Origin of the sequence: Agromyces sp. NPDC058110, assembly GCF_042884735.1 — a bacterium.
Taxonomy (GTDB): Bacteria; Actinomycetota; Actinomycetes; order Actinomycetales; family Microbacteriaceae; genus Agromyces.
Genome location: NZ_JBHVTI010000001.1, coordinates 726,040 through 783,710, shown reverse-complemented (window position 1 = coordinate 783,710; position 57,671 = coordinate 726,040). Strand labels below are relative to the sequence as shown.

47 protein-coding genes and 2 tRNA genes (2 of these 49 only partly in view) are annotated in these 57,671 nt (G+C 71.7%); 40 read left to right on the top strand and 9 right to left on the bottom strand.

The genetic code is table 11. The annotated features are described in order from the left end of the window. Window positions 1–61, bottom strand: the 5' portion of a protein-coding gene (locus ACFVS8_RS03745) for an MBL fold metallo-hydrolase (RefSeq protein WP_387057679.1). The gene continues 578 nt to the left of window position 1, outside the view; the window shows 61 of its 639 coding nt (coding positions 1–61); it begins with the start codon at window positions 59–61; its stop codon lies off the left edge, out of view. A gap of 61 nt (window positions 62–122) precedes the next feature. On the opposite strand from ACFVS8_RS03745, the gene ACFVS8_RS03740 reads away from it, so the two are divergent. From ACFVS8_RS03740 to ACFVS8_RS03730, 3 genes are all read left to right on the top strand, one after another. Continuing rightward, a complete protein-coding gene (locus ACFVS8_RS03740) occupies window positions 123–1,028 on the top strand; it encodes a diacylglycerol/lipid kinase family protein (protein ID WP_387057676.1) in 906 nt (301 codons plus the stop codon). 86 nt (window positions 1,029–1,114) lie between these two features. Next, a tRNA-Glu gene (locus tag ACFVS8_RS03735) sits at window positions 1,115–1,187 on the top strand. Between the two features lie 77 nt (window positions 1,188–1,264). Next, a tRNA-Glu gene (locus tag ACFVS8_RS03730) sits at window positions 1,265–1,337 on the top strand. 206 nt (window positions 1,338–1,543) lie between these two features. Here the strand turns inward: ACFVS8_RS03730 and ACFVS8_RS03725 are convergent. Together ACFVS8_RS03725 and ACFVS8_RS03720 are read right to left on the bottom strand one after the other, a co-directional pair. Then, a complete protein-coding gene (locus tag ACFVS8_RS03725) occupies window positions 1,544–3,610 on the bottom strand; it encodes a hypothetical protein (protein ID WP_387057673.1) in 2,067 nt (688 codons plus the stop codon). Window positions 3,611–3,999: 389 nt separating this feature from the next. Then, window positions 4,000–4,707: a TIGR00645 family protein gene (locus ACFVS8_RS03720; RefSeq protein ID WP_387057671.1), complete on the bottom strand. Its 708-nt coding sequence runs from the start codon at window positions 4,705–4,707 to the stop codon at window positions 4,000–4,002. Between the two features lie 221 nt (window positions 4,708–4,928). Here ACFVS8_RS03720 and ACFVS8_RS03715 point away from each other — a divergent pair, with 221 nt between their 5' ends. From ACFVS8_RS03715 to ACFVS8_RS03640, 16 genes are all read left to right on the top strand, one after another. Continuing rightward, window positions 4,929–5,951, top strand: coding sequence for a TerC/Alx family metal homeostasis membrane protein (locus ACFVS8_RS03715; RefSeq protein WP_387058182.1), 1,023 nt, complete (start codon window positions 4,929–4,931; stop codon window positions 5,949–5,951). A gap of 105 nt (window positions 5,952–6,056) precedes the next feature. After that, on the top strand, window positions 6,057–6,941 hold the full coding sequence (locus ACFVS8_RS03710; protein WP_387057669.1) for a PP2C family protein-serine/threonine phosphatase: 885 nt from the start codon (window positions 6,057–6,059) through the stop codon (window positions 6,939–6,941). Further along, the gene (locus ACFVS8_RS03705) at window positions 6,922–8,271 is read left to right on the top strand and encodes an FHA domain-containing protein (protein ID WP_387057667.1); all 1,350 of its coding nucleotides are present in this window, start codon (window positions 6,922–6,924) and stop codon (window positions 8,269–8,271) included. Before ACFVS8_RS03710 ends, ACFVS8_RS03705 begins: the two co-directional genes overlap by 20 nt. Beyond that, window positions 8,271–10,022, top strand: a complete 1,752-nt coding sequence (locus ACFVS8_RS03700; RefSeq protein ID WP_387057665.1) for a protein kinase — start codon at window positions 8,271–8,273, stop codon at window positions 10,020–10,022. The genes ACFVS8_RS03705 and ACFVS8_RS03700 overlap by 1 nt, the downstream gene beginning before the upstream one ends. Further along, entirely contained in the window at window positions 10,010–10,732 is a 723-nt protein-coding gene (locus ACFVS8_RS03695; RefSeq protein WP_387057663.1) for a hypothetical protein, read from the top strand. The genes ACFVS8_RS03700 and ACFVS8_RS03695 overlap by 13 nt, the downstream gene beginning before the upstream one ends. A gap of 179 nt (window positions 10,733–10,911) precedes the next feature. Further along, complete coding sequence (locus tag ACFVS8_RS03690) at window positions 10,912–16,275, top strand: Ig-like domain-containing protein (RefSeq protein WP_387057661.1); 5,364 nt, start codon at window positions 10,912–10,914, stop codon at window positions 16,273–16,275. A 38-nt stretch (window positions 16,276–16,313) separates the two neighbouring features. Then, entirely contained in the window at window positions 16,314–17,282 is a 969-nt protein-coding gene (locus ACFVS8_RS03685; RefSeq protein ID WP_387057659.1) for an AAA family ATPase, read from the top strand. Next, a complete protein-coding gene (locus tag ACFVS8_RS03680) occupies window positions 17,279–18,577 on the top strand; it encodes a DUF58 domain-containing protein (RefSeq protein ID WP_387057657.1) in 1,299 nt (432 codons plus the stop codon). Before ACFVS8_RS03685 ends, ACFVS8_RS03680 begins: the two co-directional genes overlap by 4 nt. Next, the gene (locus ACFVS8_RS03675) at window positions 18,574–20,865 is read left to right on the top strand and encodes a transglutaminaseTgpA domain-containing protein (protein WP_387057655.1); all 2,292 of its coding nucleotides are present in this window, start codon (window positions 18,574–18,576) and stop codon (window positions 20,863–20,865) included. Before ACFVS8_RS03680 ends, ACFVS8_RS03675 begins: the two co-directional genes overlap by 4 nt. Window positions 20,866–20,874: 9 nt before the next feature. Next, window positions 20,875–21,459: an FHA domain-containing protein gene (locus ACFVS8_RS03670; RefSeq protein WP_387057653.1), complete on the top strand. Its 585-nt coding sequence runs from the start codon at window positions 20,875–20,877 to the stop codon at window positions 21,457–21,459. A gap of 122 nt (window positions 21,460–21,581) precedes the next feature. Continuing rightward, the gene (gene leuC, locus ACFVS8_RS03665) at window positions 21,582–23,027 is read left to right on the top strand and encodes a 3-isopropylmalate dehydratase large subunit (protein WP_387057651.1); all 1,446 of its coding nucleotides are present in this window, start codon (window positions 21,582–21,584) and stop codon (window positions 23,025–23,027) included. After that, on the top strand, window positions 23,027–23,647 hold the full coding sequence (gene leuD / locus ACFVS8_RS03660; RefSeq protein ID WP_387057649.1) for a 3-isopropylmalate dehydratase small subunit: 621 nt from the start codon (window positions 23,027–23,029) through the stop codon (window positions 23,645–23,647). The genes leuC and leuD overlap by 1 nt, the downstream gene beginning before the upstream one ends. Beyond that, the gene (gene murA / locus ACFVS8_RS03655) at window positions 23,644–25,014 is read left to right on the top strand and encodes a UDP-N-acetylglucosamine 1-carboxyvinyltransferase (RefSeq protein WP_387057647.1); all 1,371 of its coding nucleotides are present in this window, start codon (window positions 23,644–23,646) and stop codon (window positions 25,012–25,014) included. The genes leuD and murA overlap by 4 nt, the downstream gene beginning before the upstream one ends. Window positions 25,015–25,054: 40 nt before the next feature. Further along, on the top strand, window positions 25,055–25,798 hold the full coding sequence (locus tag ACFVS8_RS03650; protein WP_387057645.1) for a lysophospholipid acyltransferase family protein: 744 nt from the start codon (window positions 25,055–25,057) through the stop codon (window positions 25,796–25,798). Then, on the top strand, window positions 25,791–26,927 hold the full coding sequence (locus ACFVS8_RS03645; RefSeq protein ID WP_387057643.1) for an NAD(P)H-dependent glycerol-3-phosphate dehydrogenase: 1,137 nt from the start codon (window positions 25,791–25,793) through the stop codon (window positions 26,925–26,927). Before ACFVS8_RS03650 ends, ACFVS8_RS03645 begins: the two co-directional genes overlap by 8 nt. Beyond that, window positions 26,827–27,912: a D-alanine--D-alanine ligase family protein gene (locus ACFVS8_RS03640; RefSeq protein ID WP_387057641.1), complete on the top strand. Its 1,086-nt coding sequence runs from the start codon at window positions 26,827–26,829 to the stop codon at window positions 27,910–27,912. Before ACFVS8_RS03645 ends, ACFVS8_RS03640 begins: the two co-directional genes overlap by 101 nt. A gap of 107 nt (window positions 27,913–28,019) precedes the next feature. On the opposite strand, the gene ACFVS8_RS03635 is transcribed toward ACFVS8_RS03640, so the two are convergent. Then, a complete protein-coding gene (locus tag ACFVS8_RS03635; RefSeq protein WP_387057639.1) occupies window positions 28,020–28,535 on the bottom strand; it encodes a DUF3515 domain-containing protein in 516 nt (171 codons plus the stop codon). Window positions 28,536–28,590: 55 nt separating this feature from the next. Next, window positions 28,591–30,252 (bottom strand): VWA domain-containing protein, encoded by a 1,662-nt coding sequence (locus ACFVS8_RS03630; RefSeq protein ID WP_387057637.1) that lies wholly within the window; start codon window positions 30,250–30,252, stop codon window positions 28,591–28,593. Window positions 30,253–30,553: 301 nt separating this feature from the next. Here ACFVS8_RS03630 and thiL point away from each other — a divergent pair, with 301 nt between their 5' ends. Beyond that, on the top strand, window positions 30,554–31,597 hold the full coding sequence (gene thiL, locus ACFVS8_RS03625; protein ID WP_387058179.1) for a thiamine-phosphate kinase: 1,044 nt from the start codon (window positions 30,554–30,556) through the stop codon (window positions 31,595–31,597). A gap of 15 nt (window positions 31,598–31,612) precedes the next feature. On the opposite strand, the gene rsmD is transcribed toward thiL, so the two are convergent. Next, window positions 31,613–32,206 carry a 16S rRNA (guanine(966)-N(2))-methyltransferase RsmD gene (gene rsmD, locus ACFVS8_RS03620; protein ID WP_387057635.1) on the bottom strand — a complete coding sequence of 198 codons (594 nt, stop codon included), beginning with the start codon at window positions 32,204–32,206 and terminating at the stop codon, window positions 31,613–31,615. Between the two features lie 77 nt (window positions 32,207–32,283). Here rsmD and ACFVS8_RS03615 point away from each other — a divergent pair, with 77 nt between their 5' ends. The 10 genes from ACFVS8_RS03615 to mutM all read left to right on the top strand — a co-directional run bounded on the left by ACFVS8_RS03615 (window position 32,284) and on the right by mutM (window position 43,176). After that, window positions 32,284–33,135 (top strand): hypothetical protein, encoded by an 852-nt coding sequence (locus ACFVS8_RS03615; RefSeq protein WP_387057633.1) that lies wholly within the window; start codon window positions 32,284–32,286, stop codon window positions 33,133–33,135. Next, on the top strand, window positions 33,132–35,360 hold the full coding sequence (locus ACFVS8_RS03610; RefSeq protein ID WP_387057631.1) for an ATP-dependent DNA helicase RecG: 2,229 nt from the start codon (window positions 33,132–33,134) through the stop codon (window positions 35,358–35,360). The genes ACFVS8_RS03615 and ACFVS8_RS03610 overlap by 4 nt, the downstream gene beginning before the upstream one ends. 51 nt (window positions 35,361–35,411) lie before the next feature. Further along, entirely contained in the window at window positions 35,412–35,903 is a 492-nt protein-coding gene (gene coaD, locus ACFVS8_RS03605; protein WP_387057629.1) for a pantetheine-phosphate adenylyltransferase, read from the top strand. Window positions 35,904–35,995: 92 nt separating this feature from the next. After that, on the top strand, window positions 35,996–36,970 hold the full coding sequence (locus tag ACFVS8_RS03600) for an AAA family ATPase (protein WP_387058176.1): 975 nt from the start codon (window positions 35,996–35,998) through the stop codon (window positions 36,968–36,970). A gap of 2 nt (window positions 36,971–36,972) precedes the next feature. Continuing rightward, window positions 36,973–38,373 carry a DUF58 domain-containing protein gene (locus ACFVS8_RS03595; protein ID WP_387057627.1) on the top strand — a complete coding sequence of 467 codons (1,401 nt, stop codon included), beginning with the start codon at window positions 36,973–36,975 and terminating at the stop codon, window positions 38,371–38,373. Then, window positions 38,363–40,708 (top strand): transglutaminaseTgpA domain-containing protein, encoded by a 2,346-nt coding sequence (locus ACFVS8_RS03590; RefSeq protein WP_387057625.1) that lies wholly within the window; start codon window positions 38,363–38,365, stop codon window positions 40,706–40,708. Before ACFVS8_RS03595 ends, ACFVS8_RS03590 begins: the two co-directional genes overlap by 11 nt. A gap of 74 nt (window positions 40,709–40,782) precedes the next feature. Beyond that, window positions 40,783–41,283, top strand: coding sequence for a YceD family protein (locus ACFVS8_RS03585; RefSeq protein ID WP_387058173.1), 501 nt, complete (start codon window positions 40,783–40,785; stop codon window positions 41,281–41,283). Between the two features lie 9 nt (window positions 41,284–41,292). After that, window positions 41,293–41,496 (top strand): 50S ribosomal protein L32, encoded by a 204-nt coding sequence (rpmF, locus tag ACFVS8_RS03580; RefSeq protein WP_055857210.1) that lies wholly within the window; start codon window positions 41,293–41,295, stop codon window positions 41,494–41,496. A gap of 31 nt (window positions 41,497–41,527) precedes the next feature. Next, window positions 41,528–42,238 carry a ribonuclease III gene (rnc, locus tag ACFVS8_RS03575; RefSeq protein ID WP_387057622.1) on the top strand — a complete coding sequence of 237 codons (711 nt, stop codon included), beginning with the start codon at window positions 41,528–41,530 and terminating at the stop codon, window positions 42,236–42,238. Between the two features lie 11 nt (window positions 42,239–42,249). Then, window positions 42,250–43,176 carry a bifunctional DNA-formamidopyrimidine glycosylase/DNA-(apurinic or apyrimidinic site) lyase gene (mutM, locus tag ACFVS8_RS03570; protein WP_387057620.1) on the top strand — a complete coding sequence of 309 codons (927 nt, stop codon included), beginning with the start codon at window positions 42,250–42,252 and terminating at the stop codon, window positions 43,174–43,176. Here mutM and ACFVS8_RS03565 read toward each other — a convergent pair. Then, window positions 43,109–44,239 (bottom strand): GNAT family N-acetyltransferase, encoded by a 1,131-nt coding sequence (locus ACFVS8_RS03565; RefSeq protein ID WP_387057618.1) that lies wholly within the window; start codon window positions 44,237–44,239, stop codon window positions 43,109–43,111. The genes mutM and ACFVS8_RS03565 overlap by 68 nt on opposite strands. 246 nt (window positions 44,240–44,485) lie before the next feature. On the opposite strand from ACFVS8_RS03565, the gene smc reads away from it, so the two are divergent. The 4 genes from smc to ffh are packed head-to-tail and all read left to right on the top strand — an operon-like array spanning window position 44,486 to window position 51,103. After that, on the top strand, window positions 44,486–48,019 hold the full coding sequence (gene smc / locus ACFVS8_RS03560; RefSeq protein ID WP_387057616.1) for a chromosome segregation protein SMC: 3,534 nt from the start codon (window positions 44,486–44,488) through the stop codon (window positions 48,017–48,019). Between the two features lie 44 nt (window positions 48,020–48,063). Further along, window positions 48,064–48,939: a signal recognition particle-docking protein FtsY gene (ftsY, locus tag ACFVS8_RS03555; protein WP_387057614.1), complete on the top strand. Its 876-nt coding sequence runs from the start codon at window positions 48,064–48,066 to the stop codon at window positions 48,937–48,939. A gap of 31 nt (window positions 48,940–48,970) precedes the next feature. Next, window positions 48,971–49,459, top strand: a complete 489-nt coding sequence (locus ACFVS8_RS03550) for a DUF2004 domain-containing protein (RefSeq protein ID WP_387057612.1) — start codon at window positions 48,971–48,973, stop codon at window positions 49,457–49,459. Between the two features lie 60 nt (window positions 49,460–49,519). After that, the gene (gene ffh / locus ACFVS8_RS03545) at window positions 49,520–51,103 is read left to right on the top strand and encodes a signal recognition particle protein (RefSeq protein ID WP_387057610.1); all 1,584 of its coding nucleotides are present in this window, start codon (window positions 49,520–49,522) and stop codon (window positions 51,101–51,103) included. Between the two features lie 10 nt (window positions 51,104–51,113). On the opposite strand, the gene ACFVS8_RS03540 is transcribed toward ffh, so the two are convergent. Continuing rightward, window positions 51,114–51,911 carry a spermidine synthase gene (locus ACFVS8_RS03540; protein WP_387057608.1) on the bottom strand — a complete coding sequence of 266 codons (798 nt, stop codon included), beginning with the start codon at window positions 51,909–51,911 and terminating at the stop codon, window positions 51,114–51,116. 119 nt (window positions 51,912–52,030) lie between these two features. On the opposite strand from ACFVS8_RS03540, the gene ACFVS8_RS03535 reads away from it, so the two are divergent. Beyond that, window positions 52,031–53,482 (top strand): GH1 family beta-glucosidase, encoded by a 1,452-nt coding sequence (locus tag ACFVS8_RS03535; protein ID WP_387057606.1) that lies wholly within the window; start codon window positions 52,031–52,033, stop codon window positions 53,480–53,482. A gap of 31 nt (window positions 53,483–53,513) precedes the next feature. On the opposite strand, the gene ACFVS8_RS03530 is transcribed toward ACFVS8_RS03535, so the two are convergent. Continuing rightward, the gene (locus ACFVS8_RS03530; RefSeq protein WP_387057604.1) at window positions 53,514–54,686 is read right to left on the bottom strand and encodes a glutamate--cysteine ligase; all 1,173 of its coding nucleotides are present in this window, start codon (window positions 54,684–54,686) and stop codon (window positions 53,514–53,516) included. A gap of 219 nt (window positions 54,687–54,905) precedes the next feature. On the opposite strand from ACFVS8_RS03530, the gene rpsP reads away from it, so the two are divergent. From rpsP to ACFVS8_RS03505, 5 genes are all read left to right on the top strand, one after another. Next, window positions 54,906–55,319: a 30S ribosomal protein S16 gene (gene rpsP, locus ACFVS8_RS03525; RefSeq protein ID WP_387057602.1), complete on the top strand. Its 414-nt coding sequence runs from the start codon at window positions 54,906–54,908 to the stop codon at window positions 55,317–55,319. A gap of 3 nt (window positions 55,320–55,322) precedes the next feature. Further along, a complete protein-coding gene (locus ACFVS8_RS03520) occupies window positions 55,323–55,559 on the top strand; it encodes an RNA-binding protein (protein WP_056651189.1) in 237 nt (78 codons plus the stop codon). Between the two features lies 1 nt (window position 55,560). Then, window positions 55,561–56,160: a ribosome maturation factor RimM gene (rimM, locus tag ACFVS8_RS03515; protein ID WP_387057600.1), complete on the top strand. Its 600-nt coding sequence runs from the start codon at window positions 55,561–55,563 to the stop codon at window positions 56,158–56,160. An 11-nt stretch (window positions 56,161–56,171) separates the two neighbouring features. Then, window positions 56,172–56,861, top strand: coding sequence for a tRNA (guanosine(37)-N1)-methyltransferase TrmD (gene trmD, locus ACFVS8_RS03510; protein ID WP_387057598.1), 690 nt, complete (start codon window positions 56,172–56,174; stop codon window positions 56,859–56,861). A gap of 161 nt (window positions 56,862–57,022) precedes the next feature. Next, on the top strand, window positions 57,023–57,671 hold the 5' portion of the coding sequence (locus tag ACFVS8_RS03505) for a sirohydrochlorin chelatase (protein WP_387057596.1). Its footprint extends 113 nt past the window's final position; the window shows 649 of its 762 coding nt (coding positions 1–649); its start codon is at window positions 57,023–57,025; its stop codon lies off the right edge, out of view.

Below are 57,671 nucleotides of genomic sequence, written 5' to 3'. Positions count from 1 at the left end.
AGAGCCGGTCGCCCGAGTCCTCGATCACGAGTGCGGCATGTTCGAGCTTCGTCAGGCGCATGCTCCGAGCAAACACTGACGGCGCGTGCGATGCAAGCCCGCGCTGCTGCCAGAATCTCTGCATGACCCGAAGCCCCAAACGCGTGATCGTCGCGGTGAATCCGTCGGCCTCGTTCGGCCGCCATCGCGAGGTCGGCCCTGCGACCGTCGCCGCGCTCACCGGGGCGGGCCACGAGGTGGTGCTGCTGCAGGAGGCGAACTTCGAGCTGCTGCGCCGCGAGACCGAGCACGCCGTGCAGCGCGGCACCGACGCGCTCGTGGTCGTGGGCGGCGACGGCATGGTGTCGCTCGCGGTCAACATCGTCGCGGGCACCGGGGTGCCGTTCGGCATCGTGGCCGCCGGCACGGGAAACGACCTGGCCAGGGGCCTCGGCCTTCCCGTCGAAGACCCCGGCGCGGCCGTCGACGCGATGCTCGAGGCGCTCGATCGGGAGCCGCGCACGATCGACGCGGGCCTCATCCGGCGGGGCGACTCTGCGGCGGTGTGGTTCGCGGGCGTGGTCTCGGCCGGATTCGACGCGCTGGTCAACGAGCGCGCGAACCGCATGACGCGTCCGCGCGGGCCGAGCCGCTACACGATCGCCCTCGTGCGCGAGCTCGCGACCTTCCGACCCCGCACGTACACGATGACGATCGACGGGGTGCGCCGCGAGCAGAAGGCGATGCTCGTCGCCGTGGCGAACGGCTCGTCGATCGGCGGCGGCATGCGGATCGTGCCGCACGCCGACCTCGCCGACGGGCGGCTCGACGTCTTCATCGTGCACCCGTTGTCGCGAGCGCGCCTCATCGCGGTGTTCCCGAAGGTGTTCCGCGGCGAGCACACCGAACATCCGGCGGTGGAGTTCGTCTCCGCGCAGCGGGTGACGCTCGAGGCCGACGACGTGCCGGCCTACGCCGACGGCGAGCGCGTGGGCGCCCTTCCGATCGAGATCGAGGTCGTCCCGGGCGCGTTGCGGGTGTTCGCCTGACGTCGCCTGCGTCGATCGGATGCGGCGGGCCCGCCCGATTTGGAGCGCGCCCCGAAGGTGTGTCATACTCTTCAAGTTGTCAGTTCGGCCCCATCGTTTAGCGGCCTAGGACACCGCCCTCTCACGGCGGCAGCGCGGGTTCAAATCCCGCTGGGGTCACGGTTACGTGAACTTGCTGGCAACACCGGAATGCCTCCGCTCCGGCGGGGGCATTCCGTTTGCACGTCGTCAGTCTCGGCCCCATCGTTTAGCGGCCTAGGACACCGCCCTCTCACGGCGGCAGCGCGGGTTCAAATCCCGCTGGGGTCACGCATCCGACATCCTGACGACAGGTAGCCAGAAGGCCCCCGCTCCGGCGGGGGCCTTCTGCGTCTGCGGCGATCCAGGGCATCGGCTTCCCGGCTGCGTCGACTGCTCGGCCCCACCACGCGGACGGCCCGGTTCACGCTGCCGGTGAACGCGAACGGCGACGGCCGGGGATCGCCCCGACCGCCGCCGTTCCTCCGAGAGTCCGATCAGGCGGGGACCACCTCGCGCCGCGCGTGGCGGACCCGGTGGGTGATCCAGAACGCGATGATCGCCGCGATGACGCCGAGCACCACGAGCAGCCACGGGAGGAGGGTCGCGGGGGAAACCCCCGCTGCGCCCTCTGCGAGCGTCTGCGTGCCCGTGGCGAGTTCACCGCTGCCGTCGGCCAGTGCGGCCGTGCCGTCGGCCAGGGTGGTCGCGCCGTCGGCGATCTTCGTCGTTCCGTCGGCCAGCTTCACCGAACCGTCGGCGAGCGTCGTCGCGCCGTTCGCGAGCGTCTGCGTGCCCGTCGCCAGGGTGGCTGCACCGGTCGACAGGGTCGAGGTGCCGGTCACGAGATCATCGGCGCCGGTCTTCAGCTCGATCGCTCCGCTGAGCGATCGCTCCAGACCGGCTGCGATCCTCTCGTTTCCGGCGACCAGTCCGTCGACCTTCTCGTCGAGCGTGGCGGTGCCGGCGGCAACCCGTGCGGCGCCATCGACGAGCGCGCCCGACTTGGTGTGCAGCGTCTTCACTCCGCCCGCGAATTCGATCGACTTGCTGAAGAGGGTTCCGGTGCCTGCGGTGAACTCCCCGAACTTGCCGAAGAGCGTGCCCGCGCCGACCGCCAGCTCACCCGATCGGCCGGCGAGGATGCCCGTACCGATGGCGAGTTCCCCTGACTTGCCGGCGAGGATGCCTGTGCCCGCGGCGAGTTCGCCGGTCTTGCCGGCGAGTGCGCTAGTGCCTGCGGCGAGAACGTCGGCGCCGCTCGCGACGGAGCTCGCTCCCGCGGCGACCGACCCGGCACCTGCGGCGAGGGGTTCGGTGCCTTCAGTCTCGAACCGTGCGAGATTGGACGAGAGGCTCGTCGCGCCCGCCGCGAGCGCATCCGCTCCGGACTGTGCATTCGAGATGCCGAGGTTCAGATTGCCGGCGCCGTCTGCGAGGCCCGCCGCCCCCGCACTGAGGCTCGCTGCGCCCGCCTTGGTAGCGTCCGCACCGGCGCGAAGCTGGGCGACCTGTGCGAGCAGCTCCGCGGGCACGCCGCTCGCCGCGAGCACCTGTTCGAGGTTCGCGAGCCCGGCTGCGACTCCGGCGGTTCCATCGGCGACGCTCGCGGCGCCCGACTTCGTCGCAGCGGCGCCCGCTGCAACGGCGTCGCCGCCGGCCTTGAGCTGGGCGAGTCCGGTCGCCAACGTGGTTGCACCGCCGGCGACGCTGGCGCCGCCCGCCGTGAGCAGCTTCGCATTCTCGTGCACGGCCGAGGCTCCGGCAGACACGCCCTGGGCGCCCCCGGCCAGCGCCGTCGCGCCCGCGGCGAGCGTGGCAGCCCCGTCGTTCAGGGTGCCTGCGCCCGCGGCGAGCCTGGTTGCTCCGTCGTTGAGGTTGCCAGCGCCTGCGGCGAGCAGTGTTGCGCCTTCGTTCAGCGTGCCCGCGCCCGCGGCGATCCCGGTGGCTCCATCGTTGATGGCACCCGCACCGGCCCCGAGCTTGGCGGCGGCGGCGTCGACCGCACCCGCGCCGGCGGCGATCCGGGTGGCGCCGTCATCGAGGCGCCCGGCACCCGCACCGAGCTCTGCAGCACCGTTCGAGACGCGCGCGGCGCCTGCAGCGGCGTCCGTGATCCCGTCGGAGAGCTTCACCGCGCCGTCGGCGGCGTTGTTCGCTCCGGAGGAGAGTTCAGTGGCGCCGTCGAGGTTGCGGCCGAGGCCATCGGCGAGCTTCACCGTCCCTGCTGCGGCCCGTTCGGCGCCGGACTTCAGACGCTCGGCCCCTCCAGCCGCCGTCGATGCGCCGTCCTCGAGCTTGACTGCGCCGGCAGACAGGTCGGCTGCCCCGTCCTCGGCCGATGCCGCTCCGTCGGCCAAGGTCGAAGCGCCTTCGGCGATCTGGGACGAGCCGTCACCCGCGCTGTCGGCGCCGTCGGCAACGAGCCCGGCTCCGCTCGCGAGCTTCGACGTCGTGAGGAGGAAGAACGTGAGCAGGGCGATGAGGGCGAGCGTCAGCGCGATCGCCGCGATCTTGAGGCCTGCTCCGTGGCGGTGCGCGGGTGGTGCTTCGATTCTCGTCATTGAGGCTCCATCGAGTGCGGGCGCGCCGAAGGCGCCCGGGAGGTGAATGCTGGTCGGCTCACCGACGCCGGTGCGGGGCGTCGGGCGCGGCGGGCTCGGAATAGGGTGCCCGCAGCGTCCTGGGCATCGTGCCGGCTCGACCACGTTGTCGGTTCCGGCGGCTCGACGCCCCTGAGAGTCGCTCGAAACTAGCAGCGGTGGAGGATTCCCCGACGAGTGCTCGACTTTTCCTGTGCGAACATCCAACGGTGCGCGGAGCCCGGCATCCGCTCGTTGTCGATGCCCCACAGCAGCAGAAGGCCCCCGCCGAAGCGGGGGCCTTCCTGTGAGTCGCAGCGCGCAGCGCGCGGCGCCGGAGCGAGGAGCGCGCAGCGCGGGCGCGCCGCACCTCAGCCGAGCCGCTGCGGCGCCGCTCCCACGAGTTCGGGCGCGGTCGCCGAGGCGGTCGGCGCGACATCCGGATAGGGCACTGCGACGCCGTCGTGCACCTCGTGCGGCGTGACCCGGTGGTACGACATGCGATCGATCAGCGCGAGGGCGAGCGCCGAGATGATGAATACGCAGTGGATGATCACCTGCCACATGACGCCGTCGGTCGTGAGCTTGCCGTTGTAGTCGTCGCCGCCGACGCCGCCGATCTCGATGAACGACTTCAGCAGGTGGATCGACGAGATGCCGACGATCGCCGTGGCCAGCTTGACCTTGAGCACGTTCGCATTGACGTGGCTCAGCCACTCGGGCTGGTCGGGGTGGCCGTTGAGGTTGATCTTGGACACGAACGTCTCGTAGCCGCCGATGATCACCATGATCAGCAGGTTCGCGATCATCACGACGTCGATGAGGCCCAGCACGATCAGCATGATCTCGGTCTCGCCGAGATGGCCGAAGTCGGTGATCAGGTGCCACAGCTCCTTCATGAAGAGCACGACGTACACGCCCTGCGCCACGATGAGGCCGAGGTAGAGCGGGGCCTGCAGCCATCGGCTCGTGAAGATGAGGCCGCCGACCGCGCGCGACCACGGCGCGGTGCGATGCGGGGAGATGGGTCCGGTCGGGTCGGGGTTCGCGGGGTGTGCGGGCGTCGTTCGGGCGCTCACTGATCTCCTTCTCGGGTTCGGGTGATCGAGTCTAGGGTTCCCAGCCGATAGACTCCCGGGAGCGAAGGGGAGTATCCCGCGGGGCGTTCACGCGTTCCGAGCCATGATCCGTCAGTACGAGCGCCGCAGATGCCGCTCCGGGCGTGGCAGCGCACCACGGTGCGAAGGGGAGAGACTTTCGGGATCATCCCTGCCCAGAAACCCCCGAAAGGCCGCGCGTGCTGCAGCTTCCCGCCTGGTTCGAAATCGGATCCCTCGTGGTCCTCACGCTCATCCTGGTCGCCGACCTGCTGCTGGTCGTCAAGCGGCCGCACGTGCCGTCGTTCAAGGAGTCGACCCTCTGGGTCGTGTTCTACGTGGTGCTCGCGCTCATCTTCGCGCTGCTCATGTTCCTGCTGGGCGACGCCGAGCACGCGGGGCAGTTCATCGCCGGATGGCTGACCGAGTACAGCCTGTCGATCGACAACCTCTTCGTGTTCGTCATCATCATGGCGCGGTTCGCGGTGCCGAAGAAGCTCCAGCAGGAGGTGCTCATGGTGGGCATCATCCTCGCGCTGATCTTCCGCGGCATCTTCATCCTGCTCGGTGCCCAGCTCATCGAGAACTTCAGCTGGATCTTCTACATCTTCGGCGCCTGGCTCGTCTACACCGCCTACCAGCAGGCCTTCGTCGAGCACGACGACGACAAGGACAACCTGCTCGTGCGGGTGCTCCGCCGTCGCGTGAAGATCTCCGACGACTACGACGGCATCAAGATCCGCACCACGATCGGCGGGCACCGCGTGTTCACGCCGATCCTCTTCGTCTTCATCGCGATCGGCACGACCGACCTGCTCTTCGCGCTCGACTCGATCCCCGCGATCTTCGGCATCACGCAGAGCCCGTTCATCGTGTTCACGGCGAACGTCTTCGCGCTCATGGGCCTGCGCCAGCTGTACTTCCTGCTCGGCGGCCTGCTCGAACGCCTCGAGTACCTCAAGTACGGCATCGCCTTCATCCTCGCGTTCATCGGCGTGAAGCTCGTGCTGCACGCGATGCACGTCAACGAGCTGCCCTTCATCAACGGCGGCGAGCACATCGAGTGGGCTCCCGAGATCTCGACCTGGATGTCGCTCGGCGTCATCGTCGCGGCCATGGCCGTGGCGACGGTCGCGAGCGTCGTCAAGGCCAACGTCGACGCGAAGCGCCGCGGCCACACGCTGATGGAAGAGGTGCCGCACTTCACCGACGACGAGGTGCGTTGACCGTGCGGTCGGCGAGGCCTGCCGGGAGTTGCTAGTTTTGGTGGGCGGCGCACGGGGTGCGTCGCCCGGTTTCCCACCGGTGGCATGACGGCGACGAGGAGCACCGTGTCCCCTGATGGCGAAGACGTCGTCGAGCTCGAGCGCGGCGCGGCGGTGATCGCGCACAGTGCGCGAACGGATGTCGGGCGCGTGCGCAGCATGAACGAGGACGCGTTCCTCGCCGAGGCGCCCGTCTTCCTCGTGGCCGACGGCATGGGCGGGCACGCGAGGGGCGACGCGGCGAGCCGCGCGGTCGTCGAGACGTTCCGCCGGCATCTGGCTCCCGGTGCGCCGTCGTCGCCCGAGCAGGTGCTCGACGCGATCCACTCGTCGAACGACGCCGTGCGGGCCCTGAGCGACGAGGGCGACGAGGGCACTGCGGTAGCCGGCACGACGCTCGCGGGCGTCGCGCTCGTCGACGCCGGCGACGGCGCCGGCTTCCACTGGATGGCGTTCAACGTCGGCGACTCGCGCATCTACTCCTGGAACGGGCGCACGCTCAGCCAGTTGAGCGTCGACCACTCCGCCGTGCAGGAGCTCGTCGACGCGGGCCTCATCCGCCCCGAAGACGCCGAGCGGCATCCCGACCGCAACGTCATCACCCGGGCGATCGGCGCCGACGACGTCGTCGATCCCGACGTCTGGCTCATCCCGGCGACGGGACGCCAGGTGTTCCTCATCTGCTCCGACGGCCTCAGCAAGGAGGTCGACGACGACGCGATCGCGCACGTGCTCGTCGGCGACACGGGTCACGCGGCCGGCCTCGCGGGCGAGCTCGTCGACCTCGCACTCGCGAACGGGGGCCGCGACAACGTGACGGCCGTCGTCGTCGAGTCCGAGCTGGGTGTTCCCGACGACGAGACCACGAAGGACCGCCCGACCGCCACGGTCGCGAGCGAGGACACGACACCTCGGGTGAACGGAGGCGCCGGTGGCGACGTACACGGCTGATCCCGGCGGCGCGGTCATCGCGGCGGTTCGCGGCGGGGTCGTGCTCATGCTCCCGGCCGCATCGGCCGACGCGGTGACCGATCTCTGGCCGAGCCTCGTCGAGGCCGATCCGGTGCGCGCCGTGCTCGACCGGCTCACGGTCGACGGCTTCCGCGAGACGCCGCCATTCGGCCTCGTGGTGCGCTCCGACGAGGGGTCGCAGGTGCGCACGGTCGTGCGCGGCGGCTTCTCGGTCAGCGTCGACGGCGACCTCGTCACCGGCGAGGGCGTCTCGACCTGGGTCGAACGCGTCGTCGACGGCTCCGCGGTCGAACTGCGGGCGGCGGATGCCGCGGGCGACCCCGCTGCGGTCGTGCTGCCGATCGTCGAGGGCGTCGTGTTCGCGAGCGCCGTCGACTCGGCCTCGATCGAGGCCGTCGCGCCCGCGCCGGTCGCGCCCACGCAGGTCGCGCCAACGGTGCCCGAGCTTGCGGCCCCGACCGCTCCGACGTCGGTCGCTTCCGCACCGGAGGCGTCGGAACCTCTCGCTCCCGGCCAGCCTCCCGCTCCCGCCCAGCCTCCCGCTCCCGCCCAGCCTCTCGCTTCCGCCCAGCCTCCCGCTCCCGCCGCGGCGCCCGCCGCATGGGTTCCTCCCGTGCTCGGCGACCCGGGCGCGACGATCTCGGGTCCGCCGCCATCCGCGCCGCAGGCGGCGCCGCCCGCCGCGGCTCCCGGATTCGACGCCCTCGACGACTCGACGATCGTCTCGCCGGTCGGCGGCTTCTCCGCCGCGGCCATGGAGACCAGGGGCTCGAGCCCGTTCTCGGGCGGCGAGCAGACGATCGTGCCGCCGGCCGACACCTCGGCCCAGGCGTTCGGCGGCGACCACGACGGCATGACCGTCGTCGGCGTCGACCTCGCGCGCCTCCGCGCCGAACGCGACGCTCGGCGGGGCGAGCAGGGGGAGTCTGGCGACGCCGGCACGCCACCGGCATCCGGAGCCTCCGCCTCGCCCAGACTCGGCCTGCGCATGCCCGACGGCTCCATCGAACCCGTGACGCACGAGGTGCTGCTCGGGCGCGCGCCGAGCGTCAGCCAGGTCTCCGGCGGACGGCTGCCCCGCGTCGTGGCGATCGGCGCGGGCGACCAGGACATCTCGCGCAACCATGTGCGCGTCACCGTCGAGGGGGACACGATCGTGATCACCGACCTGCATTCGCGCAACGGCACCCACGTGGCGCAGCCGGGCAAGGCGCCCGTGCGGCTCAGGGCGGGGGAGCCCACGCCCGTGCTCGTCGGCACGGTCGTCGACCTCGGCGGCGGCTGGACGATCCAGGTCGTGGCCGCCTGATGCGCCGCGCGACCTCGACCCCGCCCGAGCTGCCGGGCTACGCGCCGCAGGGCCTGCTGGGCTCCGGCGGCTTCGCCGACGTGTTCCTCTACGAGCAGCGCCTGCCGCGGCGCAAGGTGGCCGTCAAGGTGCTCCTCACCGAGGAGCTCGGCCGCGACACCAGGGCGCAGTTCGTCGCCGAGGCGAACCTGATGGCGCAGCTCTCGGCGCACCCCTATATCGTCACGATCTTCCACGCGGATGTCTCGGCCGACGGCCGGCCGTACTTCGTCATGGAGTACTGCTCGGGCCCGAGCCTCGCCGAGCAGTACAAGCGCTCGCCGTTCGCGGTCGCAGACGCCCTGCGCACGGGCGTGCGCATCTCGGGTGCGGTGGCCACGGCGCACGCCGCCGGCATCCTGCACCGCGACATCAAGCCGGCGAACGTGCTCACCAACGACTACGGCTGGCCCGCACTGACCGACTTCGGCATCTCGTCGAACCTCGACGGCGAACTGCCGACGCACACCGTCACCGTCCGCCCCGGCGACCAGTCGACGGGAACGGCCGGGTCGGGCGGCACGGCCGCGGTGGGCATGAGCGTGCCGTGGTCGCCCGCCGAGATGTTCGAGGACGACCCGAGCCCCGACCCCCGCAGCGACGTGTTCTCGCTCGCGGCGACGGTGTACACGTTGCTCGCGGGGCGCTCGCCGTTCGAGATCCCCGGGCGCTCGAACGGCACGCTCGACCTCATCGGTCGCATCGAGCGCGGGGCGATCACGCCCATGGACCGCACCGACGTGCCGCGCAGCCTGCTCAGCGTGCTCGCGAAGGGCATGGCGACCTCGCGCGACGACCGGTACCAGAGCGCGGTCGAGTTCGCGCGTGCGCTGCAGCGCGTGGAGCTCGAGCTCGGCTACGCGGCCACGACGATCGAGGTGCCGAACCTCGCGGTCGTCGAGGAGCGCGCCGAGGTCGTCGACGAGGCGGATGCCACCAGGGCCCGCGCCGTGCGCACCATCGACGCGCAGGCGACGCCCGTCGCGCCCGCGCCCCCGCGCACGGTCGGCGCGCCGCCGGTCGCGCCCGCGGCGCCGGTCGGCGACTCGGCCGATGCGACGGTCGCGCGTGCTCCGCAGCGCGTCGCGGCGCAGCCGCCGTTGCCCGACGCGACCATGATGCGGCCGGGCGGCCGCGCCCCGCAGCCCGCACCCCGCGGTGCGACGGGCGGGTCGGCCTCGGCGTCGATCGACGACGGCACGATCGTGCGGCCGAGCGGCGCAGTGCGCGAGGCCGGCCGCACGGCGACCGCCGGTTCCGGGCAGGAGCCCGCCGCGTCGATCGACGAGGCCGCACCCGCGAAGCGCTCGCGCACCGGCCTCGTCGTCGGCATCGCCGCGGGCGCGGTCGTCGCGATCGCCATCACGGCGGCGGTCGCGCTCTCGGGAGCGCTGCCGAAGCCCGAGGCGCAGGCTCCCGTGGAGACCGTCGGGCAGGACGCCGTCGCCGACGCGACCGTGCCGGTGCCCGACGTGCAGCCGGGCGTGCCGTCGGCCGACGGCTCGTCCGTCACGTTCGAGGTCGCGCTCGACGAGCCCGAAGACGGCGACCGCTGGCGGTGGCGCCGCTCCGACGGCAGCGGGGCGGTGCAGGTCGCCGAGGCGTCGCCCATCGTCGTCGACGGCGTCACCGCCGGGCAGAAGATCTGCATCGACGTGCAGACCCAGCGCGGCAGCCGCACCTCCGAGCCGGTGACAGCGTGCACGCCGTGAGGCCGCTCCGGGTCGAGTACTGCGGCGAGTGGTACACGGTCGAACCCGGACGCCCGTTCTCGATCGGGCGCGAGTCCGACCTCACGATCGACGAGAACCCGTACCTGCACCGCACGTTCCTCACGCTGTCCGACGAGTACGGCCTGTGGTGGCTCTCGAACGTCGGCCAGCTGCTCGCGGCCACGGTGTCGGATGCCACGGGCAGCGTGCAGGCGTGGGTCGCACCGGGTGCGAAGCTGCCGCTGGTGTTCCAGCAGGTGCAGGTGCTCTTCAGCGCCGGCGCGACGACCTACGAGTTCTCGATCCACGCCGAGGACGACTTCTACAACACCTCGCTCACGGCGACGGCCGACGGCGGAGGCACGACGATCCTGCCGGTCACGCTGACCTCGAGCCAGCGCCTGCTCGTGGTCGCGCTCGCGGAGCGCGTGCTCGTGCAGCCCTCGGCCGGGCGCGCGACCGTGCCGACGTCGGCCGAGGCATCCGCACGGCTCGGATGGAGCATGACGACCTTCAACCGCAAGCTCGACAACGTGTGCGAGAAGCTCGACCGGCTCGGCGTCGACGGGCTCAGGGGAGGCCGCGGAAAGCTCGCGACCAACCGCCGCATGCGGCTCGTCGAGTACGCCGTCGCGACCCGGCTCGTGAGCGCCGACGACCTCCCGCTGCTCGACCGCGCGGCTGCGGAGGCCGCGGGCGCCGGCGACTGAGCCGGGCCGCGCGACGTCCTCGGAATCGCGGAGGACGATCTCCGTATCGCTTCGGCAACGAAGCACCATGGGAAGTCCTCCCCATTCGGGGGCGCTCGCCGCTCGTGTTAGCGTTGGCGCGGTCCGCCACGTGCGCGACCGCCGCCGCCCTGACCGACGGACGCAACGAGGAGTAGAGATTGGCCGGCTTCACCTCGTGGTTGCGCACGCGCAAGACCCTCGCGACGAGCACCGCCATCGCCGTGCTCGTCGGGGCGCCGGTCACGCTGGCGGTGCTGCACCAGGGCTTCCCGGTGACCGATCCCGACCTGCGCGCGCGCGAGGTGTGGGTGACCAACGCCGAAGAGCTGCTCGCCGGGCGGCTCAACCGGCAGATCGAAGAACTCGACGCCGCGGTCTCGACGGCCTCGAACGAGGCCGACGTCTTCCAGAACGGCGACGACGCCTTCGTCTACGACCCCACGGCCGGTTCGATCGAGCGCATCGACCCGTCGTTCACGACGCTCTCGCAGCGCATCGACGTTCCCCCCGCCTCGACGATCGCCTACGGCGGCGACGTGCTCGCGGTGCTCTCGCCGAAGGGCGAGCTCTGGAACGTGCAGGCCGGAGCCGAGCTCCAGTTCGACTGGCGCGGCACCGACCCGATCGCCAAGCTCGGCGAGGGCGCAGAGGTCGCGGTCTCCGACCGGGGCACGATCTTCGCGACCTCGGTCGAGAAGGGCTCCCTGCAGGAGTTCGAGCGGGGTTCGGCAGGCGATCCCCAGACGACGAAGATCGCCGACCTCGGCGAGAACGAGGTCGCGGCCGTCGGTGAGCGGCCCGTCGTCTTCGATCGGGAGCGCGGCGTGGTCGTCGTCGATGGCCGCGAGACCGAGCTCCCCGACGAGGGTCTGCGGCTCCAGCAGTCGAGCGCCGAGCATGACGCGGCCTACGTCGCCACGGCCACCGGGCTCCTCGAGATCGGCCTCGACGACGGCGACGTGCGCGAGCTCGACGCCGAGGCCGCTGCGGGTTCAGCAGGAGCGGCGGATGTCGCGGCGCCCGTGTGGCTCGACGGCTGCGTGCACGGCGCGTGGGCCGAGGCCGGGCGCTACCTCGCGGCGTGCGGCGACGAGGAGCCGCGCCTGCTCGACATCGACCAGCCGACCGCCGGAGCCCGACTCGAGTTCCGCGTCAACCGCGACGTGATCGCGCTGAACAACCTCACCAACGGCAACGCCTGGCTCGTCGACACCGAGCTGCGGCTCGTCGACAACTGGGAAGAGGTGACGCCGCCAGAGGAGAGCGAGGAGCTCGAGGGCGACGAGAAGAGCGCCCAGCAGACCTTCGAAGACACCATCGCCGAGCGCACCGACCAGAACCGCCCGCCGGTCGCCCGAGAAGACGACTTCGGTGCGCGCCCCGGGCGCACGACGATCCTCGAGGTGCTCGAGAACGACACCGACCCCGACGGCGACGTGCTCACGGTCTCGTCGGTCACGGCGATCCCCGAGTCGATGGGCCGCATCGAGCAGATCGACGGCGGCCGCGCCCTGCAGTTCTCGCCCGCCGAAGGCGCCGCGGGCACGGTCTCGTTCAGGTACGGCGTCGACGACGGCCGAGGCGGCGTCGCCGAGGCATCCGTCAACGTGCGCGTCGTGCCCGACAGCGAGAACACGGCCCCGGTGTCGTCGCGGTCCGGGGCGATCAGCGTCGAGCAGGGCCAGCAGGTCTCGTACAACGTGCTGACCGACTGGCGCGACCCCGACGGCGACGACGTCTACCTGGTGAACGCCTCGCCGATCGGCGGCGACTCGGTGCGCTTCAGCCCCGACGGCAACCTCACCTTCCAGCACAAGTCCGCCGAGCTCGGCCAGAAGGAGGTGCAGTTCACGGTCTCCGACGGGCAGACCGCCGCGACGGGCACGCTCACGGTCGACGTGAAGCCCTCCGGTTCGCTGAACCCGATCGGCACGCCCGACTTCGCACGCGTCTTCGTCGGTGAGAAGACCCTCATCGAGCCGCTCGTGAACGACGTCTCCCCGTCGGGCTCGCCGCTCTCGCTGCTCGGCGTCGAGGAGACGCCCGAAGACGCCGTGGTGACCCCGAACGTCGAGCGGGGTTCGATCACGTTCGAGAGCGCCGTGGCCGGCGACTACGTCTTCGTCTACAACCTGGGGGCGGGCGCGACCGTGAGCGTCGGGCTCATCCGGGTGCAGGTCGTCGAGCAGCCCGCCGAGGCACTGGCGCCGATCGCGGTCAAGGACACCGCCTACCTGCGACCGGGGGAGCCGTTGTCGATCCCGGTGCTCGCCAACGACGTGTCTCCGTCGGGTCGGGTGCTCGCCGTGCAGTCGATCGACGACACCGCGACCGACGGACTCGTCTCGGTCGAACTCCTCACGAACACCGTGGCGCGGGTGACGGCATCGGCCGCCCTCGATCGCCAGCTGCAGTTCAGCTACACCGTCTCCGACGGCATCAACACCGCGAGTTCGACCGTGACCGTCGTGCCGGTGCCTCCGCTCGTGAAGAACCAGCCGCCGGTCGCCGTCGACGACGCCGCGATCGTCCGCGCGGGCGACATCGTGACCGTGCCGGTCACCGACAACGACTTCCACCCGGATGCCGCGGCCTTCCACGTGCTGCCCGACCTCGCGCCCGGCAACGGCTTCGAGGGGCTGGCGTTCGTCGACGGCGACACGGTCCGCTACCAGGCTCCCGAGAAGCCCGGACTCTACAGCCTCGTCTACGCGATCGGCGACGACTACGACCAGACGGCCAAGGCCGCGCTCGCCTTCACCGTCGTCGCCCGCGACAGCGAGAAGAACCGTCCGCCGCTGCCGACCCCGATCACCTCGCGCACGTTCGCCGGATCCGCCGTGAAGATCGACATCCCGCTCGACGGCCTCGACCCCGACGGCGACTCGGTGATGCTCACGAGTCTCACCTCGGCGCCGTCGCTCGGCCAGGTCGGCGACCTCACGAGCACGAGCCTGACGTACACCGCGCTGCCGGGCTCTGCGGGCACCGACCAGTTCACGTACGAGGTGCGCGATACCTATGGCGCGACGGCGACCGGCACCATCCGGATCGGGGTCATCCCTCGGCCGGTCGTGCAGCTGCCGCCGACCGCGGTCGACGACGCCATCGAGATGAAGCCCGGACGCACGGCCTCGGTCGAGGTGCTGCTGAACGACTCCGACCCGAGCGGGTACAGCCTGCACGTCGCGAGCCTGCCCGACATCGACGAGGGCATCACGGCGGAGATCCGCGATCTTCGACGGGTCGTGGTGGAGGCGCCCGAGCAGGAGGGCGCGTACACGATCCGTTACGAGATCTCGAACGGCCACGGCGGTGCGGATGCCGCGTTCCTCCAGATCGCGGTCACCGAAGACGCCGTGATCCTGCCGCCGACCGCCGAAGACCAGGTCATCGAACCCGCGGAGGTGCTCGATGGCGACGACGTGACCGTGACGCCGCTCGCCGACGCGACCAACCCGGGCGGACTCGTCGAAGACCTCGTCGTGACGGTCGAAGGACCGAACGCCGGCAATGCCCAGGTCGACCCCGACGGCCGCATCACGGTCACCCCCGGCGACCGGCGCTACGCGGTCGCGTACCGCCTCACGAACGAGCTCGACGACCTCTCGGCGATGGCCTTCGTGATCGTGCCGCCCGTTCCGGGCGCCGACACGCCCGACGACGAGGCCGACGTGCGCGAGACCCAGAAGCCCGAGGAGACGGCGAAGCCGAAGACGCCCGAGGAGCTGCAGGCCGAGGAGAAGGCGAAGTTCCCGGCGCCGTACCTCAAGGACCTCGAACCCATCGTGGTGCCCATGAACGGGCGCATCGAGTGGAGCGTCGACGAGCTGGTCGAGGTTCCGTCGGGCAATCCGGCCCTCATCCTCTCGGCGAACGGCAGCGCCACGGAGTCCGAGGTGATGGTCGACGGGACGCACCTCCAATTCGTGCCGACGACCGACTACCGCGGTCCGGCGTCGGTCACCTTCGAGGTGACCGACGGCAAGGATGCCGACGATCCGATCGGCCGTACGGCGATCCTCACGCTGCCGATCACGGTCGGCGATCCCGAGTTCAACGACACGCCGCCGACGTTCACGCCGCGCGCCGAGACGATCGAGGCGGGTGAGAAGCCCTCATCCGTCGACCTGCGCCAGTCGAGCGACCAGCCGAACCCCGACAACATCGATCGCATCACCTACACGAACCTCGCGGGCACGACCGACGACATCCAGGCGGAGATCGTCGACGGCTCGACGCTGCAGTACTCGGCACCGCTCGGCGTGCAGCCTGGAACCGAGACCAGGCTCACCTTCGACGTGAACTTCAACGAGTTCACCATTCCCGGATACGTCGACGTCAAGGTGGTCTCGTCGACCCGGGCGATGCCGAAGACCGCCGACGACGGCGACTACGAGATGAACCGCAGCGACACCCAGACGTTCGACGTGCTCGCCAACGACTTCAACCCGTTCGCGCAGGACGGCGTGCCGCTCCGCGTGGTCGGGGCCGAGATCGATCAGGCCTCCGTCGGATCGAACGCCTCGGTCTCGTTCACCGCGACCGACCTCACCGTGCGCACGGGCGCGGCGTTCACCGGCACGCTCAGCGTCATCTACACCATCGAGGACGGCACGAAGGATCCGCTGCGTCGCACGACCGGTCGGGTGACCGTCGTCGTGCGCGCGGCGCCCGACGCGCCGAACACGCCGACGGCGACCGCCTCCGACGCCGAGGGCACCGTCCGCTGGAGCGAGCCGGCGACGAACAACTCGCCGATCGACGGCTACGAAGTGCTCTACAACGGCACCACGAAGTCGTTCCCGGCGGGTGCGGCCGGCAGCGCCCAGACCATCGGGCTGACCAACGGCGTCACCTACTCGTTCCAGGTGCGCGCGCACAACGCGAAGGGCTGGGGCGCCTGGTCGTCCGCGAGCAACAGCGTCACGCCGTACGGCACACCCGGGCCGGTTCCGTCGGTGAGTGCGTCGGTGCGCGACTACGCCCCGACGACGGTCGACTTCTCGTGGTCGGCGCCCAACAACACCGGCGGCGGCGCGATCACCTACCAGATTGCCGTCGACGGCGGGTGGGAGAACATCGGCAACCGCACCTCGTACTCCGTCGGCGGTGTCGGTGCGGGCGGTCACACGGTTCAGGTCCGCGCGGTGAACACCGGCAGCGGCAAGGCCGGCAATGCTGCGTCGCGATCGTTCAGCGTCGACACGCGGCCGCCGCCCCCGCGCACGGTGTCGCTCAGCAAGGGCACGCGCGTCGGCTACTACAACGGCACCTACGGGTACTGCGGCGGCAACTGCTGGTTCTACAACGTGAGCATCTCGCACTTCCAGCCCGGCTCGACGGTGACGATGGTTCCGTACTGCAACGGCGGGGCGCTGAACGGTCGCTACAACATCAGCGTCGACGGCAACGGCAACGGCAGCTTCGTCGGCAGGTGGAACGGCAACATCCCGTCGAGCTTCTGCGGATCGGCGAACGCGTACGTGACCGTCGACGGCGTGCAGAGCAACAACTGGTAATCGCCTGGCATCAGGCAGAGGAAAAGGACCCCACGAACATGGCAGTAACGCAGGAGCAGGCGCAGTGGTTCCAGGACGCCTTCTCGAAGCTCGTCGACAACGTCGACCAGGCGATCCTCGGCAAGCGCCAGGTCATCGAGCTCGTCGTGACGGCGCTGCTCTCCGACGGGCACGTGCTGCTCGAGGACTTCCCGGGCACCGGCAAGACCGTGCTCGCGAAGGCGCTCGCGAACACGCTCGACGGTACCCACTCGCGAGTCCAGTTCACGCCCGACCTGCTGCCCTCCGACGTCACGGGTGTCACGATCTTCGACCAGGGCAAGGGGCAGTTCGAGTTCCACCGCGGCCCGATCTTCGCGTCGATCGTGCTCGCCGACGAGATCAACCGAGCGAGCCCGAAGACCCAGTCGGCGCTGCTCGAGGTCATGGAGGAGGGGCGGGTCACCGTCGACGGCGTCGGCTACGAGGTCGGCAGCCCGTTCATGGTCATCGCGACGCAGAACCCCGTCGAGCAGGCCGGCACGTACTCGCTGCCCGAAGCCCAGCTCGACCGATTCCTCATCAAGACCTCGCTCGGCTACCCCGACCACGAGACCGCGGTGACCCTGCTGCTCGACTCGGCGAACCGCGCCCGCGCGGCGAAGGTCTCGCCGATCATCGCGTCGAGCTCGGTCACGACCATGGCGCAGCTCGCGTCGGAGGTCTACGTCGACGCCTCGGTGCTGTCGTACCTCAACGAGCTCGTCACCGGCACGCGCACCCACAAGGACTCGGCCCTCGGCGTGAGCATGCGCGGGGCGCTGGCACTCGCCCGCGCCACGAAGACCTGGGCGATCGCGCACGGCCGCACCTACGTCACGCCCGACGACGTGCGCGAGCTCGCCGTGCCCGTGCTCGCACACCGCATCATCGTCGACCCCGAGGCAGAGTTCGCCGGCGCCACGGCCGAGGACATCGTCTCCTCGGTCGTCGTCGACGTCGCTCCGCCCGCGTACCGCGCAGCATGAGCACCGAGCCGCGCGCGCCCCGACCCCCGTCGCAGGCGCGATACGCCGCGCGGGCGGTCGGTCGTTCGCTCGCGGCATCCGCCCGCTCCGCGTCGAAGCTCGCCGCCGATGCGGCCCGTCGGGCGGCCGACTGGGCCGAGCCCGTCACCGGGGTGATCTCGGTGACCGGCTGGCTCGTGCTGCTCGCCTCGTTCGTCTCGTTCGCGGCGGCGTGGGCGCTCGGATGGATCGAACTCGCGTTCCTCGGTGCGACGCTGCTCGCGGCCGTGCTCGTGAGCGTGCCCTACACCCTCGGGCGCATGCGCTACCGCGTCGACGTCGACCTGCAGCCGACCCGCGTCGTCGCGGGGGAGCGGGCCTTCGGCCGGCTCGCCGTGACCAACATCGGAGCCAAGCCGTCGGTGCCCTCGCGCGTCGAGCTCCCCGTCGGCGCCGGACTGGCTGAGTTCGTCGTCCCCGGTCTGCAGCCCGAGGCCGAGCACGAAGAACTGTTCGCGGTTCCGACCAACCGCCGCGCGGTCATCGTCGCGGGCCCGGCCGTGTCGGTGCGCGGAGACCAGCTCGGCATCCTGCGGCGCATCGTGCGGTGGAGCGAACCCGTCGAGCTGTTCGTGCACCCCGTGACGGCGCGGCTCAAGCCGTCGGCCGCCGGACTCGTGCGCGACCTCGAGGGCGAGGTCACGAAGACCATCACCGACAACGACATCTCCTTCCACGCGCTCCGCGCATACCAGCCGGGCGACGCCCTGCGGAACGTGCACTGGCGCACGTCCGCGCGCACCGGGCAGCTCATGGTGCGCCAGTACGAGGAGACCCGGCGCTCGCAGCTCGCCCTGATGCAGTGCACCGAACGCGCGCACTACGCCTCCGACGACGAGTTCGAGCTCGGCGTCTCGGTGCTGGGCTCGCTCGGCGTGCAGGTCATCCGCGACGCGACCAGGGTCGACGTGCTCACCGAGGAGCTCACGCTTCGCACGGCCACCCCGACGGCACTGCTCGACGACACGAGCCGCATCGCGGCGGCATCCGGAGCCTTCGACTCGGTGCGCACGTTCGTGCGCGAGCGCACCAAGCGGCTCTCGGCCCCGAGCGTCGCGATCATCGTCGCCGGCTCGGCCGTGCCGCTCGCGGAGTTCCGCGCGGCGGAGACCGTGTTCGGCCCCGACACCCAGACCATCGGATTCCGCGTCGAGCTCGGCGCCGTCTCCCGCATCGCGAAGGTCGCAGGCACCACGGTGGTCACCGTCGGCTCGCTCGAGGACCTCGCCCGACTCGTGGGGAGGGTCCGCCCGTGAACCGCATCCCGCGTTCCGCCGTGACCGACCTCGTCGTGCTCGCGGTGCTCTCGGTCGTCGCGATCCTCGGCTACGAGACGAGCTTCGGCGACCTCGACTTCCTGCTCGCGGCCGCCGCCGGCCTGGTCGTCGGCACGCTCGCGGCCGTCGCCGGCTCCGTCTTCCGGCTGGGCGTCCTCACTACGGTCGTGCTCGGCCTGGCGTTGTACTTCGTGCTCGGCACGCCGTTCACCATGCCCGAATCCGCCATCTTCGGCGTGCTGCCCAGCCTGACCTCGCTCGCAGGACTCGCGATCGGCGCCGTCTACGGCTGGGCCGACATCCTCACCATCGGCACGCCGGTCGAGGCGCCCTACTACGTCGCCGTCGTGCCCTATGTCGCGGCCTGGGCGGTCGCGCTCGTCGGGTCGATGCTCGTGCTGCGGTGGCTGCCCCGACGTCGCACGGTGATGCGCAGCGCCGTGATCCTGATCGGCCCGGTGCTGCTGTTCATCTCGGGCATCCTGCTCGGAACCGACGAGGCGTTCTACGCCGGCGTGCGAGGGGTCGCGTTCGCCGTGATCGCGCTCGTCTGGCTCGCCTGGCGTCGCGGCTCCGACGTCGAGACCGACGAGGCCGGCGCGCGTCGGCTCCGGGCCCAGAAGCTGCGGGGGTCGGTCGTCGTCGTCGCCGGCGCGGTCGTGGTCGGCGCCGTCGCCGGCCTCGCCCTCGCCCCGGTCGCACCCGAGCGGTTCGTGCTGCGCGACCAGGTCGTGCCGCCGTTCGACCCGCTCGAGTTCTCGAGCCCGCTGGCCGGGTTCCGCAACTACACGAAGGACCTCGCCGAGGAGCCGCTGTTCACCGTGAGCGGGCTCGAACCGGGCGACACGCTCCGGCTCGCGTCGATGAACTCCTACACCGGGCGCCTCTGGAATGTCGCCGGTCCGGGAGACTCCGACGACGACGGCGGCTACGCGATCACCGGCGAGACTCTGCCGCAGCCCCCGCTCGCCGACCTCGGCAGCCGCCGGTCGATCGAGGTCGAGACGCTGGCCTACGACGACGTGTGGCTCCCGACCGTCGGCTACGGCAGTGAGCTGCGACTCCAGGACGCCGACAGCGCCGCCCACGCCGGAAACCTCCGCTACAACGCGGCCGCCGGTACGGCAGTGCTGACGAGCGGGCTCGACGAGGGGACGCGCTTCCGCCTCGACGCGAACCTGCAGAACACGCCGAGCGACGAAGACCTCGCCGACGTGCCGGTCGCGTCGGTCGAACTGCCCCCGGTCGAGAACGTGCCCGACGTGGTCACCGCGAAGGGCGAGGAGTACGCAGGGGATGCGACGACCCCGATCGAGCAGCTCCGCAACATCGAGCGCGGACTGAAGACCAACGGGTTCCTGAGCCACGGACTCGCGTCCGACGCCGTCGCGTCACGCGCCGGACACGGCGCCGACCGCCTCATCGAGCTGTTCACCCGCTCGTCGATGGTGGGAGACGAGGAGCAGTACGCGGCGGCCATGGCGCTCATGGCGCGACAGCTCGGCTACCCTGCGCGGGTCGTGATGGGCTTCGCACCCGAGATCGCCGAGGGGCAGGACTCCGTCGAGGTGCTCGGCGACGACGTCACGGCCTGGGTCGAGGTGCCGTTCGAGGGCGTCGGGTGGGTCTCGTTCGATCCCACGCCCGACGAGACCGATGCGCCGCAGGAGCAGACGCCCAAGCCCCAGTCCGAGCCGCAGCCGCAGGTGCGCCAGCCCCCGCGCGCCGAGGCCGTCGAGGACGACCTGCTCTCGACGGTCGAGATCGACGACACCGACGACGAGGACAAGGACCGGCCGTTCCGGCTCCCCGGCTGGGTGTGGGTCGCCACCGCGTCGGTGGGCATCCCGCTCGCGATCGTGTTCCTGCCGATGCTCGCCGTGGCCATGGCGAAGGAGCGCCGCCGCCGCAAGCGTCGGGGGCGCGCCAATGAGATCGCAGCCGCCGCCGCGTGGGACGAACTGATCGACCGGTACGCGGAGCTCGGGTTCGAGCCGCCGGAGCGCTCGTCGCGGCTCCAGACCGCTCGCGCGCTCGAGCGCCAGGCGGCCGAGCAGGGCGTCGTCGCGGCCGGTGACCCGGGTGCGCTGCGCCTGACCGCACTCGCCGCGAGCGTCGACCGCGACGTGTTCGACGGTCAGCAGGTCGCATCCGACACGGTCGTGAAGCGGTGGAGCGAAGCTGATGCCGCGGCGGCGGCGGTGACCGCAGCGGTCGGGCGCTCGCGCCGGTTGATCGCCCGGTACCGCCTGCACCGACGTCGGTAGACTGCCTGCGTGGCCGTTCCGGAGTTCATCGTTCCGCCGCCGGGGTTGATCCCCGACGCGCCGCAGCCCGCCGAGCCTGAACGCACGGTGCACCCGGCGCGGCCCGACGAGCGCACCGACAGCACGGTGCGGGCCTTGCCCGGTCGTGCGCTCCCGACGTTCACGCCGGTGCCGAGTGGTCCGCCCGCGGCATCCGTCGCCGTGCCCGCCGCCTTGCGCCCCGCACCCGTCGAGGCGCAGCTTGCGGGCGTGGTGTTCGAACTCGTCTCGGCCGCGGGCGAGACCGTCGAGCTCGCCGGTCGCGTCATCGTGGGTCGCAATCCCGTCGCCGACGTCGCCCGGCCGGATGCGCGGCCGATCGCCCTGGTCGACCCGACCCGAACGGTCTCGAAGACGCACGCGCTCGTCGAGGTGCGCGAGGGCCGCGTCGTGATCACCGACCTGCACTCGACGAACGGCGTCGCGGTGCAGGCCGGCGGCGGCGAGCTCACCGTGCTCGACCCCGGTGCGCCTGCAGATGTCGAGCCCGGATCCACGCTGCGGCTGGGCGACCTGGCGCTGACGCTGCGCCGCACGACCTCCACCACGGTGTAGCCTGTGAAGATGCGCGCCCCACGACGTCTTCTCCTTCGGTGCCGCGGCGGGGCCTCGATCTAGGCCGCTCCCGTCGCGGAGTCCGTCGTCGGCCGTTCCCTGTCCCCGAGGAAGACGAACGCATGAACAACAGCAACGCAAGTGCACGCCCGCGCACCCTGGCCGAGAAGGTCTGGGATGCCCACCTGGTCAAGAAGGGTGAAGACGGCACGCCCGATCTCATCTACATCGACCTCCACCTCGTGCACGAGGTCACGAGCCCGCAGGCCTTCGACGGACTGCGCATGGCGGGTCGCCCCGTGCGCCGCCCCGACCTCACGATCGCGACCGAAGACCACAACACCCCGACGCTCGCGATCGACAAGCCCATCGCCGACCTGACGAGCCGCACGCAGATCGAGACGCTGCGCCGCAACGCCGCCGAGTTCGGCATCCGCCTGCACTCGCTGGGCGACAAGGAGCAGGGCATCGTGCACGTCGTCGGCCCGCAGCTCGGCCTCACGCAGCCCGGCATCACGGTCGTCTGCGGCGACTCGCACACGTCGACCCACGGCGCGTTCGGGGCGATGGCGTTCGGCATCGGCACGAGCGAGGTCGAGCACGTCATGGCCACGCAGACCCTGCCGCTGAAGGCGTTCAAGACCATGGCGATCAACGTCGAGGGCACGCTGCGGCCGGGCGTCACGGCCAAGGACATCATCCTCGCGGTGATCGCCAAGATCGGTACCGGCGGCGGGCAGGGCTACGTGCTCGAGTACCGGGGCAGCGCGATCCGCGCGCTGTCGATGGACGGCCGCATGACGATCTGCAACATGTCGATCGAGGCCGGAGCCCGCGCGGGCATGGTCGCGCCCGACCAGACGACCTTCGACTACCTCGAGGGCCGTGCTCACGCGCCGCAGGGTGAGGACTGGACCGCCGCCGTCGAGTACTGGAAGACCCTCGCCACCGACGAGGGCGCCGAGTTCGACGCCGAGGTCTTCATCGACGCCGATGCGCTCGAGCCGTTCGTGACCTGGGGCACCAATCCCGGTCAGGGTGCGTCGCTCTCCGAGACCGTGCCCGATCCCGCCGCCATCGAAGACCAGCACGAGCGCGCCGCGGCCGAGCGGGCGCTGGAGTACATGGACCTCGAGGCCGGCACGCCGCTCAAGGACATCCGCGTCGACGCGGTCTTCATGGGCTCCTGCACGAACAGCCGCATCGAAGACCTGCGCGCGTTCGCGTCGATCATCGAGGGCAAGCAGAAGGCGGACGGCGTCCGCGTCATGGTCGTGCCCGGCTCGGCGCGGGTGCGGCTCGAGGCAGAGGCCGAGGGCCTCGACAAGGTGTTCGAGGCCTTCGGAGCGGAGTGGCGCTTCGCCGGCTGTTCGATGTGCCTCGGCATGAACCCCGACCAGCTGGCACCGGGCGAGCGCTGCGCGTCGACCTCCAACCGCAACTTCGAGGGACGGCAGGGCAAGGGCGGTCGGACGCACCTCGTCTCGCCGCTCGTCGCTGCGGCGACCGCGATCCGCGGCACGCTCTCGAGCCCCTGGGATCTGCAGACCGAAGGAGAGGCGCGCTGATGGAGAAGTTCACGACCGTCACCGGCGTCGCAGCACCGCTGCGCCGTTCGAACGTCGACACCGACCAGATCATCCCAGCGGTGTTCCTGAAGCGCGTCACCAAGACCGGCTTCGACGACGCGCTGTTCCACGCCTGGCGTCAGGATCCCGAGTTCGTGCTCAACCAGGAGGCCTACCGCGGTGCCCGCGTGCTCATCGCCGGCCCCGACTTCGGCACCGGCTCGAGCCGCGAGCACGCCGTCTGGGCGCTGCGCGACTTCGGGTTCGACGTCGTCATCAGCTCGCGTTTCGGCGACATCTTCCGTGGCAACTCGGGCAAGCAGGGCCTGCTCGCCGCGCAGGTCGCCTACGAGGACGTCGAGCGCCTGTGGGAGGTCGTCGAGGCCGCTCCGGGAATAGCGGTGACGGTCGATCTGGTTGAGCGTACGGTCAGCGTCGGAACGCTGACCGTGCCGTTCGACATCGACGACTACACTCGGTGGAGGCTTCTCGAAGGGCTCGACGACATCGGGCTGACCCTGCGTGACGAGGCGGCGATCGCCGAGTTCGAGACGCATCGAGAGGCCTGGCGGCCGAAGACGCTCCCCATCCGGGAGCCGGCGGAATCAGGAGCTCTGTGAACACACTCGGGCAGGATGCCAAGAACCACGCATCGGCGGTCGGACTCAACGTCGACCGCATCACCATCAACGGCGGCAAGCCGCTGGTCGGGCGCATCGAGCTGAAGGGTGCGAAGAACCTCGTCACCAAGGCGATGGTCGCGGCGATCCTCGGCGACACGCCCAGCGTGCTGAAGGACGTGCCGAACATCAGCGACGTCCGCATCGTGCGGGGCCTCCTCGAGGTGCACGGCGTGCGCGTGACCGACGGGGTCGACGAGGGCGAGCTCATCCTCGATCCCACGGCGGTCGAGACGGCGCACATGGCCGACATCGACGCCCACGCGGGCTCGAGCCGGATCCCGATCCTGTTCTGCGGTCCGCTCCTGCACCGCCTCGGCGAGGCGTTCATCCCCGACCTCGGCGGCTGCCGCATCGGCGACCGTCCGATCGACTACCACCTCGAGGTGCTGCGCAACTTCGGCGCCATTGTCGAGAAGCTGCCGAGCGGCATCCGGATGTCGGCCCCTGAGGGCCTGCACGGCGCGAAGGTCGCCCTGCCCTACCCGAGCGTGGGTGCGACCGAGCAGGTGCTGCTGACCGCGGTGCTCGCCGACGGCATCACCGAGCTCTCGGGCGCGGCCATCGAGCCCGAGATCATGGATCTCATCAACATCCTGCAGAAGATGGGCGCCATCATCACGGTCGACACCGACCGGGTCATCCGCATCGAGGGCGCCGAGAAGCTCGACGGCTACACCCACCGCGCGCTGTTCGACCGCAACGAGGCCGCGAGCTGGGCTGCGGCCGCGCTCGCGACCGAGGGCGACATCTTCGTCGGCGGTGCGCGTCAGGCCGAGATGCTCACGTTCCTCAACGTCTTCCGCAAGGTCGGCGGCGCCTTCTCGATCGAGGAGGACGGCATCCGCTTCTTCCACCCCGGCGGCGACCTCAAGCCCGTCATCATCGAGACCGACGTGCACCCCGGCTTCATGACCGACTGGCAGCAGCCGCTGGTCGTCGCGCTCAGCAAGGCCAAGGGCGTCTCGATCGTGCACGAGACGGTCTACGAGCAGCGGTTCGGCTTCGTCGACGCGCTCGTCGAGATGGGGGCGTCGATCGAGGTGCACAAGGAGTGCCTCGGATCCGGCACCTGCCGCTTCGGTCAGCGCAACTTCAAGCACTCCGCGGTCATCTCGGGCCCGTCGACGCTCAGCGGGGCCGACATCGAGGTGCCCGACCTGCGCGGCGGCTTCAGCCACCTCATCGCCGCGCTCTCGGCCGACGGACGCTCGACGGTCTCGAACGTGGGCATCATCGCCCGCGGATACGAGAACTTCATCACGAAGCTCGAGCTCCTCGGGGCGGACTTCGAACTCGACGCATAATGGGTGAGTGCAACACGACGACCCGTCTCCCGTTCATCCTGTGAAGGCGCGTTCGGAGACCCGCAGCCCCTCGTTCTTCTGGGTGCTCGCGGGCCTCATCCTCCCTGTGCTGAGCCTCATGGTGAAGTTCCGCTTCCATCACCGTGAGCGGATGCCGCAGACGGGCGCCTTCGTGCTCGCGCCGAACCACTACAGCGAGATCGACCCCGTGGTCATGGGCGCGGCGTCGTGGCACCTCGGGCGTGCGCCGAGGTTCATGGCCAAGGCGTCGCTGTTCAAGAACCCCGTGCTCGGCTGGTTCCTGCGCACGTCGGGGCAGATCCCCGTCGAGCGCGCGGGCAGCAAGAGCCACGCCGCGCTGCGTGCCGCCGAGGAGCTGGTCGAGAAGGGCCGCATGGTCGTGGTCTATCCCGAGGGATCGCTCACGCGCGATCCCGACCTGTGGCCGATGCGCGGCAAGACGGGCGCCGTCCGCATCGCGCTTGAACGCGACATCCCGATCGTCCCCGCAGCGCACTGGGGCACCCAGGAGCTCATGGGCCGGTACGGCAAGAAGCTGAAGCCGTTCCCGCGCAAGACCGTCGACGTGATCATCGGCGAGCCCCTCGACCTCTCGGCCTACCGCGGCAAGCCGATCACGCAGTCGCTGCTGCTCGAGGCGACGAACGAGCTCATGGATGCGATCGCCGCCCTGCTCGGCGAGCTCCGCGGCGAGACGCCTCCGGCCGAGCGGTGGGACCCGGCCAAGCACGGGCAGAAGGAGACGGGACGCCTCGATGGCTAGGCCCGCAGGCAAGCAGGTGCACGGCACCCGTGTCGCCGTGCTCGGCGCCGGAAGCTGGGGCACGACGTTCGCGAAGATCCTCGCCGACGGCGGCGCCGACGTCGTGATCTGGGCGCGCCGACCCGAGCTCGCGAAGGAGATCCAGGAGGCCAAGCGCAACAGCGACTACCTCCCCGGCGTCAACCTCCCGCTGGGGCTGCGGGCGACGAGCCGCCTCTCGGAGGCGCTCCAGGGCGCGGAGCACGTGTTCGTGTCGGTACCGAGCCAGTCGCTGCGCGAGAACCTCATCGCGGCCGAGCCGTTCCTCCCCGCGAACGCCACGATCGTGTCGCTCATGAAGGGCGTCGAGAAGTCGACCGGCCTCCGCATGAGCGAGGTCATCGCCGACGTGCTCCCGATCGATCCGGCGCGCATCGCCGTGATCTCGGGCCCGAACCTCGCGCTCGAGATCGCGAAGGAGCAGCCCACGGCGGCCGTCGTGTCGTCGTCGAGCCTCGAGACGGCGCAGGCCGTGGCATCCGTCGCCCGCAACCGGTACTTCCGCTCGTTCGTGAACACCGACGTGATCGGCACCGAGTTCGGCGGCGTGCTGAAGAACCTCCTCGCCGTCGCGATCGGCATCGTCGACGGGGTCGGCTACGGCGAGAACACGAAGGCCTCGATCATCACGCGCGGTCTCGTCGAGATGACCGATTTCGCCGTCGCGTACGGGGCGCACAACGAGACCCTCTCGGGCCTTGCGGGCCTCGGCGACCTCATCGCCACCAGCCAGTCGCCGCTCTCGCGCAACAACACGGCCGGACGCCTGCTCGGACAGGGGTACCACCTGGCCGACGTGGTGAACCAGATGAACCAGACGACCGAGGGCCTCGCATCGGTCGGCCCCGTGCTCGAACTGGCGCGCGCCAAGGGCGTGGACATGCCGATCGTCGAGCAGGTGCGCCAGGTGCTCGCGGGCACGCTCGCGCCGCGCGACCTCGCCCCTCACCTCACGACCGACGACGAGCCGCAGGGCGAAAGGACGATGGATGGACAAGCTCAGGGTGGTTCTGCTCTTCGGAGGGCTTTCAAGCGAGCATTCGATCAGCTGCGCAACGGCGGGGGGAGTGCTGGGGGCGATCGACCGTGACCGCTTCGAGGTGATCCCCGTCGGGATCACCCGCGACGGCGCCTTCGTGCTCGAGAGCGACGACCCGGCGCGCTTCGCCCTCGACCCCGGCCACCTGCCCGAGGTCGTCGACAACGGGTCCCGCGTGCGCTGGCCCGAGAGCGCCGCGTCGCGCGAGCTGACCGTGACGGATGCATCGGGCGAGCGTTCGCTCGGCGAGGTCGACGTCGTGTTCCCGATCCTGCATGGCCGGTTCGGAGAAGACGGCACGGTGCAGGGCCTGCTCGAGCTCGTCGGCCTGCCGTACGTCGGCAACGGCGTGCTGGCCTCCGCGCTCGGCATGGACAAGCACTTCACGAAGACCGCGCTCGAGGCGGCCGGCATCCCGGTCGCCCCGTGGGTGACGCTCACCCGCGCGGGCCTCGCCGCGGATGCCGAGCTGTGGAACCGCCGCGTGCACGCGCTCGGACTGCCGGTGTTCGTCAAGCCGGCTCGGGCCGGCTCGTCGGTCGGCGTGACGAGGGTCTCGGACTGGTCGGAGCTCGACGCCGCGCTCGAGGTCGCGTTCGCCGAGGACCGCACGGTGCTCGTCGAGCAGGCGGTGCCCGGACGCGAGATCGAGATCGCCGTGCTCGAGGGCCGCGATGGCGTGCGCGTGAGCGTCGCCGGCGAGGTCGTCGTCACGGGCCGCGACTTCTACGACTTCGAGGCGAAGTACCTCGACGCCCCCGGCGTCGACCTGGTGTGCCCGGCCGAGCTCGGCGACGGCGAGACGTTCGAGCTCGAGCGCATCGCGCGCCGCGCGTTCGAGGCGCTCGGCGCGGAGGGCCTGGCCCGGGTCGATGTGTTCCTCGGCGACGAGGGCTTCGTCGTCAACGAGATCAACACCATGCCGGGGTTCACGCCCATCTCGATGTTCCCCACGTGCTGGTTGAACACGGGGCTGAGCTACCCCGAGCTGATCGGCGAGCTCATCGACGTCGGCCACACGCGCGGCGCGCGCTGAGGCGCGGCACTGATCGGCCGGAGGCGCCGGGATGCACTGGCATCCCGGCGCCTCTCGCGTTCCGCGCCGCTCGCCCTCCGGGAGTCGCTCGCGCCGCTGGGGCGGGATCAGCCCGCGGGCGCGCTGTCGTCGACCGAGGTGCACGCACCGTCGGACGGGATCACCGAGACGGCCTGCGCCAGATCGGTGATGACGGTCGTGCCGGAGACGACGTCGCTGTCGATGTACACCTCGACCGCGGGCGTGCGCCCATACGTCGTGAACAGGTAGCGGGGGGCGTCGGACTCGTCGATGACCCAGTCGACGCCGTCGACGCTCACGCAGCGGTCGGTCGTCGGACTGGGCACGTGAACCCCGCAGCGCAGCAGCACCGAAGCCGGTTCGCCCCAGGCCGAGGTGCCCTGGGCGTCGGTCTCGCGCTGCGGCTGCTCGGCCACCTCGTCGGGCAGGCGCACGACGAGCTCGGCGCAGGCGGTGTCGGTCGCCTCGGGCGCGACCTGCATGGTCACGATGGGCGTGCAGCCCGTGAGCGCGGTCGCTGCCGCTGCGGCGACGAGCGATGCGGCGACCCCGGCGAGCCGGAATCGACGGCGGTTCGACGGGTTCACGGCGTGCTGAGACATCCGCACCAGCGTACCCCGCACGACCCGGGCCGCAGGACGCGCACCCGCACCGGCCTCAGCAGTTGGGGCGGCAGGAGCGCTGCGACAGCGCGTCGGTGAGCACGGTCTTGAGGTCCTGCGGCTGCTGGGCCGAGTACGCGGCGCCGCCGGTGGCCTCGGCGATGAGGCGCATCGACTCGAGGTCGGTGTCGGGGCCGATTCCGACGAGCACGACCGGCACCTGCTTGCCGTCCTCGGCCATGGCGGCGAGCTCGTCGAGCAGCTGGTCGCGGCTGATGCCGTTCTCGTCTTCGTTCTTGCCGTCGGTCAGCAGCAGCACCGAGTTCACGGTCTCGGGGTCGTACGCTGCGCGCACCTGCTTCACGGCGGCGAGCGTCGTGTCGTAGAGGCCGGTGGCCCCGCCGAGCCGCGCGGGCAGGGAGGCGAGCACGTCGAGCACCTGCGTGCGGTGCGACTCGTCGGCGAGCGGCTCGATGGGGGAGAGGTCCTCCCAGTCCTGGTCGCCGACCCGCGTGGTCGAGAACGCCCAGACGCCGACGTCGACGGCCTCGGAGAGCTGCGAGACCGTGCTGGAGGCGGCCTGCTGGAGCAGGTCGATGCGTCGGAGGCCCGTCACCGTCGGCTCCTCCATGGAGCCCGAGACGTCGATGACCGAGAGGATGCGCGAGCGCAGGCTCACGACGCCCCACGTGCGCAGGATCGAGACCTGGGCGGATGCCGCTGCCGAGCCGACCTCGGTGGCGTCGGCGATGACGCCGTCCTGGTCGAGCTCGCCGCCGCCGGTGCCGTTGCGGAAGCCCTCGGCGGCGAAACGGTCGGAGTCGTCCCAGAGGGCGATCTTGAGGGCGTCGAGCTGGCGCGCCCGCTGGGCGAGCTCGGCCGCCTTGCCGTCGCCGTCGTCGCCGTCGTCGAGGTTCTTCGCGAGTTCCGACTCGTCGAGCATGCGGAGGAACGGGAACTGCAGCGCGAGCGTACCGTCGGACGGGTAGAGCGCGAGCATCGGCGAGGACGCGTCGTCGTGGTTGTGCATCGCGACCTGCTGCTCGCTCGCGATCGCGACCGTGCCCGGCGCGCTGACGGCCAGGGCGGCGAAGGCGGCGTCGACCCTGGTCGGGGCGCCGTCGCTCAGTCGGATCATCGCGTTCTGGAACTGCTTGGCCTCGCCGATCGGCACGGCGCGTTCCATGGCCTGCAGGCCGTTGAGGCTCGCGGAGGAGGCCTCGGGGTCGGCGAGCAGCGTCGGGAGGTCGCCCGAGAGCACGTCGGTCCAGCTGAGCGACCGGCCTGCGAACGCGTCGGCTCCGCTCACGGTCGCGGCGAACACGACTGGGCTCGAGGCGATCGATCGCTCGAGCGCGAGGTTCGGCACGTCGCGTCCGAGCGAGCGGGCGCTGGCTGCCATGCGCACGAGCCAGACGGGGGAGTCGGGGATCCACGCGTCGATGTCCGACCCGTTGCCCGAGGCGAGCAGCGCTGCGGTGTCGGCGCTGTCCTGCGCGACGACGTCGGTGCGCGAGCACGCGTCCTCGCGTGCGTCGTACTCGGCGGCGATGGCCTTCACCGGGCGTGCGATGGCCGTGTCGGCGACGACGGTGAGCTCGATGGGCGCGTCGCAGCCGGGCTCGGCCGCGAACCAGGCGCCCAGCGAACCGCTCGCCCATGCCGCGCCGGCGCCGCCGACGAGCGCCACGCCGACGGCCGCGGCGGCGACCATCATGACCACCCTGCGGTGGCGGCGTCGCGACTTCTCGCGTTCGGCTCGTTCGCTTCGTCGACTCACTGGGGCTCCATTGCTGCGCGGTGAGCAACACGGTGCCACCGCGCTTCGGGTATCGCGGCCTGGGGGAAGGCCCGTCCAGCGTACGGCAGGACCGGTGGTTTTGTAAGCATTCGTTACTTGCTTGACACACGACACCCGTTCGGGGCACACGCGCGATCGCGCGCGGCCGAGCCTGCTCTAGGCTTGCGGCGTGTCAGCTTCGCCCCCCGCAGCCAGCCGCGACCGACCGGATGCCCCGATCGGCGACGGTGCTGCGGAGCCGGTCGCACCCGACGGCTCCACGTCGGGCGAGATCGGCGAGATCGCGGTCCTCGGCCGCATCCTGCCGCGCCTCTCCGCGGGCGAGCACGCGCTGCTCGGCCCGGGCGACGACGCCGCACTCGTCGCGGCAGCCGACGGCCGGTTCGTCGTCACGACCGACCTGCTCGTGCACGGGCCCGACTTCCGGCTCGCGTGGTCGACGCCGTTCGAGCTCGGCTGGAAGGCCGCCGCCACGAACCTGACCGACGTCGCGGCCATGGGGGCGCGGCCGACCGCGCTCGTCGTGGCGATCGCGGCGCCGCCGTCGACCCCCGTGACGACCCTCGAGGGCATCGCCGACGGCCTGCGGGAGGGCCTCGCCGAGCTCGCGCCCGGTGCCGGCGTGGTCGGCGGCGACCTCTCGGCGTCGTCGGTGCTCACGATCGCGGTCACGGCGTTCGGCGATCTCGAGGGGCGTGCGCCCGTGCTCCGGTCGGGTGCGCGCGTCGGCGACGTCATCGCCCATGCCGGTCGGCGAGGTGCCGCCGCGCGCGGCCTCGCGCTGCTGTTCGCCGAGGCGACGGATGCCGCGGGCGAGCCCGATGCGGCCCTCGCGGCCGCCCTGCGCGAGCGCGAGCCCGACCTCGTGCTCGCCCAGCTCGCGCCACGGCCGCCCGTGTTCGCGGGCATCGTCGCGGCCGAGGCCGGTGCGACGTCGATGCTCGACGTCTCCGACGGTCTCGCGCGCGACGGGCGGCGCATCGCCGAGGCGAGCGGCGTGGCCTTCGACTTCGACTCGGCGGCCCTGGGCGGCGACGCGGCCGTCGCAGCCGGGTCGGCGGTCGAGCGGGTGCGGATCGCCCTCTCGGGCGGCGAGGACCACGGCATGCTCGCGACGTTCCCGGCCGGCAGCGACATCCCTTCGCCGTTCGAGGTCATCGGCCGCGTGGTCGAGGGCGCCGGTCGCATGCTGCTCGACGGCCGAGACATCGCGGCCGACGGCTGGGACCCGTATTCCGGCTGGGACGGCCGGGCGGGCTGAGCGTCGGCCCGGCCCTCAGCCGCCTTCGGGCGGCGCAGCGCCCTCGGTCGCTGTGGACGCCCACCAGAGCGTCGTCTCGCCGTAGTCGCGACGACGCTCGAGCTCCAGGCCGGCGGGCCAGACGGGCTCGGGCGACCTCGAACTGCGCTCGACGACCACGAGCGCATCGGGCGAGAGCAGGGGCGCGAGCAGTTCGAGGTCGCGGGCGACGGCGCCCTCCTCGAGGTCGTACGGCGGGTCGATGAACGCCAGGTCGACGCCGGGCTGCGCGGTCTCGAGGTACCCGGCGACGGGCTTGACCACGACACGGACGCGGGCGGCGCCGCGGCCGATCGCCCGCGTCACCGCGTCGGCGTTGCGCCGGCAGACGTCGGCCGCGGGCTTGGCCCGCTCGACGAGCACCACCTCGGCCGCGCCGCGGCTCGCGGACTCGAGCCCGAGCGCGCCCGACCCGGCGTACAGGTCGAGCACGACCGATCCGTCGATCGCGTCGCGCGCCTCGAGCGCCGAGAAGATGGCCTCGCGAACGCGGTCGCTCGTGGGCCGCGTGCCGGAACGCGGCACGGCGAGGGAGAGGGAACCGGCTGCGCCGGCGATGATGCGCGTCATGCTGCTGGAAGCCTACCGGTGCGGCATGCGCCGTCACGGGGATGCCCCGGTCGGCCGCTCGCTGCCATGATGGGGTGGTGGATGCCCCTACCTCCAGCGATCGCGTCGATCCCGTCGGCCTCGAGCCCGTCGACCAGGCCCTGATCGACCGAATGTGGGACTTCGCCGATCCCGACGGCAGTGCCGACCGGTTCCGCGCGGCGTCCGACGACGTGCTCCGCCCGACCGCCGAGCGCGCGGTGCTCGCGACGCAGCTCGCACGGGCGCTCGGCCTGCAGGGGCGGTTCGACGAGGCGTTCGCCGTGCTCGACGGCATCCCTGCGGCGTTCGAGGCGGTTCCCGATGCCGCGGGCAGGCCCGACGAGGCATCCGTCGCCCCGATCGCGGCGGGCGAGGTGCCCGCCGAGGTCCGCGCCCGTATCGCGATCGAACGCGGGCGGCTGCACGTCGCCGATTCACGCCCCGCCGATGCGGTGCCCGACCTCACGCTCGCCGTGCGCGAGGCGGCGCAGGCCGCATCCCCGTTCCTGGTGCTCGACGCCCTGCACATGCTCGCGCTGCACGACGCCGGGCACGAGGAGGAGTGGGCCGCAGAGGGGCTCGACCTGCTCGAGGGCCGCCGCGACCCCCGAACCCTCCGCTGGGGCATCGCGCTCCACCACAACCTCGGCTGGGTCAAGCACGACGGCGGGCGCGCCGGCGCGGCCCTCGTCGACTTCGAGCGCGCCGTCGAGATCGCCGATCGCTACGGCTCGGCCGAGCAGCAGCAGGTGACGCGGTGGTCGGTCGGTCGGTGCCTGCGCACGCTGGGTCGCACCGACGAGGCGCTCGACCTGCAGCGCTCGCTCGTCGCGCTGCGCCCCGACGATCCGTACGTGCTCGCCGAGCTCGAGGCGTTGACGGCGGGGCGGCCTACGATCGAGGCATGACCGCCGACGCGCCAGACACCGCACCCGCCGTCGGCCGCTACACGCTCGAGTCCCGCCTCAGCGGAGCCCTCGGCGGGCGCACCGCGCAGGCGATCGAGCGTGCGTTCGGGTACCGCACGGTCGGCGACCTGCTCGGGCACTACCCCCGCCGGTACGCCCTGCGCGGCGAGCTCACGGCGCTCGCGAGCCTCCCGCTCGACGAGAACGTCACGATCGTGGCCGAGGTCATCGAGGTGCGCGAGCGCACCATGCGGTCCAGACGCGGGTCGATCCTCGAGGTCAAGATCACCGACGGCACGGGCATCCTCACGCTCACGTTCTTCAACCAGGCATGGCGCTCGCGCGAGCTCGTGCCCGGCGCCCGCGGCATCTTCGCCGGCAAGGTCGGCGACTACCGGGGCGCCAGGCAGCTCGCGCATCCCGACTACGAGCTCTTCGACGAGACGGCGCCGAGCTCGCCGACCGACGCATCGGTGAAGCGCTGGGCCGAGGCGCCGATCCCGATCTACCCGGCCACCGGCACGCTCGCGAGCTGGCAGCTCGCCAAGGCCATCGCCCTGCTCCTCGACGGGCTCGACCCGGCGGATGCCGCGGGCGACCCGATCCCCGAGCAGGTGCGCGCCTCGCACGGCCTGCTCGGCCAGCGCCGGGCGCTCGAGCAGGTGCACCGCCCCGAGGCGGAGTCCGAGTGGAAGGCGGCCAGGCGCACCCTGCGGTTCACCGAGGCGCTCGTGCTGCAGACCGCCCTCCTCCAGCGCAGGGCCGAGCTGCGGGCGCAGGCGACCACGGCGCGGCATCCGTCGCCCGGAGGTCTCCTCGAACGCTTCGACGCGTCACTGCCGTTCGACCTGACGGGCGACCAGGTCGAGGTCGGCCGGGCGATCGCCGACGACCTGGCCGAGGCGGTGCCCATGAACCGGCTCGTGCAGGGCGAGGTGGGCTCCGGCAAGACGGTCGTCGCGCTGCGGGCGATGCTCGCGGTCGCCGACTCCGGCGGCCAGGCCGCGCTGCTCGCGCCGACCGAGGTGCTCGCCGCCCAGCACCTGCGATCGATCGTGCGCATGCTCGGCCCCGAGCTGTCGGCGTCGCTCGTGCCGACCCTGCTCACCGGGCAGCTGCCGGCGGCCGAGCGCCGCAAGGCGCTGCTGCGCGCAGCGGCGGGGCAGTCGCGCATCGTGGTGGGCACGCACGCGCTCATCGGCGACACGGTCTCGTTCGCCGACCTCGGGCTCGTGGTCGTCGACGAGCAGCACCGGTTCGGCGTCGAGCAGCGCGAGGCCCTGCGACTCAAGGGGCAGCAGCCGCCGCACGTGCTCGTGCTCACCGCGACCCCGATCCCGCGGACCGTGGCGATGACGGTGTTCGGCGACCTCGACATCTCGACGATCCGGGAGCTGCCGGCGGGGCGAGCGGGCATCGAGTCGCACGTCGTGCCGCTCGCCGAGCGTCCGGGGTGGCGCGGCCGGGTCTGGGCGCGCCTCGCCGAGGAGGTCGCGGCCGGACGGCAGGGCTTCGTGGTGTGCCCCGCGATCGAGGCGCGCGTCGCCGAGGAGGCCGACCCTGCCGCAGGTGGGGAGATCGACGCCGACGCGCCGGATCATGCCGCCAGGCCCGTCGCGTCCGTCGCCTCGGTGCTCGCAGAGCTCGCCGAGCTGCCGGCGTTCGCCGACATCCGCGTCGCGCCGCTGCACGGGCGCATGTCGTCCGACGAGAAGGACGCGACGATGCGCGCCTTCGCCGCTGGCGAGATCGACGTGCTCGTGGCGACCACGGTGATCGAGGTCGGGGTCGACGTGCCCAACGCGAGCGCGATGGTCGTGGTCGACGCCGACCGGTTCGGGGTCTCGCAGCTGCACCAGCTCCGCGGGCGGGTCGGCCGAGGAGGCCTGCCCGGGCTGTGCCTGCTGGTGACGGCGGCCGAACCGGGCTCCCTCGCGAGGCAGCGCGTCGACGCGGTTGCCGCGACGCTCGACGGGTTCGAGCTCGCTCGCGTCGACCTCGAACTTCGCCAGGAGGGCGACGTGCTCGGCGCCAGCCAGTCGGGCGGGCGTTCGTCGTTGAAGCTGCTGCGCGTCGCGCGCGACGGCGACCTCATCGCCGACGCGCGGGCGATCGCCGCGGAGCTGCTCGACGGCGACCGGGCGCTCTCGCGGAACCCTGCGCTGGCCGCCGAGGTGCGTCGCCGGCTCGACGACGATTCGAGCGGATTCCTGAGCAAGGGCTGAGAGTCTCGGACGCCCTCTGCGCCGGTCGCATCGACCACTACGCTGTTGCGTATGCAGCGGATCGCCGTCGTTCCCGGTTCCTTCGACCCAGTCACGAAGGGGCATCTCGATGTCATCGAGCGCGCCGCCGGCATCTTCGACGAACTCCACGTCGTGGTCGTGCACAACCCCGACAAGAACGCCCTGCTCCCCATCGCGCAGCGCGTGGCGCTCATCGAGCGCGCGATCGCCGACGCGGGCATCGCGGGCCGCATCGTCGTGGCCTCCTGGAGCATGGGCCTGCTCGTCGACTACTGCAGCGACGTCGGCGCGACCGTGCTCGTCAAGGGCGTGCGCTCGCAGATCGACGTCGCCTACGAGACCCCGATGGCCATCGTCAACCGGCACCTCGCGGGGGTCGAGACGGTGTTCCTGCTCCCAGACCCCGGCAACGCCCACGTCTCGAGTTCGCTGGTCCGACAGGTGGCCGCCCTCGGCGGCGATGTCGCCCCGTACGTGCCGGCCGCGGTCGCCGAGTACCTGCACACGGCGATGACGCCGTGAACGAGGCAGCAGCGGGCGCCGCGTCCGTCGCCCCCGCGGCGATCGGACGCTCGGCCGACGCGATCGACGGCGGGGCCGACGCGGCATCCGTCATGCCCATCGACGAGGTCGGAGCGCTCGCCGCCCGCATCGTCGCCAACGTCGAGACGGTGATCGCGGGCAAGCGCGACGCCATCACGGCGGCCCTCACGGTGCTCCTGGCCGAAGGGCACCTGCTCATCGAAGACGTGCCGGGCGTCGGCAAGACGATGCTCGCGAAGGCGCTCGCGCGCTCGGTCGGCAGCACCGTGAGCCGCATCCAGTTCACGCCCGACCTGCTGCCGAGCGACGTGACCGGGGTCTCGGTGTTCGACCAGGCCAGCCGGATCTTCGAGTTCAAGCGCGGCCCGGTGTTCTCGAACATCGTCATCGGCGACGAGATCAACCGCGCGAGTCCGAAGACGCAGGCCGCGCTGCTCGAGTGCATGGAGGAGCGCCAGGTCACGGCCGACGGCACCACCTATCACCTCGAACTGCCGTTCACCGTCGTCGCGACGCAGAACCCCGTCGAGATGGAGGGCACGTACCCCCTGCCGGAGGCCCAGCGCGACCGCTTCATGGCCCGCGTGTCGATGGGGTACCCGGCGGCCGCCGACGAGCTCGCCATGCTCTCCATGCGCGAGACCTCGAGCCCGCTCGACCAGCTCGAAGAGGTCGTCACGCTCGACGAACTGCGCGCGATGATCCGCGCGGTGCGACACGTCTTCACCTCGCAGCCCGTGAAGGAGTACGCGGTCGAGTTGGCGCGCGCCACTCGTGAAGACCGCCAACTGCGTCTCGGCGCGAGCCCACGGGCGACCCTGCAGCTCATCCGCGCGGCCAAGGCGCACGCGGCGATGCACGGTCGCGAGTTCGTGCTGCCCGACGATGTCGACGCGCTCGCGGTGGCCGTGCTCGCGCACCGACTCGTGCCGACCAGCCGTGCCGTCGGAGCGCACGACCGCGACAGCGGGCCGCTGATCGATGCGATCGTCGGCCGGATCGTGGCGCAGACCGCCGTGCCCGTCGGGAGTGCGCGAAGGAACTGACCATGCCCCGCACCCGCCTGCACCCGATCGCGCGGCCGCACCTCACACGCCGTGGCGTCGCGCTCGTCGTGGTCGGACTCGTGCTCGTGGGCGTCTCGCTCTGGTTCGACCTGCGCGACATCCTGCTCCTCGCGTTCGTCGGCCTCGCGATGCCGCTCGTCGCCGCCGGGTTCGTGATGCTGCGGCGTCCGAGCCTGGCGGTGCAGCGCACGTTCGCGCCCGCCGTGGTGTCGGCGGGCGAGGCGACCACGGTCGCGCTCGTGGTCGCCAACCGCAGCCGACGCACGCTCGACGGCGCCCACTGGCGCGACCAAGCGCCCGAGGGCACGATCGGGCCGCCGTCCGCGCTGCTGCCGGCGCTCGGGCCGTACGAGTCGGTCATGCCGTCGGGCGACGACCGCGTGAAGGTCGAGTACCGGCTCCGGATGCCGCGGCGCGGCGTCTACCCCGTCGGACCCCTCCACATCGGGCTCGCAGACCCGTTCGGGCTCGCCGGCATCGAGCGCGAGACCGGCACCGCGAGCGAGGTCGTCGTCACGCCGCGGGTGACTCCGCTCGCCGAGGCGCTCGCGACCGCCGCGAGCATCGACGGCATCGTGCACGGGCTCCAACGGCGCACGCATCCCAACTCCGACGAGCTCATCGCCCGCGAGTACCGCTACGGCGACCCGCTGCGCCGGGTCAACTGGCCGGCGACGGCTCGGCGCGGCGAGCTCATGGTGCGCGAGGAGGAGCAGCGCGGCGACCCAGAGGCGCGCATCCTCGTCGATCTGCCGGTCGACGGGCGCCACGGGCTCGCGGTCCATCGCGATCGCGACGGCGAGGTCGACGATCGCGTCGAGCTCGCGATGGAGGTCGCCGCATCGGTGGGCGTGCACCTGCTCGAGAACGGCTTCCGGGTGCGGTGCACCAGCATCGCCGACCCCGAGCAGGGGGTCGTGCCGACCGCCCCGCTCGGCGGCGACTACCGCATGCCGGGCGGCGATCGGCTGCTGCTCGAGGACCTCGCCAGAGTGAGCCCCGGCCGGCAGCGCGACACGGGCCGGCACGGCCGGGCGCGCACCGCGGCGCACGACGACCACTCGGGCTCCGGCGAGGTGCGCACGCGCGCCCGCGACGCGCGCGAGCCCGGATTCGCGGTGCTGGTCGATCCCGATCCGGCCGATGCCGCGGCGCTCGTCGCACTGCGGCCCGGCTTCGAGCCGGCGGTCGCGTTCGCGACCTCGTCGGTGTCGGCGGCGGTCAGGCGCATGCTCGAGGAGGCCGACTGGAACGTCGTGGCGGTCCGTCGCGCGGTCGAGATCGGCGGCGCGTGGTCGGTCGTCGCGACCGCGACTGCGACTGCGACCGGTGCCGCGACGGCCGCCGGGCCTCAGAGCAGGGGGAGTCGCGATGCGCCCTGACTCTGCGGCACTCACGCTCGGCGGTCGGCTCGCCCTCACCGCGGCGTCGTTCCTGCTCATGGTGATCGCGACCATGTCGCTCGGTCCGCTCATCGCCGGGGGCGGGTGGTGGTGGCTCTGCGCGTTCGTCTCGGCCGGCGTCTTCTTCGGCGGCGCGGGCCTGCGGGCGCTCCGCCTGCCGTCGGCGCTCGTGCCGCTCCTCGAGTGCGTCGTGCTGCTGCTGCTGCTCACGCTCCTGTTCGGCGGCGCCACGAGCATCGCGTTCATCGTGCCGACGCCCGACACCTTCGGCGTCTTCGGCGAGCTGTTCACCGGGTCGCAGCGCACCATCGCGCAGCAGACCGTGCCTGCGGTGGCGGTGCCCGCCCTCGGATTCGCGTTGGCGCTCGGCGTCGGGGTGCTCTCGATCCTGCTCGACGTGCTCGTGCAGGTGGCCCGCGTGCCGGCACTGGCTGCCGTACCCGCCTTCGTGCCGGTGGTCATCCCCGGGTTCCTGGTCGAGGACGGCGCCGAGATCCCCGTGCTCGTGTGCACCGCGGCGGCGTACCTGCTCCTGCTCCGCATCGACGTCCGCGTCTCGCGAAGGGCGCGCATGGCCGCGGGCGGCGACGAGGAGGTCGCCACGGTCTCGGCTCCGAAGCGCGTGCCCGTGGCGTCGACGCTCGGCGCGTCGCTCGGCGTCGCCGCCACCGGGCTCGTGGTGGCCTCCGTGCTGGCCGCCTCCACGCCGAGCATCGCCACGAGCCTGCTGCTCGGCAACGGATCGCAGGGGGCGCTGTTCGCCCGCGGGGTGAGCCCCTTCATCGACCTGGGCCGCGATCTCCGCCGGCCCGAGGCAAGGCCGGCGTTCCGGTACCTCGCACGCGACGGCGACCGCCCGAACTTCACGCTGCTCACGCTCGACCGCTTCGAGGGCGACGTGTGGGCCGTGACCGAGGCTCCGGTCGACGGCGACAACACGGTCGACGAGATCGGCGCCCCCGAGGGGCTCGGCCCAGAGGTCGCCACCTCCGAGCATCCGATCGACGTGCTCGTGAGCGAGGTGCGCACGACCTGGCTGCCCGTGCCGTACCCGTCGACCAAGGTCGACGGGCTGTCGGGCTCCTGGTACTGGGACGACGGCCCGCTCACCGTGCGCAGCGTCGACACGAACACCGCGGGCCAGAGCTACGAGGTCACGCGCCTCGAGGTCGAGCCGACCGTCGAGCAGCTGCGCACGGCGGGGCCCGCGCAGTCCGTCGACGCGAAGTTCCTCGACCTGCCCGACGAGGTCCCGGCCATCATCACCGACACGGCGGCGGAGCTCGCCGGCACGGCGGCGACGCCCTACGACGCCGCGGTCGCGATCCAGGCGTTCCTCCGGTCCTCGGCGTTCCAGTACTCGACCGAGGCCCCGGTCGAAGAGGGCTACGACGGCGGCGGGTTCGACGTGATCGCCTCGTTCCTCGAGGCGAAGAGCGGGTACTGCGTGCACTTCGCCTCGACGATGGCCGTGCTCGCCCGCGAGGCGGGCATCCCGTCGCGCATCTCGGTCGGCTACACCTCGGGCTCGCCGACCACCGAGCGCGTCGACGGCGTGCAGCGGGTCGAAGTCGACTCGCACGACCTGCACGCGTGGCCCGAACTCTACTTCGAGGGCGTCGGGTGGGTGCCGTTCGAGCCGACGCCGGGGCGCGGTGCAGTGCCCGAGTACTCCAGGCCCGGTGCCGGGCAGTCGCAGACGTCGGTGCTCCCGAACGCGCCGGCGACGACCGCGCCGGCCACCGGGCGACCCGAGCTCGACCCCGACCGCGGCCTCGCGGGCGGCACGTCGGGCCAAGGGCAGGACGCCGCTCCGCTCCGCGCCGCGGTGCTCCTCATCGCCGTGGTGGCGCTCCTGCTCCTTCCCGCCGCACTCCGCATGCTGCAGCGGGCGACGCGTCGCCGACGCATCCGGGCCGGGCGGGCGCCGGCCGATGCCGCGTGGGATGAGCTCATCGCCACCGCGCGCGATCTCGGCATCGAGGGCGCGGCCGTCGTGACCCCGCGGGGGTTCGCCGCGCGTCTGGCGGAACGGCCGGCGCTGCGGGGCGCGGAGCCGCTCGCCGCGCTCGTGCGCCTGCGCGACGCGGTCGAGCGCGAGCGCTACGGGCCGGGGGCCGGCGGTGCGGTCGGCGATACCGTGCCGGTCGACAGCCGGTCGCTCGAGACGCTCCGGCACGACCTCGACCTGGTCTGCCGGGGCCTCGCGACCGACGCGCGACCGGCCGAGCGCGTGCGGGCGACGCTGGTTCCGATGTCGCTCGCAGACGGCATTCGGCGCGCGTCCGGCGTTCGCACAGCGGATGGCGCGTAGAATCGTCGATCGTGGCCATTCAGCATTCGCCGTTCCGTGTGAACGTGCGCGACCTCCTCAACCGACCGGGAGAGATGCGCGAGCATCGATTCCAGGTCGCCCTTCGCGAGCCGTTCGGCGAGTCGCTCGTGGCTGTTCGCGAGGGTTCCGAGGTCGATGTCGACGTCCGGTTGGAGTCCGTCCACGAGGGAATCCTCGTGTCGGCGAACATCGACGCCGTGGCCGAAGGCGAGTGCGGTCGGTGCCTGATCGACGTGTCGCTGCCTGTCGAAGTCGAGTTCCAGGAGCTTTTCGCGTATCATTCTGGAGAAGCTTTCGAGTTTGAGGTTCAAGACGACCACGTGGATCTTGAACCGCTCATCCGAGATGCGGTGGTGTTGTCACTGCCGTTCCAGCCGGTATGCCGGCCGGACTGCCCTGGTCTCGACCCAGTGACCGGGCTGCGACTGGCTGATCATCCTGAACTCGACACCCCGACCGAGCACGACCCACGATGGGCCGCGCTCGCAGGGCTGCAGGTTTCCGAAGACCAGGGCACGGATGTCGCATCCGACGCCGACCCGAAGAGAGATTGAGAGAGAGTCATGGCTGTTCCCAAGCGGAAGAAGTCGCGAGCAAACACCCACGCGCGTCGTTCGCAGTGGAAGGCTGAGGCCCCCACGCTGGTGAAGACCGTCGAGAACGGCAAGGTCACCTACAGCCTTCCGCACCGCGCGAAGGTCGTGGAGGACTCGGCGGGCACCCCGCTGTTCCTCGAGTACAAGGGCCGCAAGGTCGCCGACGTCTAGTCGACGCCCCTCGCAGCATCAACGACCGGTCGTGACGCGCACGGAGCGCACAGGGCTCGCGGAGCCGAATCTCGTCGAGCTGCAGCAACTGCTGCAGGTCGAGATCGATCCCGAGCTCCTGCTCCTCGCGCTCACGCACCGGTCGTTCGCGTATGAGAACGGCGGAATCCCGACCAACGAGCGCCTCGAGTTCCTCGGCGACTCGATCCTCGGTCAGGCCGTCACCTTCCGTCTCTTCCGCGACCACCCCGAGCTCGACGAGGGCGAGTTGGCCAAGCGACGCGCGAGCCTCGTCTCGAGTGCGGCGCTGGCCGAGGTGGCGCGCAAGCTCGGGCTCGGCCGGTTCATCCGACTGGGCCGCGGCGAGACGCTCACCGGTGGCGCCGACAAGCCGTCGATCCTCGCCGACACGGTCGAGGCGATCATCGGGGCCGTGTACCTCGATCGGGGCGGCGACGTCGCGACCCCGTTCGTGCTGAGCCTCATCACGCCGCTCATGAGCGACCCCGATCGGTTCGGCGCCTCGATGGACCCGAAGACGAGCCTGCAGGAGATCGCGGCGAAGCGCGGGGCACCCGCTCCGGTCTACACCATCTCCGAGAGCGGCCCCGACCACAACAAGCACTTCGTGGCGACCGTCGCGGTCGGCACGCTCGTCGAGGCGTCCGGCGAGGGCTCGAGCAAGAAGCAGGCCGAGATGGCCGCCGCGCTCGAGGCCTGGACCACGCTCGACGTGCGCTGACGGCCGCCGACGTGCCCGAGCTCCCCGAGGTCGAGGTCGTCCGCGCGGGCCTCGCCCCGGCGGTGACCGGTGCGCGCATCGCAGCGGTCGACGTGCTCGACGAGCGTGCGCTCACACGGCACGACGCGGCATCCGGCAACTTCGAGGCGCTCGCGACCGGTGCACGCATCGGGGCCGCCGTGCGTCGAGGCAAGTTCCTGTGGCTGCCGATCGGCGGAGATCGGGCGATCGTCGGGCACCTGGGCATGAGCGGGCAGATGCTGCTGCGCACGCCAGACCACCCGGGCGACGACCGGCACGCCCGGGTGCGGATCCACCTCGAGCATCCCGACCACGGCGAGCTGCGCATCGACTTCGTCGACCAGCGCACCTTCGGATCCCTCGCGGTCGACCGCATGGTGCCGACACCCGACGGCGCCGTCGCGGGGTTCAGCGCCGACGTCACGGGCGAGTGGGCCCGCAGCATTCCGACGCAGGTCGCGCACATCGCGCGCGATCCGCTCGATCCCGCCTTCGACGACGCGCTCCTCCTCGATCGGATGTCGCGGCGCGCGTCAGGCGTCAAGCGCGTGCTGCTCGACCAGGGGCTCGTGAGCGGCGTCGGCAACATCTACGCCGATGAGTCGCTGTGGGCGGTGCGCCTGCACGGGGAGCAGCCGGCCGCATCGATCTCGAGGCGTCGTTCGGCGGAGCTGCTGCACGCCGTGCGCGACGTGCTCGGCAAGGCGCTCGACGAGGGCGGCACGAGCTTCGACGCCCAGTACGTGAACGTCAACGGCGCGTCGGGGTACTTCGCGCATTCCCTCAACGCCTACGGGCGCGAGGGCCTGCCATGCCCGAGGTGCGGCACCCCGATGGTGCGCGAGGCGTTCATGAACCGCTCGTCGCACCGCTGCCCGCGGTGCCAGCGACTGCGTCGAGCTGCCACAGCGCGCTGAGGCCGAGTACGCGGTAGCCGAGTGCGACGTTGATCGCGAGCATGTGCGCGTTCTCGTCGGCGTTCCAGGTGTAGACGTCGGTTCGGTCGGGGGCGACGCGGTGCAGCTGCACGAGGTTCGCGAGCTTCAGCCGCATCCCGAGGCGGTGTCCGCGGTGCGGTTCGAGCACGATCGTGCTCCATTGGAAGGCCGAGCGCGAACCGGTCGGCAGCTGGAGCTCCGTGAAGCCGGCGACGGTGCCGGCCTCGTCGACGGCGGCGGTGAAGAGGCAGGTGCGGCCGCTCGCGACGGCCTGCGACTCGGTGGCGCGAACCCGGGCCGCATCCCACTGCTCCACGTCGTAGGTGCTCTCGCCGGCGGGCGGATCGGTGGACATCGCCTGCTGCGCGACGGCCAGGCCGTCGACGAGGTCGTCGGGAGCGTGGTCGACCCAGGCGACGATCCGGTAGCGGCTCGCCTTCGATTCGAGATCGGCGGATGCCGCGGCGAACTCCTCGTCGCGACCGGCGACCGGCTGGCCGCTCACCCGCTCGAGCTGCGTCAGGCGGAAGCCGAGGTGCACCGCGAACGCCGCGCCCGCGTCGGCGGCGGGGATCGACCCGCTGCCGTCGCGCGCCTCGAGGCGCGCGCCCGGCGCCTCGAGCGCGGCCGCGGCGACGTCCGACATCACCGTGAGGATGTTCCGGCCGTGGTCGATCGCCAGGGTGCGGGCGGCTTCGAACAGCGCCGTGCCGACGCCGCGTCGTCGGGCATCGGGCAGGACCCCGAGCACGAGGTCCACCGTCTCCGCGCCCTCCGAGAGCTCCCACGTGCATTCGACACGGCCGATGCAGCGGTCGCCCTCCCACGCGGCGAACGCGTGCAGCGGCTGGTACCGCTCGTCACGGAACCTCGGGAGGAGTTCGTCCGCATCCCAGGCGAACTTGCGGTGGCCCCATACCGACTCCTCGACGAGCGCGCCGACCTCGACCATGGCCTCGAACTGGCGCGCTGCCGGCGTGCCGAGCGCCTCGGGCACGGGGACCGGCCTGATCTCGTACGACCGCGCTCGCTCGCTCGTCACCGGAGGCTCCTCTCATCGGCCGCGCCCCGGGCGCGGACAGCCGATCAGGCTATCGGGCGGCCGCGGGCGCGGCAAGGCACCGGCGGCGCGATGCGAGCCGACTTTCGGGGTCCCGCGCAGCGGCGCGCATCGGGTCATGACCGCCGCACGCCCGGCGATCCGCCCGATGCACGGCGGGGGAGTCCGGGGCATCCGCCGACCTCGACTACGCTCGTCGCAGCGCTCGCGAGCGGGAAAGGGTGGGCCGTGTACCTCAAGAGCCTGACGCTGAAGGGCTTCAAGTCCTTCGCCCAGCCGACGACCTTCGCATTCGAGCAGGGCGTCACGTGCATCGTCGGCCCCAACGGCTCAGGCAAGTCGAACGTCGTCGACGCGCTCGCCTGGGTCATGGGCGAGCAGGGGGCGAAGACCCTCCGCGGCGGCAAGATGGAGGACGTCATCTTCGCGGGCACGTCGACGCGCGGCCCGCTCGGGCGCGCCGAGGTGAGCCTCACGATCGACAACGCCGACGGCGCCCTGCCCATCGAGTACAGCGAGGTCTCGATCTCGCGCACGCTCTTCCGCAACGGGTCGAGCGAGTACGCCATCAACGGCGAGACCTGCCGCCTCCTCGACGTGCAGGAGCTGTTGTCCGACTCGGGCCTCGGCCGCGAGATGCACGTCATCGTGGGCCAGGGCCAGCTCGACGCGGTGCTGCGCGCGACGCCCGAGGACCGTCGCGGGTTCATCGAGGAGGCCGCCGGCATCCTGAAGCACCGGCGCCGCAAGGAGAAGACGCTCCGCAAGCTCGACGCGATGCAGGCCAACCTCACGCGCCTGTCGGACCTCGCGGGCGAGATCCGCCGCCAGCTGAAGCCCCTCGGGCGCCAGGCCGAGGTCGCACGCGAAGCCGCCACGATCGCCGCGGTCGTCCGCGACGCCCGCGCCCGGCTCCTCGCCGACGACGTGATCGGCCTGCGGCGGGCCCTCGAGGACCACGGCCGCAACGAGCAGCAGCGGCATGCCGAGCGGCTCGTGCTGCAGGACCAGCTCGAGCAGCGACAGGCGCGCGTGACGGCGCTCGAGCAGTCCCACCTGGGCGACGACGTCGACACGGCGCGCGCGACGAACTTCGCGCTCGAGCAGTCCCGCACGGCGCTGCGGTCGCTCGACTCCCTGGCCAACCAGCGCATCGCCCTGCTCTCGGTCGCCGACGACGCCTCGGATGCCGCGCCCACCGTGACCCGGTCGATGATCGACGACGCACTGGTCGAACTCGACGAGATCCGCGAGGGCATCGACGTCGCGGCGACCGCGCTCGACGAGGCCCAGCACGTCACGCACGATGCCCGTTCGGCCCTCGACGCCGTCGACCTCGAGATCGCCAGGCGCAGCGCCGAGGTGCAGGCGTACGACCTCGCCATCTCGAAGCTGTCGGGCCAGGCCGACTCCGAGGCGTCCAAGCTCGCCGCAGTGCGGGGCGAGGTGCTCCGCCACGCGAACGCGCTCGAGGCCTCGGCCCTGCGTCGCGAGCAGGCGGCGGCCGCACTCGTCGAGGCACAGGCCGAGGCCGAGATCGAGCAGTCCGCCGAGACCGACCTCGACGAGGCGTACGAGCTGGCCCAGTCGGCCGTGTTCGAGGCCGAGGCCGAGATCGAGCGGCTCCGCGAAGACCTGCACGAGCGCGAGCGCGAGCAGGGCGCCCTCTCGGCGCGCACGCAGGCGCTCTCGCTCGCCCTCGACCAGCGCGACGGATCGGCCGCCGTCGCCGGCGCCGACGTCGCGGGCGTGCGCGGGCTGCTCGCCGAGTCGATGCAGGTCGACCCGGGCTTCGAGGCCGCGATCTCGGCCGCCCTCGGATCGCTGAGCGACGCCGTGCTCGTCGACGACCTGGGCGCGGCCCATCGCGCGCTCGCCCACGCGGAGCAGGGCGACCTCGGTCGTGTCGCGCTCGTGCTGGCCGAGCCCGCCGTCGGGCCGGGCGCGAAGGCCGAGCCGCTGCCCTCCGGGTTCGTCGCCGCCTCCGACGTGGTCGCCGCGCCGCCCGGCGTGCTCGGCCTGCTCGCCGAGGTGTTCATCGCCGACGACCTCGCCGCGGTGCGCGCCGTCGAGTCGCAGCTCGCCGCGCGCTCCGTGCCCCCGACCGTCATCACGCGCGACGGCACCGTGGTCGGGCGCTTCGTCGTGCGCGGCGGCACGGGACGCAAGCAGAGCCGCATCGAGCTCCTCGCCGAGCGCGACCGTGCCGCAGCCCGACTCGACGAGGTCCGGAGCGAGATCGAACGACGGCGCGCCGAGCTCGGAGAGCAGCGCGAACTCCACGCGCGCGCCAAGGAGGCCGCGAAGCACGCCCTGACCTCGCTCCGCGAGTTCGACGCCCAGCTGGCCCAGCGCACCGAGCGCCTGAACCGCGCGCGCGTGCAGGCCGAGGCCGCCGAGGCGGACTCCGAGCGGCTCCGGACCGCGTCCGCCAACGCCGAGGAACGCGTCGCCGCAGCGGAGGAGGCTGCCGCGGCGGCGAAGCGGGCGCTCGAGGAGGCCCGTTCGGTGGCGAGGCCCGTGCTCGACCCGAACGCCCGCGACGCGGCATCCGCCGGACTCGAGCGCGCACGCGAGGCCGAGGTCGAGGCGAAGCTCCGGCTCGAGACCGCGCGCGAGCGCGTGCGCTCCGAGGAGGCCCGCATCCGCGCGATGCAGGCGCAGTACGAGGCCGAGCGGCATGCCGCGGCGGAGGCGGCCCGTCGGGCCGTCGTGCGACGCTCGCAGCTCGAGGCCGCGACCAGGGTCGCCGCCTGGCTGCCGGCGGCGCTCGCGTCGGTCGACGCGTCGGTCGCCGAGGCCGGTCTGGCGCTCGGACGGGCCGAGGCCGAGCGCTCCGCCCGCAACGAGGAGCTGCAGGCGCTGCGGCGCGACGAGGCGGGCGTGCGCGAGCGCCTGCACGCGGTCACCGAAGACGTGCACGGGCTCGAGCTGCGCATCTACGAGAAGAAGCTCCAGGTCGGCAGTCTGGTCGAGCGCGCGGAGTCCGAGCTCGGCCTCGAGGAGGCCGTGCTCGTCGCCGAGTACGGCCCCGAGGTGCCGATCCCGGTCGACGACCCCGACGACCCCGACGCCGAGCCGCGCCGGTACCGTCGCGAGGAGCAGCAGCGCCGGTTCGCCGCCGCGGAGCGCAAGCTCTCGCAGCTCGGGCGCGTGAACCCGCTCGCGCTCGAGGAGTTCGCGGCGCTCGAGCAGCGCCACCTCTTCCTCACCGAGCAGCTCACCGACCTGGCGAACACGCGCAAGGACCTGCTCACGATCATCGAGGAGATCGACGGCAAGATGTCGACGATCTTCCGCGACGCGTTCGACGACACCCAGGAGGCGTTCTCGAAGGTGTTCCCCGTGCTGTTCCCCGGCGGCACCGGGAGCATCTCGCTCACCGACCCCGACGACATGCTGACCACCGGCATCGAGGTCTCGGTGCGCCCGGCCGGCAAGAAGATCGAGCGCCTGTCGCTGCTCTCGGGCGGCGAACGCTCGCTCGCCGCGGTCGCGCTGCTGATGGCGATCTTCAAGGCGCGGCCCAGCCCGTTCTACATCATGGACGAGGTCGAGGCCGCGCTCGACGACGCGAACCTCGGGCGCCTGCTCACGACCATGGAGGACCTGCGCGCCGACAGCCAGCTCATCGTCATCACGCACCAGAAGCGCACGATGGAGATCGCCGACGCGCTCTACGGCGTCTCGATGCGCCAGGACGGCGTCTCGGCGGTCGTCGGCCAGCGCGTGCGCGAGGAGGCGGTGGCTGCCGCCGGCTGACCCGGTGAGCGCGGCGCCCACCCCCGGCCCGTAGGCTTGACCCCATGGCAGAACGTGCATCGTGGTCGCTCGGCGCGGCCCTCCGCGGGGTCTTCGGCGCGAAGACCATCGACGAGGACACCTGGGACGACCTCGAGGCGGCGCTCATCCGCGCCGACTTCGGCCCTGCGGTGACCGAGGAGATCGTCGACTCGATCAAGGCGCAGGTCGACCGGTACAAGACGACCGACCCGAAGGACGTGCAGCGGATGCTCCGCGAGACCGTCGAGGAGCGGCTCGCGAAGTACGACCCCACGCTGAAGCTCACCGAGCGACCGGCGGTCGTGCTGGTCGTCGGCGTCAACGGCGTCGGCAAGACCACGACCATCGGCAAGTTCGCCAGGTTCCTCCGCACGTTCGACCGCAGCGTCGTGGTCGGCGCGGCCGACACGTTCCGCGCGGCCGCCGTCGACCAGCTCGCGACCTGGGCCGGTCGGGCGGGCGTCGAGATCGTGCGCCCCGAGCGCGAGGGCCAGGACCCGGCATCCGTCGCCTTCCAGACCGTCGACCGGGCCAAGCGCGAGGGCATCGAGATCGTCATCGTCGACACCGCCGGCCGTCTGCACACCAAGGGCGGGCTCATGGACGAGCTCGGCAAGATCCGCCGCGTGGTCGAGAAGCAGGCGCCCATCAGCGAGGTGCTGCTCGTGCTCGACGCGACCACCGGGCAGAACGGGCTCGCGCAGGCCGAGGCGTTCATCGAGCACGGCGGCGTCACGGGCCTGGTGCTCACCAAGCTCGACGGCAGCGCGAAGGGCGGCTTCGTGCTCGCCGTGCAGGAGAAGACCGGCCTGCCGATCAAGCTCATCGGCCAGGGCGAGGGCATCAACGACCTCACGGGCTTCACGCCCCACGTCTTCGCGCAGAAACTCGTCGGCTGAGGCCGGCGCCACGACAGGGGGGGGGCGGCGCATGGCCACCGAACACGACTACTTCGGCATCGTCGGCGACTACTGGTCCGAGATGATCGAGTACGCCGACCAGCGGGTCGAGGTGGTGCTCGAGACGGAGGACGACGAGGTGCCGGTGCCGGCGCTGGATGCCGCGGCGGCCCTCGTGAGCGAGCTCGAGTTCGCCGACGACGAGGTGCGCAACGCGTTCGTCGGGCAGCTGGACTCCGGCAGCTCGCCGGTCGTGAAGTTCCTGACGGCGCTGCTCGACCCCGACTCCGCGGTCGCCGACGAGATCGAAGACGCCATCGGCCGCGATTCGGGCGACCGGCAGATCGACGCGCTGCGATCGATGTCCCTCGTGCGCGTCGACCTCCGCCCCGAGCTGTTCGGCGAGGGCGAGGCGTTCGCCGAGTTCGAGTACGCGCTCGCCCCCGACGAGACCGACGAGCGGCTCATTGCGACGATCGACGTCGGTCGGGACATCGGCGACGTGCGGTTCGAGGGCTGACGGGGGCCTTCCTCGCGACGGCGCGGAGCGGCATCCGGGGTCGCCTAGAATCGAACCACCATGGCTACCTTCGGAAACCTGTCTGACCGCCTCGCCGAGACCTTCAAGAACCTCCGCACCAAGGGCAAGCTCTCTGCGGCCGACGTCGACGGCACCGTCCGCGAGATCCGTCGCGCGCTGCTCGACGCCGACGTCTCGCTCGACGTGGTCAAGCAGTTCACGGCGCATGTGCGCGAGCGTGCCCTCGGCGACGAGGTCAACAAGGCCCTGAACCCGGCGCAGCAGGTCGTGCAGATCGTCAACGACGAGCTCGTCGCGATCCTCGGCGGCCAGCAGCGGCGCCTGCAGTTCGCCAAGACGGCTCCGACCGTCATCATGCTCGCCGGCCTCCAGGGTGCTGGAAAGACGACGCTCGCGGGCAAGCTCGCGAAGCACCTCGTCAAGGAGGGCCACACGCCGCTGCTCGTCGCGAGCGACCTCCAGCGCCCGAACGCCGTCAACCAGCTGCAGGTCGTGGGCTCGCAGGCGGGCGTGCCCGTGTTCGCGCCCGAGCCCGGCAACGGCGTCGGCGACCCCGTGAAGGTCGCGAAGGCCGGTGTCGACCAGGCCCGCCGCGCCCAGCACGACGTCGTCATCATCGACACGGCCGGCCGCCTCGGCGTCGACGCCGAGATGATGAAGCAGGCCGCGAACATCCGCAAGGCCACGAACCCCGACGAGGTGCTCTTCGTCATCGACGCCATGATCGGCCAGGACGCGGTCGCCACGGCGAAGGCCTTCCAGGCCGGCGTCGACTTCACCGGCGTCGTGCTCTCCAAGCTCGACGGCGACGCCCGCGGCGGCGCCGCGCTCTCGGTCGCCTCGGTCACGGGCCGACCGATCATCTTCGCCTCGACGGGTGAGGGCCTCGACGACTTCGAGGCGTTCCACCCCGACCGCATGGCGAGCCGCATCCTCGACCTCGGCGACATCCTCACCCTCATCGAGCAGGCCCAGCAAGCCTTCGACGAAGAAGAGGCGCTGAAGGTCGCCGAGAAGCTCGCGACCGAGCAGTTCACGCTCGAGGACTTCCTCGCCCAGATGCAGCAGCTGCGCGGCGCGGGGTCGATCAAGAAGATGCTCGGCATGCTTCCCGGCGCCGGCGGCATGAAGCAGCAGCTCGAGAACTTCGACGAGCGCGAGATCGTGCGCACCGAGGCGATCATCCAGTCGATGACGCCCGCCGAGCGCAAGAACACCAAGCTCCTCAACGGCTCCCGCCGCCTGCGCATCGCGAAGGGCGCCGGCATGACCGTGACCGACGTGAACCAGCTCGTGCAGCGGTTCGAGCAGGCCGCCAAGATGATGAAGACGGTCGCGCGCGGCGGCATGCCGCAGATCCCCGGCATGGGGCCCATGCCCGGCGGCGGCGGTCATGGCGGCGGCAAGCGCCAGGCGGCGAAGAACAAGAAGAAGTCCGGCGGTTCGCGCTCGGGCAACCCCGCGAAGCGCGCGACCGAGAACCAGGCGATCGCCGAGGGGCGTCAGCTCACGCCCGGCGCTGCGGCGCCCGCCGGTTCCGGCTTCGGACTGGGGCGCGGCGGCGCCGCGCCGACCCCGTCGGCCGAAGACCTCGCGAAGGTGCAGAAGCTGCTCGGACGCTGACCGGCGACGCTCAGTCCCGTCGCACGCGGGCTGCGCCGAGGTAGTCCACGAGCGCCGGGCCCTCGAGCAGTTCGATGCGCCGGTGCGTCTGGTCGATCCGGCGGCGGATGCGTCGGGTCGGCAGCTCGTCGTGCGATGCGGCGAAGACCACGTTCCCGAGCCCGGCGTCGGCGACGACGGTGGGGGAGGCGACGGCCACGACCTGGTCGAAGCCGTCGACCAGGGTCGCCCCGACCTCGCGCGAGATGCCGAGCCCGATCGTGGCGATGGTGTTCACGACGAGCACCCCGCCCGGGGTGAGCAGCCGACCGAGCTCGTCGAAGAACTCCGCCGTCGAGAGGTGCTCAGGGGTCCGGCTGCCGGCGAAGAGATCGGCGATGACGAGATCGAACCCGCCGGTATGCCGGGCGATGCGCTGCGCGGCGGCGCGGGCGTCGTCGAACTCGAAGGTGATGCCGAGCTCGGGGTCGAGCGGCAAGGCGTCGAGCACGAACTCCAGGAGCGGGCGATGCAGCTCGACGACGTGCTGCGCGGATGCCGGCCGCGTCGCGCCGAGGTACCTGGCGATCGTCAGTGCGCCCGCACCGAGGTGCAGCACGCGCACGGGATCGGCCGGCTCGCGGCATCCGTCGGCGATCGCGGCGACGAAGCGCGTGTACTCGAGCTGGAGGTCGCGCGGATCGGCCGGGTTCACGTGGGACTGCGTGACGCCGTCGACGACGAGCGAGACGCCGCCGTTCGTGCCGCGCCCGGGGAGGAGCTCTGCGCGGAGGTCGGCGAGGTCGAGTTCGAGGGTGCGGCCGTGCATGACACCACCTTACGGCCGCGGCGCCTTCGATTACTTACAGATCTGTAAGCAAAGCGCCCGGCGCGCTACAGTGAAGCGGGCGGGACATCGCCGCAACCTCAGATCCCTGGAGCAGCATCATGACCATCGGTTCGGCGGACTACCGCGACTCCGGCCTCGCCTTCGGCCCCGACTTCCTCTTCGGTTCGGCCACGGCCTCGTACCAGATCGAGGGCGCCGTCGCCGAAGACGGACGCGGCCCCTCCATCTGGGACACGTTCAGCCACACCCCCGGCAAGGTCTGGAACGGCGACACCGGCGACCGGGCGTGCGACCACTACCACCGCCTCGACGAGGACCTCGACCTCATGGTGCGGCTCGGGCTCGAGGCCTACCGGTTCTCGATCGCGTGGCCGCGCATCCAGCCGACTGGCCGGGGTCCGGCCAACGAGGCGGGGCTCGCGTTCTACGAGCGCCTCGTCGACGGGCTCATCGCCCGCGGCATCCGCCCCATCGCGACGCTCTACCACTGGGACCTGCCGCAGGCCCTCGAAGACGAGGGCGGCTGGACGAACCGCGCGACGGCCGAGGCGTTCGCCGACTACGCGCGCATCCTGGGCGAGCGCCTGGGCGACCGCGTCGCCGTCTGGACCACGCTCAACGAGCCGTGGTGCTCGTCGTACCTCGGCTACGGCTCCGGAGCCCACGCGCCCGGCCTCATGGACGGCGCGAAGGCGCTCGCGGCCGTGCACCACCTGAACCTCGCGCACGGCCTCGCGATCCAGACGCTCCGCGGGGTCGTCACGAACGACCCGGGCTACTCGATCACGCTCAACCTGCACGTCATCCGCCCGTCGGGGCCCACGGGCGCCGAGGCCGCGCGTCGCATCGACGGCCTCGCGAACCGCGTCTTCCTCGGCCCGCTGCTCGACGGCGAGTACCCCGCCGACGTCATCGCCGACACGGCCGACGTGACCGACTGGGCCTTCGTGAAGCCGGGCGACACCGAGCTCATCCGCCAGCCCATCGACCTGCTCGGCGTGAACTACTACTCGACCGTCACGGTGCGCATGTGGGACGGCGAGAGCCCGCGCGTGAACGCCGACGGCCACAAGGACATGGGCGGCACCGCCTGGCCCGGGTCCGAGCAGGTCGAGTTCCTCGAGCAGCCCGGCCCGTACACCGAGATGGGGTGGAACATCGACCCGTCCGGCCTCGAAGACCTCCTCGTCTCGCTGCACGAGGCGTACCCCGGCCTGCCGCTCATGGTGACCGAGAACGGGGCGGCGTTCGCCGACGCCGTGGTCGACGGCCCAGACGGCCGGGCCGTGCACGACGTGGAGCGCACCGACTACCTGCGTCGGCACTTCACGGCCGCCCACCGCGCGATCGAGCGCGGCGTCGACCTGCGCGGCTACCAGGTGTGGTCGCTCATGGACAACTTCGAGTGGGGCTACGGGTACTCCAAGCGGTTCGGCATCGTCCGCGTCGACTACGACACGTTCGAGCGCCTCCCGAAGGACAGCGCGCTCTGGTACGCCGAGCTCATCCGCACGCGCGCCATCCCGGAGGTGCCGGCTCCGTCGGTCTGACCCTCAGGGTCGACTCGCGGAGTGGTCGCGATCAGCGGGCGGATGCCGCGGCATCCGCCCGCTGTCCGCGACCGTCGCCCCGGAGCTCGCGGGCGAGATGCGCGACGACCGCCGAGAGATCGCCGCCGTTCGCCTCGGCGACCTGGAGCTGCCGCCGGTAGCTGCCGCCCTGGTCGAGCATGACGCGCACGAGCTGCAGCTCCCGGGCGCATCCCAGCCGCTCGGCGATCGGCACGAGCGTCGTCACGAGGTCGCGCAGGTCGTCGGAGACGAGGCGCTCGGTGCCCGCGACATCGGTGATCACCTCGGCGTCGAGGCCGTACCTGGCCGCCCGCCACTTGTTCTCGCGCACGTACCAGGGCTGCAGCACGGTGAGCGTGCCGCCCTCGTCGAGGCGGGTCGACATCCACTCGACGAGGCACTGCACGAGCGCGCCGATCGCGGCGAGCTCGGCCGCCGTGGAGACGCCGTCGCAGACGCGCACCTCGACCGTGCCCCACTTCGCCGACGGGCGGATGTCCCAGCGCACCTCGGAGTAGTCCTCGATGACGCCCGTGCGCACGAGGTCGTCGACGTAGCGCTCGTAGGCGGCCCAGTCGGGCAGCGCGTATGGCAGGCCCGCGGTGGGCAGCTGCTGGAACATGAGGGCGCGGTTCGAGGCGTAGCCGGTGTCGACGCCCGCCCAGAACGGGCTCGACGCCGAGAGCGCCTGCAGGTGCGGCAGGTAGGCGAGCAGGCCGTCGAGGATCGGCAGCGCCTTGTCGCGATCCTCGATGCCCACGTGCACGTGCACGCCCCAGATCATCATGTTGCGCCCCCACCAGCGGGTGCGCTCGACGAGCTTGTGGTACCTCGGCTTGTCGGTGAGGTGCTGGTCGTACCACTGGCTGAACGGGTGCGAGCCGCTGCAGATGAGCTCGTACTCGCCGAGCTCGTCGACGACGGCGCGGACCTCGTCGAGCTGCCCCTGGAGGTCGGCGACGGCGTCGGCGACGCGCTCGTGCACGCCGCTCACGAGTTCCACCGTGTTGGTGAGCATCTCCTCGGTGATCGACGGATGCCGCCCGCCCGCGCTCCGCTCGTGCAGCACGTCGAGCACGCGGTCGCCGACGGAGGCGAGCTCGCCCGTCGCACGGTCGACGATCGCGATCTCCCACTCGATGCCGACGGTGGATCTCGCGGACCGGGCGAACTCGATCGGCATGCGGGCCCCTTTCGCACGGCGCGTCCGGCACCGTCGGCCCATCATGACATGCACGGATGGCGATTATCCTTCCGGCGCGTTATCTGCAAGAATGGTCAGTCGAGTTCTGTTGTGCCCGACCCTCTATCCGGCGCGCAGAGCCACTCAGAGCTTCCGCCGAGTGTGCACCCCACGCTCACGGCTGTCAGTTCACCCAACTCACAACATTTCAGGAGAATTGTGGCTGTCAAGATTCGTCTCAAGCGCCTCGGCAAGATCCGTGCGCCGTACTACCGCATCGTCGTCGCCGACTCGCGCACCAAGCGCGACGGTCGCGTGATCGAGGAGATCGGCAAGTACCACCCCACCGAGAACCCCTCGTTCATCGAGGTCGACTCCGAGCGCGCCCAGTACTGGCTCTCCGTCGGCGCGCAGCCGACCGAGCAGGTCGAGGCCATCCTCAAGCTGACCGGCGACTGGGGCAAGTTCAAGGGCGACAAGAACGCCGTCTCGACCGTCAAGGTCGCCGAGCCGAAGGCGGCCTTCGTCGCCGACGACAAGAAGAAGCCGGTGCTGAAGCCCAAGTCGGAGAAGCCCGCGCCGAAGGCCGAAGAGGCCGAGGTCGCTGCTGACGCGTCGACGGACGAGGCGTAAGTCTTGCTCCAGTCCGCGCTCGAACACCTCGTCAAGGGGATCGTCGATCACCCTGACGACGTGAAGGTCGTCTCCGCGTCGAGCGCACGCGGCGAGGTCCTCGAGGTTCACGTGAACCCCGAGGACCTCGGTCGCGTCATCGGCCGGGCAGGTCGCACCGCGAAGGCGCTCCGCACGCTCGTCACCGCGCTGGCCGACGGGCGTCGCGTCCGCGTCGACGTCGTCGACACCGACGACTGACGTGGCCGACGCACCCCGAACCCAACTCCGGGTCGGTCGCCTGACCAAGGCGCACGGCCTGAAGGGCGCGATCAAGCTCGAGCTCTACACCGACGACCCCGAGCGCCGGTTCGTGCCGGGCGCGGAGTTCTCGCTGCAGGTGCCGGCCGAGTCCCCGTGGCACGGCAAGCACCTCGTGCTCCGCGACCTCCGCTGGTACAACGGCATGCCGGTGGCCTTCTTCGAGGGGGTCGACGACCGCACCGCCGCCGAGGCGCTGCTGAAGGCGATCCTGTGGGTCGAGAACGTCGACCTCGAAGAGGCCGAGCCCGACGCCTGGTACGACCACCAGCTCGTCGGCCTCGCGGTCGTGCGCGACGGCAGCAAGGTCGGCGAGGTCGTGCGCGTCGACCACTTCCCGGCTCAGGACCTGCTCATCGTGAAGACGCCGTCGGGCGAGGTCATGGTGCCGTTCGTGCAGGCGATCGTGCCCGACGTCGACGTGACGGCGGGCGTCGTCACGGTCACGCCGCCGGCGGGCCTCTTCGAGGAGATCGCCGACGACGACGCGCCGACGGGCGACGCCGACGGGTCGACCGGCTCAGCCGCGTCCGCCGAGTAGGGCGTCCGGCCGTGCGCATCGACATCGTCACGATCTTCCCCGAGTTCTTCTCGGTGCTCGACATCTCACTGCTCGGCAAGGCCAGGCAGGCCGGGATCATCGAGGTCGAGGCGCACGACCTGCGCTCGTTCACGCACGACCGTCATCGCACGGTCGACGACACCCCGTACGGCGGCGGCGCCGGCATGGTGATGAAGCCCGAGCCGTGGGGCGAGGCGATCGACTCGATCGTCGGCCCCGCGGAATCCGAGGCCCTGCTCGTCGTGCCGTCGCCCGCGGGCGAGCCGTTCACGCAGGCCGTCGCCCGCGAGCTGGCCGCCGAGCAGCACCTCGTCTTCGCCTGCGGCCGCTACGAGGGCATCGACCAGCGCGTCACCGACCACTACGAGGGGCGCATGCGCGTGCGCCTGATCAGCCTCGGCGACTACGTGCTGAACGGCGGCGAGGTCGCCGTCATGGCCATGATCGAGGCCGCCGGGCGTCTGGTGCCCGGCGTGGTCGGCAACCCCGAGAGCCTCGTCGAGGAATCGCACGAGGACGGCCTGCTCGAGTACCCGAGCTACACCAAGCCCGCCGTCTGGCGAGACCTCGAGGTGCCGCCCGTGCTGCTGTCGGGCAACCACGGTGCGGTCGCCGCGTGGCGCCGCGAGCAGCAGGTCGAGCGCACCAGGCGTGTGCGCCCCGAGCTCCTCGACGACTGACCCGGCGCCGCCGCCCGCCGAGCCCCCACTCGCGCGTTCCCGGGCGCGTGAGGTCTTCTTCACCTGCTCGAAACAGACGGGTGCGCACCGCGAAACACGCCGTTTATAGCGTCGATACCGGCGGTGCACAGCGAATACCCGCCGGAAAGCGCGGGTTGTCGATGGCCGGGCCGAGTGTCGATGACCTGCAGACCGACTCCGACGACCTTCCGCCACTGCGCCTCATCGCGGCGACCCACGGCTCGCCGTCCACGGCCAACCGCAAGGCCGTGATGCGGCTCGTCGACCGGGTGGCCACGGCCGAACCCGCGATCGACGTGGCCATCGACTTCGTCGACGCCAAGAGCGCCGACATCGCCGCTGCCGTCGCCGCCGCCGGCAGCGCGGACGCGGTGATCGTGCCGCTGACGCTCTCGGCGGGCTACCACGTGCGCACCGGACTCGCGTTCGGCCTCGAGCGCATCGGCGGCGGGGTGCGCCTGGCCGCCGAACTCGGCCCCGACGATCGCCTGGTCGGCATCCTCGCCGAGCGCCTGTACGACGCGGGCCTCGAAGACGGCGACGCGGTGCTGCTCGCAGCAGCCGGGTCCAACGATCCGCGCGCGGTGCGCGAGTGCTTCGACACCGCCAGACGCCTGGGCCATCGCCTCGGGCGCCCCGTCACGGTCGGCTTCATCGCGGCGGCCATCCCGCGCCTGCCCGACGCGATCGAGATGATCCGCGAGGTGCACCCCGGCACCCGCATCGCCGTCGCCGCCTACCTGCTCGCCCCCGGCACGTTCTACGATGCGGCGGCCGCGGTCGGCGCCG

What these genes read in the sequence shown, in the direction of transcription:
- ACFVS8_RS03740 (WP_387057676.1), top strand. Translation starts at nt 123, where the DNA reads ATGACCCGAAGCCCCAAACGCGTGATCGTCGCGGTGAATCCGTCGGCC.
- ACFVS8_RS03725 (WP_387057673.1), bottom strand. Translation starts at nt 3,610, where the DNA reads ATGACGAGAATCGAAGCACCACCCGCGCACCGCCACGGAGCAGGCCTC.
- ACFVS8_RS03700 (WP_387057665.1), top strand. Translation starts at nt 8,271, where the DNA reads ATGCGCCGCGCGACCTCGACCCCGCCCGAGCTGCCGGGCTACGCGCCG.
- ACFVS8_RS03685 (WP_387057659.1), top strand. Translation starts at nt 16,314, where the DNA reads ATGGCAGTAACGCAGGAGCAGGCGCAGTGGTTCCAGGACGCCTTCTCG.
- ACFVS8_RS03680 (WP_387057657.1), top strand. Translation starts at nt 17,279, where the DNA reads ATGAGCACCGAGCCGCGCGCGCCCCGACCCCCGTCGCAGGCGCGATAC.
- leuC (WP_387057651.1), top strand. Translation starts at nt 21,582, where the DNA reads ATGAACAACAGCAACGCAAGTGCACGCCCGCGCACCCTGGCCGAGAAG.
- leuD (WP_387057649.1), top strand. Translation starts at nt 23,027, where the DNA reads ATGGAGAAGTTCACGACCGTCACCGGCGTCGCAGCACCGCTGCGCCGT.
- ACFVS8_RS03645 (WP_387057643.1), top strand. Translation starts at nt 25,791, where the DNA reads ATGGCTAGGCCCGCAGGCAAGCAGGTGCACGGCACCCGTGTCGCCGTG.
- ACFVS8_RS03640 (WP_387057641.1), top strand. Translation starts at nt 26,827, where the DNA reads ATGGACAAGCTCAGGGTGGTTCTGCTCTTCGGAGGGCTTTCAAGCGAG.
- ACFVS8_RS03635 (WP_387057639.1), bottom strand. Translation starts at nt 28,535, where the DNA reads ATGTCTCAGCACGCCGTGAACCCGTCGAACCGCCGTCGATTCCGGCTC.
- ACFVS8_RS03630 (WP_387057637.1), bottom strand. Translation starts at nt 30,252, where the DNA reads ATGATGGTCGCCGCCGCGGCCGTCGGCGTGGCGCTCGTCGGCGGCGCC.
- rsmD (WP_387057635.1), bottom strand. Translation starts at nt 32,206, where the DNA reads ATGACGCGCATCATCGCCGGCGCAGCCGGTTCCCTCTCCCTCGCCGTG.
- ACFVS8_RS03610 (WP_387057631.1), top strand. Translation starts at nt 33,132, where the DNA reads ATGACCGCCGACGCGCCAGACACCGCACCCGCCGTCGGCCGCTACACG.
- coaD (WP_387057629.1), top strand. Translation starts at nt 35,412, where the DNA reads ATGCAGCGGATCGCCGTCGTTCCCGGTTCCTTCGACCCAGTCACGAAG.
- ACFVS8_RS03600 (WP_387058176.1), top strand. Translation starts at nt 35,996, where the DNA reads ATGCCCATCGACGAGGTCGGAGCGCTCGCCGCCCGCATCGTCGCCAAC.
- ACFVS8_RS03595 (WP_387057627.1), top strand. Translation starts at nt 36,973, where the DNA reads ATGCCCCGCACCCGCCTGCACCCGATCGCGCGGCCGCACCTCACACGC.
- ACFVS8_RS03590 (WP_387057625.1), top strand. Translation starts at nt 38,363, where the DNA reads ATGCGCCCTGACTCTGCGGCACTCACGCTCGGCGGTCGGCTCGCCCTC.
- ACFVS8_RS03585 (WP_387058173.1), top strand. Translation starts at nt 40,783, where the DNA reads ATGCGCGAGCATCGATTCCAGGTCGCCCTTCGCGAGCCGTTCGGCGAG.
- rpmF (WP_055857210.1), top strand. Translation starts at nt 41,293, where the DNA reads ATGGCTGTTCCCAAGCGGAAGAAGTCGCGAGCAAACACCCACGCGCGT.
- ftsY (WP_387057614.1), top strand. Translation starts at nt 48,064, where the DNA reads ATGGCAGAACGTGCATCGTGGTCGCTCGGCGCGGCCCTCCGCGGGGTC.
- ACFVS8_RS03550 (WP_387057612.1), top strand. Translation starts at nt 48,971, where the DNA reads ATGGCCACCGAACACGACTACTTCGGCATCGTCGGCGACTACTGGTCC.
- ffh (WP_387057610.1), top strand. Translation starts at nt 49,520, where the DNA reads ATGGCTACCTTCGGAAACCTGTCTGACCGCCTCGCCGAGACCTTCAAG.
- ACFVS8_RS03540 (WP_387057608.1), bottom strand. Translation starts at nt 51,911, where the DNA reads ATGCACGGCCGCACCCTCGAACTCGACCTCGCCGACCTCCGCGCAGAG.
- ACFVS8_RS03535 (WP_387057606.1), top strand. Translation starts at nt 52,031, where the DNA reads ATGACCATCGGTTCGGCGGACTACCGCGACTCCGGCCTCGCCTTCGGC.
- ACFVS8_RS03530 (WP_387057604.1), bottom strand. Translation starts at nt 54,686, where the DNA reads ATGCCGATCGAGTTCGCCCGGTCCGCGAGATCCACCGTCGGCATCGAG.